The organism is Paenibacillus luteus, from assembly GCF_006542765.1.
Lineage (GTDB): Bacteria > Bacillota > Bacilli > Paenibacillales > Paenibacillaceae > Pristimantibacillus > Pristimantibacillus luteus.
The window spans coordinates 57672-115342 of the sequence record NZ_SKCD01000013.1 but is presented as its reverse complement, the minus strand read 5'-3'; the positions used below and the strand labels follow the sequence as shown (position 1 = coordinate 115342).

Here is a 57671-nt window from a genome sequence, read left to right as displayed (position 1 = left end):
CTCGCCTTCATCGAGCACGATGATTTCATCGGCATGTTTAATTGCGCTGATGCGGTGCGCGATGATAATCGTCGTCTTGCCGCTGCGCTGCGTCTGAATCGCGTCAATAATATCCTTCTCCGTGACCGCGTCGACAGCGCTGACGCTATCGTCAAGAAGCATGACCGGAGCATCCTTTATGATGCCTCGCGCAAGGCTGGTCCGCTGGCGCTGGCCGCCCGAAAGCGTCAAGCCCCGCTCGCCGAGCCGCGTTTCGAATTTATTTGGCAGATCGACAATGTTGTCGTAGATCTGGGCATGCTTAGCTGCAGCCTCGACCGCACCAAGCTCCCGCTCCCGGTTGGAGAAAGCGATATTTTCCCTGATTGTCGTGCTGAACAAAAATCCGTCCTGCGGCACGTACGCGATCTGTGTGCGCAGGCTCTCCAGCGACATTTCCCGTACATCCGTGCTGCCGTACATAATAGTGCCCGGCGGCGGATCATAGGTGCGCAGCAGCAGCTTCATTAAGGTGGTTTTGCCGCTGCCCGTACGCCCGATAATGCCAAGAGTCGTTCCTTGCTTAACGCTCAGGCTAATATTTTTAAGCACGGGGTTCGAAGCCTCATCGTAGCGAAAAGACAAGTTCTGGACGCTAATGCCCGCTTGGGTCAAGTTGACCGTCTTGGTATGCTCAGGCTCCGCAATATCCGAGCGCTGGGCTAACAAGCCGTTCAGGCGATCCAGTGAAGCGCGCGAGCGCTGAATCGTATTAATGACATTTCCGATTTGCTGAAGCGGATTCATCAGCATTCGAATATATAGCGTTAGCGCAACGAAATTGCCTAACGTAATCTGCTTGGTAAGGGTGAGGTAACCGCCGAAGGCTAGAGCAACGATAAGGGATATCGCCCCGAGAAACGGAATCAGCGCCTGAAAAAAAGACGACACGCGCACGAGCCGCAGCTGGTGATGCCGAATTTTATCGACGGTTTTTCCGAAGCGCACGTTCATAATGTCTTCCACCGCGAATTTTTTCGTTACGCGGATGCCTCCGAACTGCTCCTCAGCCGTTTCTGTCATCGTACCGAGCGCTTCCTGTACCTCCATTGATCTCTTCCTAATAATTGGTCCTAAATAAACGACGATGGCCGGAATAAGCAAGAGCGGAAATAACGATGCCAATATTAAATAATAAGGAATATGAATGATTAGCATCATCGTAACAGCCGCCACGAGCATCATCGTTGCGTTCGCCGTTGAGTTCACGCCCATGGAGATCGACTCCCGCACCGCCGTAACATCGTTCATAAAATAGCTGAGCAACTTGCCGACGCCGTTTTTCGAATAAAATCGCTCGCCCATAGCCGTAAAATGTCGAAATAAGCCTTGCCGAACCATGTATTCAAACCGTCTGCCCACATACATAATCAGATACATCGCGAGGCCATTAAACAGCACGTGACCAACGCCAATCACCAGAAGCAGCAAGCTGAAGTCGACAACCAAACCGCCGGTTAATAAGCCTTGCTCCAGTTTATCCGTAAAGTCTCCCAGCACCTTCGGATAAAAAACGTTAATGACGTTGGCGACCAAATGGAACAGAATCGAGATCAGATAAAAATGCCATGTTTTCCGAAAAAAATCAGCGAGTATTCTTTTGGGTCTCAATAAAGGATCACTTCCTCATCTAAAAGAATGGGGTTACGCTTCCTGCGTTTGCGGAAATTGCAATTCATACAGCTCATGGTAGCGGCCTTGCAGCTGCAGCAGCTCGTCATGCGTTCCGCTCTCTGCAATCCGTCCTTGCTCGAGCACATATATCCGATCGGCCTGGCGTATCGTCGACAGCCGATGGGCGATAACAAGGCAAGTGCGGCCTTGAAGCAGCAGAGCCAGCGCCTCCTGAATGTATTGCTCTGACTCGGTATCAAGCGAGGCCGTTGCCTCATCCAAAATAATGATCCGCGGGTTTTTCAAAATTGCTCTGGCGATGGAAAGCCGCTGCTTCTGCCCGCCGGAGAGCTTCACGCCGCGCTCACCGATCGGAGTGTCGTAGCCAAGCGGGAAGGAATCGATGAACCCGGCTGCATTGGCTGCTTGCGCCGCGGCGACGACCTCCTCGTGCGAAGCCTCTTGGTTGCCGTAGCGGATATTCTCGCCTATCGTTCCATTAAACAAAACGACATCCTGGGAGACGATACCGATTTGCTCTCTAAGGGAGGCAAGCGTTACGTCCTTAAGCGAGTAGCCGTCAATCGTTATATCGCCCGACTGCGGATCGTAAAACCGGGCAATCAGGCTCGCGATCGTCGTTTTCCCCGATCCGGATGAACCGACAAGCGCGGTCACCTTGCCCGCTTCAAGCTCTAAGTAAAAGTTGCTCAGTATGGTCGAATCGCCCGAATAAGCAAAATGGATGTGGTCGAACACGATATGGCCGCTCGCTTGCGGCAATCGCTTCGCATCCTTCTTCTCTACAATTTCTGCCTCTGTATTCATAACCTCCATGATGCGTTCGTAAGCAGCGGCCGATTGCTGGATGGTGTTAATAATGCGGCTGAAATGGCGAATCGGATTTTGCAGCAGCCGCAAGTAGGCAATAAAAGCGACGATCGTGCCAACCGTCATCTGGTCATTCATCGCCAGCCATGCCCCGAACACGAGCACGATGGCCAGGCCGAGATAGTTTAGAAAATCTATGATAGGTTCATAAGCCGCCCTTAAGCGGGTCACCTGAATATTCGCATCCATGTTCCGCTGGGTGCGCTCGGAGAAACGATCCGACTCGTAGGCCTCTGCGGTAAACGATTTGATTAGACGTATGCCCGTTAGCGTATTTTGCAAATGGTCGCTCACATCAGCCACGGATTCCTGAACCGTCCGGAACGAGGCACGCATTTTTTTGCCAAATAAACGGGTCGTCAGAATCATGAACGGAAAAGTTGCCAGCAGCAGCACCGTTAGCTTCCAATCAATCCATAGCATATAGACGGCAATCGCCGTAAAGGTGAAAAAGTCGGTAAATAATTGCATCATGCTGGAGGAGATCATTTGCTGAAGAATGCTTACGTCGTTCGTGACCCGCGACATTAGGTCGCCGGTGCGGTTGCGGTCGAAGAATGAAACATCAAGGCTTTGCATATGACGATATAAATCGTTGCGAAGGTTATAGAGTACCTTTTGGCCGATGGAGGCCATAAGCGACGTGCTGATGTAACGCAGCGCACCGAGCGCAAGCGCAGCACCTAGCACACCGCCGCCGATCAGAAACAGCTTGCCAAACTGCTTATTCGGAATGATATGGTCAATGGTCATCCGCGTTAATTGCGGAACGATAAATTCGAGCAGCGAAATCGCGATGACGCAGACGACCGCCGCAAGCAGCAGCGGCCATTGCAGCCGCGCATGGGTGTAGACGCGCACGAACATATCGAGAATGCGGGCAGGCTTCACCTTCTCCCCGTTCCCAAATTTCCTCATCCCGCCCATGCCCCCGCCCGGCCGATAAGCGGGAGCGGAATTGTAGCGCTCGCTCATATTCGCTCACCCTCTTCGCTGCCGCCTGCCGTACCCTCCAAAATCTGGCGAAGCGATAGCCGAAGCTCACCGAGCAATATGCGCAGTTCCTCTGCTTTGCCGCTGTCGGCAACCGCAGCGCGTTCTGCCGCTTTTAGCAAATGAAGCAGCTCCTTGCCTGCCGGTGTCAGACGGCGATTCGGCTTGCGACGCTCGAAGTGGCCGCCATCCTCCTCCGCCTCCCGCTCTGCGCACTCGCGCCGTTCAGGCTCGTTCCCTTCATTGTCCTTCTCCTCGAGCAAATAAGCTCTGCCGTCGTCCGTAATCTCAAATACCTTCTTGCCATCCTGCTTTGAGGATTCCACAAAGCCCTGGTCCCTCAGCATCTGCAAGGTCGGATAAATCGAGCCGGCGCTTGGCTTGTAGGTGCCGCCGGATTGATCCTCCAGCGCCTTCATCATCTGATAGCCATGCATGCTCTCTTGCTCCAGCAGCGCCAGCAACGCATATTTCACGCCGCCGCGGCTGAAATACCGCCTCCCCGAACCTCTGCTCTCCCTCTCATGAACGTGATGCAAAAACAATTGTTCCTCTGGCTGCCATTCTTTGGTCATGCATAATCTCCTCCGTTAACGATATATCGTATTAACATGAATTCTATACGATATATCGTTAATTAGCAATTACCTGTTGCAGAAGAGTGGCCCAACTCGCTTTGCAGCGCCCTTAGCACGACGGCGCAGCCCGATTTTTCCCATGACAAAATCCAGTAAATAATCATACTTTACTGGATTTTGCCGCGATATAAGTCCAGATATATTAGAAAATTCCTCTTGAAGCAACGGGAGCCTGATCAATCACTTCCGCAATGCGTGCTAGCGTGCCCTCTTCCAGCACGATGCCCGATGCCTTCACGTTTTCTTCCACCTGCTCCGGACGGCTCGCACCAACCAATGCGCTAGATACGTTAGGCTGCCGCAATATCCAGGCTAGTGACAGCTGGCCGACGGTAATTTCCAGCTCGGCTGCAATGGCTTTAAGCTGATCGACCTTAGCCAGCTTCTCCTCTGTAATTTTATTTTTAAAGTTCTCATGCTTAGCCGCACGGGATTCATCCGGCACTTGGCTGTTTGCCGAGTATTTGCCCGTTAGCAGCCCTTGGGCCAGCGGCGAGAATACCACCTGGCCAAAACCTTTCTTCAGGCCAAGCGGGATAATTTCCTTCTCGATGTAGCGCTCGAACAAGTTATAGATCGGCTGGTTTACCACGATGCGATCCAGCAAGTACTTGTCGGCAATGGCGAAGGCTTCCGTAATTTGCGCTGCCGTCCATTCGCTGACTCCTACGTAATGAACCTTGCCCTGGCGGACCAAATCCTCGAACGCCCGCAGCGTCTCCTCCAGCGGTGTCTCCGTATCAAAGCGGTGGCTATAGAATACGTCCACATACTCCAGTCCCAGACGTTTCAGGCTCGCATTCGCCGATTCGATCACATGCTTGCGGGACAAGCCGCGGTCATTAGGCCCGTCGCCGATTTTGCCAAATACTTTCGTTGCAAGCACGTAGGATTCGCGCGGATAAGCGCGCAGGGTCTCGCCGACTACCTTCTCCGCTTCGCCCTTTGCATATACATTAGCGGTATCGAAGAAGTTCACGCCTAAATCATACGCAGTCTCAATGGATTTAACGGCATTTTCCCGCTCCACGTAGCCTCCGTAGGTTAACCAGCTCCCAAGACTGATATCGCTGACCTTCAAGCCGCTTGCTCCCAGATTCCGATAGTTTACTGTCATTATAAAATCCTCCTTTTTTAGATCCGTTGCTGTTGCTTGTATTGCCACCTTACCGCCTCGTCGTCTTCACGTCTTGCCACAACCCTGCATCGTTAACTCGCAGCGCTTAACCGTTGTTTGCTTTCAGCTTCTCCTCGGCTTTGCCCAAAGCCCATATCGCTTTATGGCTGTTCTCCGGCTTGTCGAGCCCAAGGTTCTCGCGAAGCGTCTTGCCTTCATAAGAGGTTCGGAACAAGCCGCGGTTTTGCAGCTCTGGAATGACCTTATCCACGAAGGTCTCAAAGCCGCTGTAATAGATGTGTGGCAAAATATTAAAGCCGTCCGCGCCGCTGCCGCGAATCCAGCTCTCAATAAAATCAGCCGTCTGGAGAACCGATCCGGTAAAGGACACATGCCCGTGACCCGCGGCGCTGCGGGCAAGGAACTGGCGGATCGTCATTTTGTCTCGCTTTGCCGCGTCCACCACAACCTCTTGGCGGCTGGTGATGCCGCTTGTAATGGCGCCATAAGGCTTCGCCTTATCAATAGGGACCGGACTGTCAAGCGGATACTCCGACAGATCCACCGTGAAATAATTCGACAACCGCTTCAGCGACTGCTTCGTGTTCAGCAAGGCATTAAATTCATCCTCGATATCGCGGGCCTCCGCTTCCGTGTCGGCTACGATCGGGCTGAGCCCCGGCATAATGAGGAGCTGGTCGGACGAGCGCCCGTACGTCGCCAGCCTTCCTGTTACATCCGCATAAAACTCCTTCGCCGCGCCCAGCGTTTGCTGCGCTGTAAAGATGACGTCCGCATTTTTGGCCGCAAGCTCTTTGCCGCTCTCCGAGGACCCTGCCTGCACGAGTACAGGAAAACCCTGCGGCGGACGCGGAATATTGAGCGGGCCCTTCACCGAATGGTATTTGCCTTTAAAGTTAATCTCGTACACCTTGCTCGTATCCAGCGTCACTTCCGTCTCCCGATCATAAATAAGCGCATCCTCTTCCCAGCTGTTCCAAAGCTGCTTCGTGACCTCGACGAATTCATCGGCGATCTCATAGCGCTTCGTGACCTCAGGATGCTCTGGCTTATTGAAGTTCTCCGCATCCGCCTGCGAGTGGCCGGTGACGATGTTCCATGCGGCCCTCCCCTTGCTGATGTGATCGAGCGAAGCGAACTTCCGCGCCACATGGAAGGGGTCATTGTACGTGGTGCTTACCGTTGCAATTAAGCCCACATGCTTCGTCAGCGCAGCCAGCCCGGCGAGCAGCGTGAACGGCTCAAGCCGCCTGCCGAGACCTGAGTAGTTGTCCGCGGTAAACAAAGAATCGAATAGCCCTCTCTCGGCAATTCTGGCAATGCCGGCGTAATAATCCAGGTCCAAATCTTCTTTCGGACTAGAAGCCGGGTGCTTCCATGCCGCCGCATGATGCCCCGCTCCCCGCAGAAACACGTTAAAATGCGCCTTCTTATCCTTTGTTTCCTCGCTCATTTTGTCAGCCCCTTTTTCTTTTCTGCCATAAAAAAAGGAGACTCGGCCTACGATAGGAAGCCAAATCTCCGGTCGTCCGGTCGGTTATCTAAGAATATATCTGTTGTATCCTTCACTTTAGCAATATGCATGCTTAATTATGGTCAAGGAATGGCGCTTATACGGCGGCCGTCTGCTTCCGCTTCTGCCACTTCTCGCGGAAGACGGGAAGCAGCGCATGGCCCGACGTAGTCGCCTCCTCCAAGTTCGGATAGCCCGATAAAATAAAGGACGTAATGCCGATTTCCACATACTCAAGCAGCCGGTCGGCCACCTGTGCTGGCGTGCCGACGAAGGCCATTGCTCCGCCGCCCCGCACTTGAGCCAGCCCTGCCCAGAAATTAGGCCCAATCACATAATCATTTGCTTCTGCCAGCTTCTTCAGCTCGTTTTGTCGCTGCTGCCCGGCCGAGAGATTATAGAACACCTGGCCTTCGAGCCCCTGATTGACTTGCGGCTCAATGCGGCTGACAATCAGCCTTGCGGCAGCCCAGGCTTCCTCTTCCGTATCACGGATGACGACCTGCGCGCGCAAGCCATATCGGATGCTGCGGTCTATGCCCTCTGTATCAAGCAGATCCCTTCGGTGACGCTCGACCTCATTGATCTGTTCTTTGATCCAATCCAGCGGCTCCGCCCACATCAGGTAGACATCGGCAATTTCTGCCGCTGTTTTTTTGGCGGCGGCGGAGCTTCCCCCAAAGTAGAATGGAGGATGCGGACGCTGCACCGGGGGCGGATAGCTTACGCCGCCTTCAAGCCGAAAATATTTTCCGTTATGTTCAAGCGGTTCAATATGTTTAAAGGCATCATGCGCAGCGAGCAATTGGTCGCCGCGCTCGGCAGCGGAGTTGATCCAGAGCTGCTTTACGACCTTGATGTATTCAAGCGTCCGCTCATAACGAGCGTCCTTATCAAAGGCCAGCTCGTCTCCCATCGACAGCATATCGGCGGGCGAGCTTCCCGTTACGATATTGATTAACGCGCGGCCGCCGGTCACCTCGTCCAGCGTTGCCCCAATGCGGGCGGCAAGAGCCGGAGCAATCAGCCCGGGTCGCATCGCGACCAGCGGTTTGAATATTTTCGTATGGGCCGCAAGCGTTGCTCCTACGATCCAAGCATCCGAGCAATTGCCGCCGGTCGGAATAAGCGCGAACGTATAACCGGCCTCCTCTACCGCTTGGGCTACCTTGATTTGATAGGCGGTGTCCACGATTCTCTCCGATTTCACGCCGACATACGGCCCGTCTCCTCTGGTTGGCATATACCAGCCAAATTCCGGTTCAATGTCATAATTAATACTCATGCTTAAGTCTCCTCCTTGCGCTCGATGTGGGCAGCTCAGCTATCCGTGATGATCAGCGTATTACCTTAATCTGAAGCCCTGTCCGGTCAGAAAATCATGCAAATGTTCTCTCAGCCGGTTCGCCTTGAACCTACGCAGCATTTCGCGGGACCATTTGCTCTCCTGCTCCCCGCCTTTGCCTCCGCCCTTGCGGGTGGCGTAATAGACACGCGTTGTCTCGTCATAAGCGTTTATTTCCTGCTCCAGGCCATCCTTCTTATAAACCTCTTGGTGATAAATGGCAGCAAGCGGAAGGCGCGGCCGAATATCGGGCTCTTGATCGGGAATGCCGACACACATGCCGAATACCGGATAGACTAGCGGCGGCAGCTCCAGCAAATCGGTAACTCCCTGCGGGTTGTTGCGGATACCGCCGATGTAGACCATCCCGTAACCAAGGGACTCGGCCGCGATGGTCGCATTTTGAGCTGCCAGCGTTGCATCAATGGTCCCAAGAAGAAACAGCTCCACATTTTGCTGCAGCTCTACGTCCTCGTGCAGGTTGGTTGCGATATGAATCTTGTTCAAGTCCGCGCACCATACGAGAAATACCGGGCTTTCCACGATTTGCTGCTGGTTCCCCGCAAGCTCTGCGAACTTACGCTTCCGCTCCGGATCAGTTACCGCGATCACGCTGTAGGCTTGAATGTTGGAGGAGGTCGATGCGGCTTGGCCAGCTAGCAAAATCTGCTCCAGCTCCTGCTGCGGGATCGGTTCCGGCTTGTATTTCCGAATCGAGCGGTGCTTTTTTAACAACTCAATAACGTCATTCATGCGTTCATCCCTCTCATTTTTTACGCAAAAAAGCCGGAGACACAGTTAACTGTCGTCTCCGGTTGTCCGGTAGATTATTAATTCCTATTATTCCAACAAACTTAGTTTGAAAATGTCACCAAAAATTTATCACGTATCATTTTTTTTGTCAATGCTTCTCCTGTTCTACCGCGCCATTTTATCCAGTTCATTCTTTTTTTGAAATAAAAAGTGTTGTATTCCTGATTATTCCTAGTATAATGCTCGGTATAAATTCAGCGCTAACAGGATAGGAGGAGAAACTCTTGGTTGATCTGATTATTATTGGCTCTGGTCCGTACGGCATTTCCCTCGCCGCCCACGCCTCTTCGAGTGGGTTATCGTACGTTTTATTAGGCCAACCTATGCATTTCTGGAGTGAACAAATGCCACAAAATATGTTTATCCGAACGAATCCTAGGTACATCAGCTTCTCAGATAAGAATGACGCATTCACGATCGAGCGCTTCTGCCGCGAGACCGGTACTCCGCAGCGTTCTCCGTTCCCCCGCCCCGATTTTGTCGATTACGCCTTCTGGTTTGCACGGCAAGCGGGGGTGGTGTTTACGCCTCAGCTCGTAGACCAGCTTGATTGCACACCAGAAGGCTTTCGAGTAACGACGAGCGAAGGCAAGCACTACGAAGCCAAGCACGCAATCATCGCTACCGGTTTGCAGCATTACAGCTATATCCCCGAAGTACTGCGCGGACTTCCTCCCAAGCTTCTCTCCCATACGTTCGGCCATACTAATTTCAAGCGTTTTGCAGGCAAGAAAGTGGCCGTCATCGGGAGCGGCCAAAGCGCATGGGAGGCTGCTGGCCTCCTCCATATGGCTGGCAGCGAGACTGAGCTTCTCTTCAGGCGCGATGCGGTTCAGTTTGCCGGCGAGGACAATACGGCATCCGGCCAGCGGCTGCTTGATATCGCCGAGCAGTTCTATTCCCTGCCGCTGGAGCTGAAGCAGGAGAGATGGCATGCGCCGCGCCAAAGCAGTGTCGCCCAGTTTCTGCGCCCCTACGTAGAAGGCAAGCTTCCCATCACCGGCGGAGCAGCCTTGGCAAGTGCCGAGGCGACTGACGAGGGCAAAGCGCTGCTAACGCTGGCAAATCATCAAACCAGACTCGTCGATCATGTCATTTCCGCTACTGGCTACCGAATCCATCTCGATCAGGTTCCCTTTTTGCCGAACAGCTTACTCCAAACCATTCAAAGAGAAGTTGACGGTTTTCAAGGCTTTCCCTTGCTAAATGCTCAATTCGAGAGCAGCATTCCCGGACTATATTTTGTCGGTCCGCTGGCCTCTCATACTCATGGTCCCGCCTTCGGCTTTATTGCCGGCCTGCGCCAAGCCTGCCGATCGATCATTCCTCAGCTCGTTCATCCAACCAATCAGGAGCAAGCGACATCCTAGTCGGCTTGCTCTTTTTTTTCTCCAATGTTCCACTCAAATAAGCTATCGTCAGGAGCTCTCGCCGACAAGTGTTGCTAATCGTCTGCTTCGCATGGATATAAAATTACACAGCACAAAGCAAAGGGGCCGCCTAACCGCTGCACCTTTGCCTGAGCCTGCTTATCTTATTGGTCGCCGAGTGTCGTTCTTAACGTTTCGACGTCTTTGTTAATCGCATCCGTCGCCTTTCGAATCGCCGAATTCACATCCAGCCCGTTGATGGCCAAATCCTCAGCCGCCTCCGTAAGGCGACTCGTAATTTCAAGTTCGTACGGATGGATATAGTGCTCCTGCAGCGGCTCGCCGATAAACACGTTTTGCACCGATTTGCCTTGAAGCACAGGAATGTCGAGACCGTACTCCTTCTCCAGCTCAGGATTAATAACGGCAGGCACCCGTCCGTTCCGGGCCAGGATCGTTTGCCCTTCGTCGGATAAGATTTCGGCAATGACCTGGAACGCCTCATCCTTATGCTTGCTTTGGCTGTTAACGGAGAGGGAATGAATTTGAGCCTCTCTCGTTTTGCCAAGCTGGTCGCTAAAGTTCGGGGCCGGCGCGATGTCCCAGTTAAATTCGACGCCTTGCTGCCTCAGCTCCTCGAGCGGGCCGACCATATTCGCAAGCCACGTCACGCGCATGCCGATGACCTGATCCTTCATAAACTGGTCGCGCCCCCAGTTCCACGTATTGTCCGGCGTCACATAACCTGGAATTTCAAAAATCCGCTTGTTCAGCTCGAAGACGCGCAGCCATTCCTGCGTATCCAGCGCCGCATTGCCGGTCTCGCGATCCACATACGAGAGCCCAAGGCCCTTGGAGAGGCCCGTTAAGTTATCGACCGATAATCCGATATAATGTACGCCGTTCTCGGTACGGGTCAGCTTGGCTGCGATCTCCAGCACCTCATCCCACGTCAGCTGCTTTTCGTCCGGGTACGATACGCCAAATTTATCAAAAATATCTTTGTTATAATAGAGAACATGTTGATTGGCATTGAACGGGATCGCATAAATCTCACCGCCCTTGTCCTTCGTAATGTCCTTGATGTAATCATATAAAATCGGCTTAATCCGGCTTTCGTCAAAATTGTGGCGCTTAATCAGCTCCCGCAAATCCTCATAGGCTCCTGTACGGATGATCCGTTGATGGGAGGAGGAAGAGGAATAAATAATGTCCGGCACATGCGTGGACAGCACCTCCTCATTCGTCGTTGTGGCCGCCGGCGTAATCCGCTCAATGGTCACATTCGGGTATTTTTTCTTAATGGGATCGGCGATTAAAGTGTTGAATTCCACATCGGGGAAGGTACCGCTCGTGCTAAAAAAGGTTAACGTCAGCGGCTCGTCTCCAAGCTTCTTGAAATCCGCCTGCTGCGTTTCTGCTGGTTGATCGGTTGACGTATTTTGCGTGCTGTCTCCGCTCGTATTTGCCGGAGCATTGCTTTTGCCCGCGCATGCCGTCACCATGGTAAGCAAGACTAGTATAATGAGGCCAAAAGTAAATTTCTTCATATTCTGTTTCTCTCCCCTTCGTATGCTGCTGCTTCGATTTATCTAACTTTAATGTCTATCCTATCCAGCTGTTTGATGTGTTAAAATACGGCCTTGCTCTCGTACCGTATATTTTCCGGCCGCTTCAAACCTAGGTTCTCACGCAGCGTTGCTCCCTCATATTCCGTGCGGAACAGCCCGCGGTTTTGCAGCTCCGGAATGACCTGATCGACAAAGGCCGTAAGGCCTCTCGGATAAATTTGGGGCATAACGTTAAAGCCGTCCGCTGCACCGTTCAGAAACCAGGTCTCGATCACATCGGCCAGTTGAAGGGGCGTTCCCGTAAATGTAAAATGCCCTCTAGCTCCCGCCAAACGGTTAATGAGCTGCTTCAGTGTCAAATGCTCATGGCGAACGAGATCGAGTATCAGTTGATGGCGGCTTTTGTTGCCATTCACCTCGTCGGTTTCCCGAATACCCGCAAGGGAAAGCGGCTGATCCAGCGGATAATCAGATAAATCGATGCCAAGGCGCTCAGATAACCGCCGAATTGCTCCGTCTTGGTTCACATACTCGAACAGCTCGTTTTCAATTTCGCGCGCTTGCTCCTCCGTATTGGCAAGAATCGGGCTAATCCCCGGCAAAATTTTCAGTTCAGCGGCTGTTCTGCCATATTTGGGGAGCCTGCCTTTGACATCCGCATAGAAGGCTTGAGCGCTTTCTATGCTCTGATGGGCGGTAAAGATAACCTCAGCCACCTTTGCAGCGAATTCCTTGCCACTCTCCGAGGAGCCCGCTTGCACCAGCACCGGATAGCCTTGCGGGGGACGCGCAATATTGAGCGGGCCTTTCACCGAATAATATTTGCCTTTGTGGTTGATCGTATGGACTTTGTCCTTCAGCACAAGAGTGCCCGTTGCCTTGTCATTAACAACCGCCCCGTCCTCCCAGCTGTCCCAAAGCTGCTTGGCGACCTCGACGAACTCATCCGCCTCTTCGTAACGCAAAGCATGGTCCGGGTGCTCCTCCCTGCCGAAGTTATGGGCAGCCGATCCAGCGCCTGTTACAATGTTCCAGCCCGCCCGGCCTTTGCTGATATGATCGAGAGAAGCAAATTTGCGCGCAACATGAAACGGTTCGTTATAGGTTGTGCCGACCGTCGCGATCAATCCGATATGCTTCGTTCTGCTGGCAAGCGCAGCGAGCTCCGTGAAGGGCTCCAGCTTGTTGGACCGTCCCGAATAGCCATCCGCCAAGAAGACGGAGTCCATTAGGCCGCGTTCTGCCGTCTGTACGATTTGCAGCACGTGCCGGAAATCGAGATTACGGTCCGGCTGGGCCTCCGGCAGCCGCCAAGACGCCTCGTGATGGCCGGTCCCGAACAGAAAGGCATTAAGGTTAAGCCTGCGCTGAGCTTGACTCATTTTCATTCCCCTTTTCTGAAGCATGATATTAATTCCATCGCTTGGCTTTTACTCGATCGTTTGCTTACTATTCAATCGCTTAGCTTCTGCTCGGTCGTTTGCTTACAATTAATCACTTAGCTTATGGTTGGGCGTTTGCTTGATTTCAGTCGTTTGATCACTCGCCAATCGTCGTTTTCAACGTCTCTACATCCTTATTGATCGCATCAGTCGCTTTGCGGATAGCCGAATTGACATCAAGCCCATGGATGGCAAGATCCTCCGCCGCCTCGGTCAAACGTACGGTAATGCTGGATTCGTAGGGATGGATGTAATGCTCTTGGATCGGCTCGCCAATGAATACATTTTGAACCGTTTTACCTTGAAGAACGGGAATTTCAGCGCCGTAGTCCTTCTCCAGCTCCGGATTAATGATCGATGGCACGCGGCCGTTTTTCGCAATAATTCGTTGTCCCTCATCCGATAAAATTTCGGCGATGACCTGAAACGCTTCATCCTGATGCGGGCTTTGGCTGTTGATCGCGATGGAGTGAATCTGTGCTTCCCTCGTATTGCCCAGACGATCGCTGAAGTTCGGAGCCGGCGCGATATCCCAGTTAAACTCCACGCCCTGCTGGCGAAGCTCCTCGAGCGGTCCAACCATATTGGCCAGCCAAGATACTCGAATGGCAATATTCTGATCCTTCATAAAATGGTCCCGTGTCCAGTTCCACGTGCCGTCCGGCGTCACGTAACCTGGTATTTCTAAAATTTTCTTCTGCAGCTCGAACACGCGCAGCCATTCCGGGGTATCGAGCGCTGCCTGGCCAGTCTCGCGGTTAAGGTAAGGAATGCCCAGCGACTTGGATAGGCCTGTTAAATTATCAACGACGAGTCCGATATAATTGACACCGTTCTCAGTTCTTGTCAGCTTCGTTCCGAGCTCGACCGCCTCATCCCATGTCAACTGCTTCTCGGTCGGGTAGGGCACGCCAAATTTATCAAAAATATCCTTGTTATAGTACAGAACATGCTGGTTAATATTGAACGGCAAAGCGAGCACTGCGTCACCCTTGCCCTTCGTTATGTCCTTGATATAGTCATAGCCAATCGGCTTCAGACGGCTTTCGTCAAAATGATGCTTTTGAATCAGCTCTCTTAAATCCTGATATACACCCGTACGAATGACACGTTGCTGCACACTGCCGAAAATGATATCGGGCACATGCGTGGACAAGACCTCTTCTGGCGTCGTGGTTGCAGCCGGTGTAATGCGTTCGATCGTTACGTTCGGATATTTCGCATGAATGGGACCCGCAATCATCGCCTCGAACTCCACATCGGTAAAGGTAGCTCCCGTCGAATAAAACGTCAGCTTCAGCGGCTCATCGCCAAGCTTCTTGAAATCCGCTTTCTCCGGCGAGCTGCTTTCTGTAGCAGACGTTTCGGTTGCGGCGTTCGTGCTCGCTGGAGCGTTATTCCCTCCTCCGCAGGCAGTAACCAGCACAACCATTGCTAATAAAGTAATAAAAGACCCTAACTTCCCCATCCTATATCCTCTCATTTCTGTATTTTAATTTTGCCCTATGCTAGATAGGCTCTAACTAAGTCGAAATTGATAACGAACCCGGTTATCTGCTTTCATTTTCTAGTCTGCTGTTTGAAAGAATGCGAATTAGATGGAGAATAAACTTACGCATTAATGCTGAAAAGATCTAATAGGGGTGACGTTTGGCTAGCCAGACCAGCCCTTGCCGCTCAGTTCGCTCCAAACTGCTTGATTTATCTTCTTTTTTATACCTACTTCTCAGAAAATCAACCTTTGCCGTCCATCTAAAGCCACCTACCCGATTAGAACTACTTTTTAGATCTAGATAAGTTGAACTAACGATTTACGGTTTGGGCGCTGCGTGAACAGATCATCTTTACGATCACGGTTGCAGCCAGATTCTTTAATTTCATATGAGTAGTAAAAGTAATATTAAGACCGCAACAGCGAACACTTCGTTTCTCTACACCGATCTTCTCGCTTCGCTAAAACTTCATCTTTAAGTTTAACTTTCCCCTCTCCACAAACCACCAGTTTGCCGTCCATTTAGAGACACCCAGCTCGATTAGATCCACTTTTAGATCCATTTCTCCCTATTGAGCTATTTCAGATCAATTAGATCTACAATCCAGATTAATTTCACTAGAAACTACCATTTTCCCGCCCTTTTGGAGCCAACTAGCTCAGTTAGATCTACTTTTTAGATCTATTCCATCCAGATCGGCCATTTTTGACGAAATAGATCTATAATTTAGATCTATTTCTCAAAGAACAGCACTTTTGCACCAGTATAGAGCCTGCCAGCTAAAGTTTAAGCATTCTTCGTGCAGGGAGCGCCACTAAGAGCCATAACGGTTAAAAGCTGTTTCTTCCACTCGTCGATTTCAGAAAAAATCAGTCTACAAATTAAATCTTCATCTTCCGTATCACGAATTATCGGTCAATCAAATCATTCATTTAGATCTAACATTTAAATCTATTTCCCCTCACTCGCACATGCCCGACCACTCAAAATTATATATTTAAACCAAAAGTTCAAACTATACAGATTGCTGAAGATGCCGCGTGTTCGCGGGCCTTCTTAGGCCCAGGCTCTCGCGCAAGGTCGCTCCTTCGTACTCGGTGCGGAACAGGCCGCGGTTTTGCAGCTCAGGTATGACCTTGTCTACAAAGATTTCTAGCCCCGTCGGGAAGAGCTGCGGCAAAACATTGAAGCCATCGGCTGCGTGATTCAGGAACCAATTCTCAATAAGGTCCGCCGTTTGCAGCACCGAGCCCGTAAATGTGATGTGGCCGTGGCCGCCATTGCTGCGATAGAGCAGCTGCCGTATCGTAAAGCCTTCCCTGCGCGCCGCATCAAGAATGACCTCCTGCCGGCTGCGGATGCCGTTGAATTCCTCGGCAGGCTTGGCTTTGTCCAGCGGCACCGGGGCGTCCAGCGCATAATCATTGAGATTGACCGTAAACCTCTCGGAAAGGTCATCCAACGCCCGCTTCGTATCCACAAAGGAATGCAACTCTTCTTCCAACTCTCTCGCCTCAGCCTCCGTATCTGCAACGATCGGTGCCAGCCCCGGCAAAATAACAAGCTCGTCAGCGCTTCTGCCGTACTTGGCCAGGCGGGATTTTACGTCGCTGTAAAATTCACGCCCTGCGTCAAACGTTTGCTGCGCGGTAAAAATAACCTCCGCCGTCTTCGCCGCCAGCTCCTTCCCCTGCTCGGAGGAGCCTGCCTGCACGAGCACCGGATAGCCCTGCGGCGGGCGCGGGATGTTGAGTGGTCCCTTCACGGCATAGGTATGACCTTTAAAGTTGATCTCATGCACCTTACTTGCGTCTACTAATTTTCCAGCCTGCTTATCAAAAATAAGTGCGTCATCCTCCCAGCTGTCCCACAGCTGCTTGACGACCTCGACGAATTCCTCACCCGTCTCGTACCGCTCCGCATGCTCGGGATGTTCGTCCCGGCTAAAGTTGTGGGCAGCGGAGCCAGCCCCCGTCACGATGTTCCAGCCAGCCCGGCCTCCGCTAATATGGTCCAATGAAGCGAACTGTCTCGCAACATGGAACGGGTCGTTATATACCGTGCCCACGGTTGCTATCAAACCGATATGCTCCGTGACTGACGCCAGTGCAGATAACAGCGTAAACGGCTCCAGCTTGCTGCCGCCTCCTGCATAGCCGTCCGCCAGAAAGATCGAGTCCAGCTTGCCGCGCTCAGCGATTCTTGCAAGCTGGCCCAAGTAATCAATGTCCAGCTCCAGCTCTGGATGAGCATCCTCATGCCGCCATGCTCCCGCATGATGCCCAGTTGCCCTCAAAAATACATTTAAATGAACCTTACGATTAACCTCGCCCATTATAAGTACACCTCTTTTTTCGAGTGGTTGGAGTCGTTGGTGGAGTGGTTGAAGTCATTGGAAAATCTGGCATTCTCCGGCCTCGCAAGTCCCAGGTTGCCCCGAAGCGTCTGCCCCTCATAGGAGGTGCGGAACAAGCCACGGTTTTGCAGCTCTGGAATGACCTTGTCTACGAAACGCTCCAGGCCGCTCGGATAAATCTGCGGCATAAGGTTAAAGCCGTCGGCAGCCCCGCCGTGGAACCACTTTTCGATTTCATCCGCCAGTTGCAGCGGCGTACCCGTGAAGGTAAAATGCCCCCGCGCGCCAGCTAGCCGGTTAATGAGTTCACGCAGTGTCGGCTTCTCCCGTTCAATCAAATCCAGAATCAGCTGGTGCCGGCTCTTCATGCCGCTGACTTGTTCCGTCAGTAGAGCCCCCTCTGCAGTTACCCGGTCGTCTAAGCTATGATTCGATAAATCGATACCGAGGCGGGAAGACAGCCGCTTAGTCGCCCCCTCATGATCAATTAACTGGAACAACTCCTCCTCAATCTCCTGAGCTTCTGCCTCCGTATCCGCCAGGATCGGACTCAAGCCCGGCAGTACTTTCAGTTGATCCGCCGTGCGCCCGTATTTCGCCAAGCGGGATTTCACATCCCCATAAAATGCTTGCGCCTCCTCGAACGTAAGCTGCGCGGTAAAAATAACCTCGGCCAGCTTAGCGGCAAAATCCTTGCCGGTCTCCGACGAGCCGGCCTGGACAAGCACCGGATGGCCCTGCGGTGGACGCGCAATGTTCAGCGGTCCTTGAACAGCATGGTGCTTGCCCGTAAAGTCGATGGTGTGAACCTTGGCCTGATCGATCAGAATGCCGTTAATTTTGTCATTGCGGACCGCGTCATCCTCCCAGCTGTCCCACAGCTGCTTCACGACTTCCACAAACTCCTCTGCCGATTCATATCGCTCATGATGCTTGGGGTGCTGCACTCTGCTGAACTGTTCTGCCGCGGGACCAGCGCCCGTAACGATATTCCAGCCGGCCCGGCCTTTGCTGATATGGTCCAGCGAAGCAAATTTACGGGCTACATGAAACGGCTCGTTATACGTCGTCTCCACCGTTGCAATCAGTCCGATGTGCCGAGTAGATGCTGCCAGCGCTGACAACAGCGTGAACGGTTCTAAGGAGCCCGAATGTGCCCAATAGCCGTCTGCCAGAAACACAGAATCGAGCAAGCCCTTCTCCGCAATTTGTGTCAGCTTTACATAATGATGAATGTCCACGCCGCGCTCCGGGCTTGTATCCGCATGCCGCCAAGATGCCTCATGATGACCCGATGCCGCCAAAAACGCGTTCAGATTAAGCTTTCGTTCCGATCCTCCCATAACGCTTCTCCCCCTAAAGCCCTATTGGTCTTTCCAATCCAACACCGCCGTCCGCCTGCTTCCCTCTCTAGCAAGGTGAAACGGCTGTAGCCGTCCTTTGGCGGCTCAGCGCGTTTCATTCCGAGAAATGTAGAGAAGATTAGCAAAATGACATATTTTCCTATAGTTCAAAAAAAATAACCAGAGCTGCCCTAAGGCAATCTCCGGCTATCCGGTCGATAATATCCAAGTAAAAAGATGAAATTAGATGGTTTTATATCAGTGGAATGAATTTAACACCTTCTTGAAAATCTGTCAATCTTTTTAATCCCCTTTTAAACCCCTATTCCACCAGTCCGGTCCGCTCCACCCCTTCGATAAACCAGCGCTGGGCAAATAAATAGACGACGAGCAGCGGCATGATAATCAGGAAGGACGCAGCCATTTTGATCGCTTCCGCATAAACCGTTATTTCTCCTGCGCCCTCGGCCAGCTTCATTTCGCCAGCCATTCTGGCAAGCGTAATCGATAGGGGAACGTTCTCTGCTGTAAACATAAACAGCGATGGGAAATAGAAGTCATTCCAGTTCCAGACAAACGAGAACAAGACGACCACTACCGTTGCCGATCTTGAGATCGGGAACATGACGCGGAAAAACATGCGGAACGGTCCCGCTCCGTCCATCCTTGCGGCCTCGTCCAGCTCTTTAGGAAGCGTCGAGTAGAAGGCCCGATAAATAATAACGAACATCGCGCCCTTCAATCCATGCCCGAATAGAGCCGGCACCACCATCGGCAAAAAAGTATTAAGCCAGCCAAACTCCTTAAACAGCATGATCGACGGCAAAATCGTAATTTGCGGCGGCATAATGAAGGTGAACAGAAGCAGCGCGCCCCATACTTTCTTGAATGGGAAATCCAGCCGCGCGAAGGCATAACCTGCAATCGCGCAGGAGAACACCTGCAGCACCGCAACCGAGGAAGCGAGCGAGACGCTGATCAGAAAGCTTTTGCCGTAGTTCAGCATTTCGCTTGCATGCTGGAGATGCCCGAGAAATATCGTTCTCGGCACCCAGATCACGGTGGGGTCCAGTATGTTTTGCGCATCCTTCACCATCGTTGTCACCATGTACAGAATCGGCTTGATATAAATGAAAGCAACGTTAATCAGGATGACATAAACAAACAATTTAAAGAGTAATCCCTTGTCGATTTCAGCGCCTAGAAGCCGATATTTGACGGCATCCAGCCCCCGGCGCAGCTTATCGTCCGAATAAAGCCTTGCAACGGTTTCATTGCCTCTTTTCACTATTTTCACGGTGTTTCACCTCACTTTCCTAGTTATCGTTTTCCTGACAGCGATTTGTCGACCCGGCTGTAAATAAACAGTGTCACGAGCACGAAGGTGAGAATGATCGTAAAATAAATCCATGCGAGCGCACTGGAGCTGCCGTAATTGCTTGTGTTCACGCGGCTCACGATCGGGTTGGAAGGGAACGTAAACAGATCAACCACCGTGTACATTAGATTCAGGAAAATATACGGAACGAGACCCGGAAGCGTAATTTTCCAAAAGGTATTCCACGGCCCTGAGCCGTCAATGCGTGAAGCCTCGTATACCGATGCAGGCAGCGTCTGCCTTCCCGCGAGGAAGATCAAAATCTGGACGCCCGAGTACCATAACACGAGCACAAACGAGCTCATGACCTTCTCGATCGGAGCCGCCCAGGCGCCAGGCACATATTCCTGCAAATAATAATCGATCCGGAGCGTTTCCATAATGCTGAGCGAGCCTTCCCCCTGCGCGATAAACTCCTGCACGATTTGGCCGGAGGAGAAAATGACCGGCAGGAAGAAGATTACCCGGAACAGCGTTCGGCCGGGAAACCGCAAATTAAGCAAAATCGCAACTAAGAGCGAGAAGACAAGAATGATCGGAATCATCATCGCCGACTCCCTCAGAAACGGGAACAGCTCCTCATAGAGCAGGCTTCCGTTCGCAATTAGGATCTCCCGATAATGATTCAAACCGATAAACGTGTAATTCACGCTGCTCACCGTAATTTTAACCTGATGAAAGCTCATATACAGCGAATACCCCAGCGGGAAGGCGACAAATACAAGAAAGCCAAACACCCATGGCGCAATAAACAATGAGCCCTCCAGCTTCCTCAGCGTCGTATTCTCCAGCTTTCGGCTAAATTTCATGGCTTTGTCCCTCCTTTAATGACCGCATAGTCTTTTGCCGGAACGAATACGCCATTCTGGTTATAATCCGTTTCATTATAATTGACGATAATCCGCTTGCCGCTGCTGTACGCCGTTTCTTTCACTTTAGGGGCAAGCGTCCGGTGTTCCGTAATGAACTCGCTCTGCACATCTCCCAGCGCTTCATTCGTTTTCGCATATTCGGCGCTGATCCGGTCGAGCCAATCCTTATAATTCAGGCTGTAATACCATAAGGAATACGATTTTTTCAAATCGTCCGCAGCGTCGCCGCTAAGCACGTAGGCCGGATACGCGCCATATTCGATGCTCCGCAAAAACTCATCCTCGAACTCATCGCGTAAATTTGACCATTCAAGCGTATAGGTTCGCAAACCGTGAAGCACGATCTGGGCGAAAGGAATTTCTTCACTTATAAATACGTCATACGAATAATCGTCCGATAGCCGGTGAACGTGATCAATTTGACCGAGTGCGTAAAAGTTGACGTTATTTGCCGCAAGCGAGCCGAGCGCTTCCTTGCTCTTCTCCAGAATACTGCTCTGAACCGCAACAACATCCGCACGGCTAGCCTTGTAACGGCTGTTGAAATCCGTATTCACCTGCTGGCCGATGCTATCCTCGTAATAGATACCGTCCGCGCCGAGGCTCTTGTAATCCTTCAGATCTCCTGCCACAACCTTCTCGTAAAATTTGGGACTGACAAACATAGCGGCATCCTGATCCTCATTGTTCTGCTCCTCGAGCACCGTTCCCGCCAAATTGCGCAAGCCGTCGCGCCGCCACCAGAAGCGGTCATCCCCGTTCGTATTCAGCGTGTAGTTTGCCGTGAGATACACAGGAATCTCACGCGTGTGGGCAAATGCAATAAAGCTTCTCATCCCGTCGTTCCCGCCAAGCCGCTTATCGACAGGAAAGTAGCCGCCATGCGTACTGTAGCCATCCTGCTGCCAGCCGGAGTAATGAATTTGCATATTGTGAATCCCGAGGCCATAAATCTGGTTCACAAGCTCCTTCGCCTCCGAAGTCGTCGTCGCTTTCAGATACGAATCGGCAAAAAGTCCCTTCTCGATGTCTGCCCCGACAATATCGACATACAGCGGAATATCCTTCTTCGGTTCCGCCAGCGGCTTCACGCCCTGCTCCTGAATTAAATAATTTCGGTATACCTCCGCCATTCCCGCATAATCGCTTTTATCCGGCGCGAGCGGGTAATAACGGGTAGCTCTCGCATCTGCCGCAAATTTCTCGCCGCTATAAGTGTAGAAGCCCTCACCGGTGCTTTTGCTGACGCTTTGGAAAAACCGCTTGCGGTATTGCCATTCCGTCGTCGCCCAGTTTGAGCGGCCTACCGCTCCGGAAGGCGCCGCGTATACGTTCGCGAATGCCTCTCCCTGCGAGATGACGGCAACAAACGCCTGCTCTCCCGACTTGATGCCGTAAACTGGCATGGCAATTCTTTGCCTGCCCGTATTCTCGTTATAATAGGAGAGGTCCTGACCATACACGCTCTCGTTATAAGTGAGCTGCGGCATGATGCGATTTTCCTTGAAATGAATGAGCGAGCCTGACCCGTCGGGCAATAGAATATAACCCTCCTGCCCAACTGACGGCTGGGCGCCAAATAATGGATACAGTTTAATGTTGAGCAGGCTTAAAGCGCCTTCCACGATTTCCGAATCGATAATTTTCGTCTCCACGTAGTCGCCCTGCAGGCTAACCTCAACCGGAATTTTGAACTGCACCTTTGGCAGCACAAATGTCACCTTAAAACCATTTTCGGTCACCTGAAAGTTTTCTAAATAGCCCTGGTTCTCGATCAAGCCCGCTGTGACCGACGAGGATTTATAATTTTTGGCGTTGACATATTCCACCATAACGGGTGATGAGAGATTATTTTTCCAGGTGGCTGGCACGGTCTCGTCCTGCCAGTATTGCGGATCGGGATACGAACGCCAAATGTTCCCTGTCGCTTTGTGAATAACCTGAAAATGACCGGAAGCCTTATTCGCAAGCAGCTTTAACGTATCCGATTCTCCGACAGCCTCAAATCCATTCTCAGCCGGAAGTCCCGCCTGGTAAGGGGCTGCTCCTTTGGCTTCAAACAGCCCCTCTTCAAGGGAGGCAACCTCCGCCTGATGATTCCAAAGGCCTGCAGCTGCAAGCGCCACATAGCCGATGCCTACCAGCAAGGCGGCGATGAACGCCAGCTTCGTTATGAGCTTAAAGTTAGGTTTGCGGGCCGTCATCGGATGATTACCTCCTGATACAAGGAATTAATAAAATTTACTAATTCGATGCTTAAACTGATTAAGATAAAAATAAGGATCACTATAATAGCTAACGCTAGCAGTGACAATACAATAATCAAAATTGCTTCAATAAACGTATAGTTGTGAATGCCCTGTACCATCCAGATCATGAGCAGCACGACCCACAGGACGATAACCAGCTTCAGAAAATGGAAGATAGCCAGCTCATTCAGCGTTAATACATTCGATAACAAAGTTACAGGTATTCCTATGAGAATAATCGGAAATAAGGCGTACGAACTGCTGTAAAATACGTCCCTGAACCTTCCTTCACCCCGAAGCAAGGAGCTGATTAAATAATTGGATACGACCCAGCCGAGCCAGATGCCTATGAATTGAACGGTGATTGGAAGCAAATCAATGCCTATATGTACAGCTGGGTTAAAAATAAAGCTGGTTCCTGCCTGCATATAGCCATAGGATGCTGCTGCCAGAAGGAATAAAATAATGCTGCTGAGAAAACCGGCTTTGTTCTCATAACGAATTGCATAAAAACCATCTACCGGATGTTTGATTAAATAGAACACATGCTTCAGCTGTTCGATCAGCAAGCGTCTCGGACGCGACTTCGCGCGCAGCTTTAAACTCCACTTCAGCTTTTTGGATAGCGCATTCCACAGCAGATAAGCAATTCCCACTGCAATCGCGATGTTCATAAGCAGGCCAAAATGGCTTTGAAACCATTTCAAACGGTTTTGCCAAAAGGAGTCCGAATAACCATTGACGACGCCTGCTTGATAAAACAGCTTTTCCGCTCGCGCATAATCCTCTTTCTTGTAGGCCGCCTTGGCAAGTCCAATCAAGGCTGGCGTATACTGCGCATTCAAGCGATGGACCTCGGTCCACAAAGGCTCGCTTTGCTCATATCTGCCTTCCTGCGTCAATTGATTCGCTTCATGAACTATTTGCCCGAACTCCGATAAGCGCAGTACCTGGATCAGGTTATTTACGCTGTCCAACACGAGCAGCTCGCCCTTTGAGTTACTGGCAATGGCCGCCGGCGTCTTGACGACCCCGGTTTTGGAAGTTGCCGTAATGACATCCCCGCCCCAGAAGAACAGCAAATTACCATTCAAATCATATTGGCTAATAATATTCCACACCGCATCGATGACCGTAATATTGCCAGCGGCGTCCACGGTTATGTCATTTAGCTGTGGACTAATGCCTCGCTGCGAATAATGAAAAAATTCACCGTAGGACTTCACAGGCTGCAGCGCAGCGAACTCTCCTTTGCCCGTTAGCTGATCCAACCCGGCGATGTTGAGCTTCTTAACTTGATCGGTTTGAATCTCCTTTGTAACGGTATAAATAAAGCCATTCTGGTCGATCGTTGAATTCGCAATGGCGCCTGGCAGCTTCCTCAGCTCCCGCTGGTACATTTCGCGTGTATAGACAAACCGTTTAAAGGCGTCGAATAAGGTAAACGGCACTTTGTTCGGTCCGAAGAAGCTGATGAAATCCCCTTCGGGGTCCAGCTGTACCAAGCCTTGATAAGCGCCTAGCGTCGTGACATAAATGAAGCCGCGTTTGTCCAAGATCAGATTTACCGGATCATACTTGAAGCCTGCCGGCAAATAGCTGGACTCGGGTCGACCGAATTCCTTCAACAGCTTGCCGGCAGCATCCAGCCTCACGACCCGGTTGTTGCCCGTATCCGCGACATAAATCTCCCCAGCCCGATCCACGTACAAGCCGCTCGGTTTCTTAAGCGGGCTTTCGCTAACCTTGATTTCCCGGACGAATTTCCCCTTCTCATCCAGATGAACAATCCGGTTATTTCCCGTGTCAGCAATATAAATGTGATCCTTCCCGTCCACAAAAATATCCTTGGGCTGATTTAACTGCAGCTGGGCCGTTTCCTCAGCGCTGGCCTCTTGGCTTGAATTCGCAGCATCCAGCGAACCCGTCGTTCCCGTACCGAGAATGCCGGCTGGAATGTAAGCCGCTTGCGTCTTCACCAGCTGTCCGAAGCCGTCCTTATAATAGGTTTCGTACGGTAACTGCGAGGCTGTCGCCTGCAAGCCGGGCCACGTTATGTAAATCGCCGCTATCAGGACCATGATGGCCGGACGAATCCGCAGCCTCCTGTTCTTCAAACGATTTCCCCCTCAATTATTTGATTCCCGAATGCGCCATCGTCGAAATCACCTTGCTTTGCAAAATAACAAAGAAAATTAAATTCGGCACCAGCATAATCAGGGCAGCTACGGCAGCCGCGCCTTGGCGCGCTACATTATTGGCCAAATTATTCGTCAGTGTCGATAAGAAAAACGGAAAGTTTTTCATCTCGTCGTCCTGCATGAACAGCATCGAGGTTTCCACGTTGCCCCATGAGTTCTGAAAGGCCAAAATGGCAACGGTCGCAATGGCCGGCATACACATCGGGATAACGATTCGGACAAATACAGTTAACTCATTAGCGCCATCAATCCGAGAGGCCTCCAACAGCGAATCGGGAATTTGATCCACGAATTGCTTCAGCAGGAAGACCGCGACCGGCAGAGCCAGCACCGGCAGTAAATGCCCCCAGTAGGTATTCATAATTCCCAAGTTGCTGACGACGAGGTATCTCGGAATTTGAATGACCTCCGGCGTGAACATCAGCATCAGGATGATGGTGGCAAAGATCCATTTTCGTCCAGGGAATGGATGTTTCGACAACGGATAAGCGCAAAGCGCGCTAACAATGGTTACGCCAATAACGCTCGCTGCCGAAATAAACAGGCTGTTAAACAAATAACGTGAAACTGGAACAATTGAATTCGAGGTCACCCAAAACAGCTCCACAAAGTTCTGAATGTTCGGCTCCTGCACAAAAAACTTGGGCGGATATATGAACAATTCATGATACGGCTTGAAGGCATGATTGAAGATATAAATAATCGGAAGAATCATAATGACGGACAACGCAAGCATGATAATATTGAATATGATTTTTACGGTTAGGCTCGATTGCTTCAGTTGTTATTCCTCCTTCGAACCGAACAATCCCCAGCTAAGCTTGTTCGCAAAATACATTAATAAAAGAAGAAACACGGAAATGGTCGCCGCATACCCCATCTCAAAGCGGATAAAGCCGTAATCGTTAATATGGTTGACGATCAAATGCCCCGCATACTCTGGCGTTGGGTTTTGCCCGGAAAGCTCGACGCCGATGGAGCCGGTCTTGAAGGTCGTAACAATCGCCATGACAGCGCCGAAGAGCATCTGCGGCTTCATGGACGGGATGGTGATGAACCACAGCTCCTGCAAATTATTTTTGATGCCGTCAATTTTCCCTGCCTCGTAGAGAGTCGTATCCACGTTGAGAATACCGGCAAGCATTGCCAGAAAGCCTACGCCCATGCTGGACCATAGCGTGACAACAATCATCGAGTTCATCAGCAGCTCTGGGCTGGTTACCCAAAGCTTCGGAATGTCGATAAAGCCGATTTTCAGCAAGAAGCTGTTCAAATAGCCGATTCGGTCTCCTGAGAGCAGCGGCAGCCAAATGATCGTCATCGCTATTCCTATCGTAAGGGAGGGCGTATACATCGCAAGCGCGACCCACTTGCGCAGGCTGCCGCGCAGCCTTGAGATAAGCCACGCCAGCAGAAACGCGGCGGCATAGCCGCCAGGCCCGACAATGACTGCGAATTTGAACGTATTCGGCAGCGCGTATTTCAAAAACAGTAAATCCTGCGCGATCAAATACTGAAAGTTGCTCCAGCCGATAAAACGCGGCGGCTCTATTCCGTTGTAATAGGTGAAGCTTAGTCCGACCGCCGCGAGAATTGGAATGACAATAAATAAGGCAAAGCAAATTAAGAACGGAGCCATAAACAAATAGGACACCCGAAAGGACCATAGCCTACTCCACATAACGGTCAATTCCTTCCCACGGCTGCTCAACAACCGGAATATCCAAGGCTTTCAGCTGCCGGCCCTGTTCGTCAATGAAGCCGAATTCCTGCTGCTTCCTCAGCAGTTCCCGGTTGATATCCCTCACTGCCTGCTCCAGCGAGGACATATAATTATCCGTCCTGACCACCGACCTGATCCAGGCATTATTCGTCTCGCGCTCGAGGAAATAACCGCCGGGCACATTCGGTATATCTTTATACCATTTCCACTGGTTCAAAATAACGTTCGCATCCTCCTTCTTCCAAGGCAGATTGGTGAAGGCTTCGACGTTAGCCGTATTCCAGCGGAAGGCTACGCCGTTAACGGCTTCCAGATCCGAGCCGTATTGCTCCTGCACCTCCGCGGAGAGCCACCATTTCAGAAACTGCCAAGCTTCATCCTTCTTCTTCGACTTGTCAAAGATGACGCCGGTTCTCTGTCCACCGCCAGCCCAGCGGCTAATCGTTCCGTCCGCCTGCTCCGTTCCGGGAATAAGTGCAATGCCCCAGCGGCTGTTGAGCTCAGGCGCCGCCGCCGACAGCTGCACGTACATGTTGTAATCGGATATCCCGATCGGCATCGTTCCCGTGCGGAAGTGCTGGTAGAAGCTCGGCACCTCTTTCTCCACGGCGTACGTATTGAACAAATCTGTCCACTGCTTGAATGCCCGGTAGGCTTCCGGCCGGTCGAGGCCTGATTTCACGCCGCCCGGCTCGTAGAATTCGACGCCGTTTTGATAAAAGAAATGAGTGAACTCCTTCGGATTAACGTAAAAGTTCATGAAATTTTGCTGCAGTGTAGGCAGCAGGTCATATACGTCATCCCAGGTTTGCGGAATATCCAGCCCTAAACGCTGCAAAATGTCCTTTCTATAATAGAGCACTTGGAACGACTGCGTTTCCGGCACGCCATAGTAGCCGCCATCATAATGAAGGGGAAGCCATGAGCCTGGACTAAACTGCGGATACAGCTGCTCAAAGTCCGGAAATTCGGACAAATCCTGCAGCGTCCCACGGATCGCATAATCGACTGGCAAATCCTGCGTTAAGCCAAGCGCAATGTCGGGCTGAACGCCCGCTGCGTTGGACATCAGCAGAAGCTCGGGATTCGGCAGTAGATTCACTTTCACTTCAATGCCCGTTTCCGGCGTAAAGGATTCGTCGGCAATTTGCTGAAGCTGGTCCACATAGTCTCGGCCCCGCTGCACCCAAACGTTCAGCTTCGTGTCATCCATTTCCTTCAAGCTGTCCCTTGCGTCGAACGAGTAGATAAAGTTCTGGGCTCCGCCCCATACGCGGTTAAAGAAGCTCGCTTCCATTTTGGGAGCGTCTTCCTTCTCTGGAATGATATACACCTCGTCAAGCTGCAGCGATTGCTTGAGCAGCGTATCGATAAACGTTCCGAACTTCTCTCGCATCGACGATATTTCTTCCACCTGATAAGGAATTTCCTCAGGCTTGCGCAGCAATGAGCGAATATCCTTCGCGGAGGTATCCAATCCTTGGCTGATCGAATCCTTATTGCCATTGGCCTTGACCAATCGCTTGGACAAATCCTCCATTACATCAGCCGCAAGCGCCATTTGATCGGTCAGGCCAGGGAAATCCTGATCCATGTTCCAAGTCCGGTTGCGGTCGATTGCCTTCTTCGTACTGGCTCCCGTTATCGTGCGCAAATCCCAGTCGATCGCATCCAAATGGGCAATCAGCTTCTCAACGTCGACAACAATGGATTTTACCTGCGACTGAGTAACCGCAAGCGACAACGTATGTTCACCTTTCTCCAGATTCAGGAGATATGGCTCTTTGTCTCCATCTTGCAATATGGTTCCGTTCCAGCCCGTGGAATAAGGAAAGCCATAGGCTAGAAATTCCTTGAACGGCACTTCTCCATCGATTCGAACCGTCCGATAGGACGTTTTCTGTGCGATTGTATTTTGCAATGCCCGAAATCCAATCTTATACAGCCCCGTCTCCGGCACCGTGAAGGACCATGTAATTTCCTGGTTTTGCTCAAGCCAACGCAGGCCGCCCACCGTGTTATAAATAATCCTTCCGGTATAGCGCGGCAAAGTTCGTGAGTTTTTGTCCGAAAACAGCTTGATCGCCGTATCATTTTTGTAAGCAAAATCTTCAGCCTGCAGGGTCAGCACCTCCCCTGTAATGGAAGGGACATCCCTCTGCACAGCCGCCACTTCTTCATAGGAGGGGATCGGTTTGCTTGGAACCAGCTCTACTTGCTCGATTGCAACAGGATCAAAGCCCTGCAGCCGGATCGTATGCAATCCCTCTGTGAAATGCCATTGCAAAGGCTGCGCATATGCCCCTCCGGAATCAATGAAGGGCTTTTCGCTCCAGCCCGATACATCAATGGAGCGCGGACGAATCTCATCGCCATCCGAATTTTTTAATATGGGACGGACATCCTCCCAGGTTCGGTATAACGAGATCGAGGAGGCTTCCCTAAATGGCTTCTCTCCATCTACAGTCACTTCCCACTGAATCGGCCCCTTCCTGCCAACATCCTTAAGAGGGTTGTAGGACACATGAATCTCATACAGCGCACTCTCTGCAACGTCAACTTGATACTCAACCCACCCTGTATTTGTCGTATTCCATAGCAGTACATTGGATTTGCCTTCATATTCGCCTGCCTTAATCTCTTCCGCATTTGACACGAGAGAGGGACCTGCACCTTCCACTAGGACGGACTTAGTCGCATTCTGAATCCCCTGTGCCTGCCAATTGGCCAGCGCCTCGTTGAAATAAGGATCTGTCTCGTAATTAAATGTAGCAATCAGACCCTCATAATTGACAGCCTCCGCTTTCTCTCCCGATACCGTATTCACCGCTGCTCCTGATGAGAGCAGCAATGCTGTCATTAATAGACTTCCGCCAAACCATAACCATTTCCGTTTGTTATTCATAACGAGCAGCGGCCTCCCTCCTTCGAACCTGTTAACTCATTCCGCAAACCTGACCCCGGTATCCTTATGGAAAAAATGGGCCTTCGATACATCCAGCTCAACCTTGACCTTCTCGTTATCAGAGAAGCGGTTGTCCGGGTCCACACGGGCTATAAGCGGCTTTTCCTGTCCGATATCCAGATAGAGAAAGCGGTCCGCTCCCATCAGTTCATTATCGATATAGGTTCCTGTAATGATCGTCTCGGAAAATAGCCCTTCCAGCTTTACATTTTCCGGCCTTATACCTAATATCACCGATTTGTTTACTTGGTTATTCGTGCGCAAAATATCCTCGGTTGCTTCATTAATTTTCAACACAAAACGGTTCGTATGGAATTCCAGCTTTCCTTGCGGGTTCTCCTGCACGCGCCCTTGAATGAAATTGATCTGCGGCGAGCCGATAAAACTGGCGACAAACGTATTAGCCGGCTTGGAATAAATAAGCTCCGGCGTGTCGCATTGCTGGATGACGCCACCTTTCATGACGACAATACGATCCGCCATCGTCATCGCTTCCACCTGGTCATGCGTAACGAAAATAAAGGTCGTGCCCAGCTTCTTGTGCAGCTTGGTAATTTCCATCCGCATCGTCACCCGCAGCTTCGCATCCAAATTGGAAAGCGGCTCATCCATGAGGAACAGCTTCGGATCACGCACGATAGCCCTGCCGAGCGCTACCCGCTGGCGCTGTCCGCCGGACAGCTCCTTCGGCTTGCGGTTCAGGTAAGGCTCGATTTCCAATATCCGGCTGGCGTTCTTCACCGCCAAATCAATCTCATGCTTGGGCAGCTTGCGCATCCGCAGTCCGAACGCAATATTTTCGTAAACGCTCAGATTTGGGTATAGGGCATAGTTCTGGAATACCATTGAAATGTCCCTATCCTTGGGCGGGAGCTTGTTGACGAGTTGGTCCCCGATATAGATTTCACCCTCGGATATATCCTCAAGGCCAGCGATCATTCGAAGCGTCGTCGATTTGCCGCAGCCGGAAGGTCCAACAAAAACGATAAATTCCTTATCCTGAATCTCTAGCTGGAAATCCTGTACGACCGCGTGCTTGTCTTTGCCATAACGCTTATAGAGATGTTTAATGGTCACTCCCGCCACAATACAGCCTCCTATCCAAACTTTAGTCCATAAAAAAAACGAGGATATCATGTCATGCTCTGATATCCTCCATTGAAACGGTAGAATGTATGAAATTGTAAAATTAGCTGAGCACCGATTCCTTCGCCTGATGCAGTTGGGAGAGCGCCTCGTCAGCCTTAGCCAGCTCTTCCGGGCTTAAGCGCTCGTGCCAGCTTTTGGCCGCTTCCGTAATATGCTCCGGCTTCGATGCCCCTAAAATAGCCGATGTAATGCCAGGACGGCTAAGCACCCATGACAAGGCGTACTGCGCCTGGGTCAAGCCCCGTTCTACAGCCAGCGGCTGAATAGCCTCTGCCACGTTAATCGCATTTTTCTTCAGCAGCTCCTCCAGCCTCGGCTCGCCTGATGCCAGACGGGAGCCTTCCGGCGGCGCTTCGCCTGCTCGGTACTTGCCTGAGAGCACGCCTCTGCCGAGCGGACTGTAGACGATGACGCCAACCTCCTCCGACTGGACAAATGGTATAATTTCCTTCTCAATCTCGCGTGAGATCAGGCTGTATTCCGGCTGCAGGCTCTCGAAGCGGTGCAGGCTGTGCAAAGCGCTTATTCCATGCGCTTTCGCAAGCTGCCATGCGGCAAAGTTGGAAGCGCCTATGTATCTTACTTTGCCTTGGCGTACAAGATCATCGAGTGCGCGAAGCGTTTCCTCAAGCGGTGTCTCCGGATCGAAGCGATGTACCTGATAAAGGTCCAAATAATCCGTCTTCAACCGCTTCAAGCTGTCCTCTACCGCTTTGTAAATATGGTAGCGACTTTGTCCAGCGTCATTTACGCCGATGCCGACTCTGCCATGCACTTTCGTCGCCAATACAATATCCTGCCTTCTTTCCTTTAGCAGGTTGCCAAGAATTCGCTCGGATTCGCCTTCGCCATATACGTTTGCCGTATCGACGAGATTAATGCCCTGATCCAGCGCCAAATCCAAAATCGTAGACGAAGCCTGCTCATCGATCCATCTTCCAAAGGCCATCGTTCCAAGGCTTACCTCCGATACCTTCAGCCCTGTCCTTCCTAATTTGCGGTATTTCATGATTTCATTCCTCCTGTAGGGTTCATATTAAAATACAAAAAACCGGAGACATTGTATCGAAACAAGTCTCCGGTTATCCGGTCGATAAATCCATTATTCACATCGAAATAATATGTTTTAAATCATACGTCTGCTGCTGACCGATGTCAATCGCTAGTTTCATGAAGGGACAACCTCTCAATAAGCGGCAAGAATACTTCTCTCTGGCCCAGCTTGGCTTGCCGCAAATTGGCTTAGCTCGACGATAAGCTTACCTTTTCCAAATGACAAAAATTTGCGTTCCTCTGCGGTCTGCGATTGCTGCATGAGCTCCAAAAACTGAATAATCAGCTTCCTTCTGCGCCTGATTTCGGGATATCCGTTATCGAATAACCATTGATCAATCGTATTATAGCTGCCGCGGTTCAACCGATAGGTTTGCAGACAATAATGATGGAAGGCCAGATCGGGCCACTCATAAACACTAGCATTCTGATCACTCTTCATCCGCTTGCTCATTACCTTTGCTTCTTAACCGCAGAAGATGATTTCTCGGTATCATAGCGACTGCGTTCTGTACGGTCAATTTGTACGATTTGGCCATTATGAATCGTAATTTGAACGATGCCATATTGCACGCCTACCAATTGCTCTTTAATACGTTGCAGCCATTCGTCAGCAACCTCAACAGTTCGGGACATAGTCAACATCCTCTCAAGAGTTATGTGTGTGAAACCAGTCAGACCTTTCTATCAAAAAAACATAAAAGAAGGCGCACGCCAACCGATTCGGCATTCGGTTGGCATGCGCCTCCAGTTTTCCAGTGAGCGCGAATTGCAATAAAATACAGCGGTAGTTATGCCATTATTTTGTATGCAATTTTCACTTCTTTATTTCCGACTAATTCAATAGGATAAATTAAATTTAACATGTTGTTTTCCATTCGTCAATACTTATTGCGGCTCAATTTCTGGATCAAAACGGTAATCAAAGAAGAAATCGGCTTGCCCGTTAGGATCCATCGCCCCATTGTCATTCAAACCATTTACTCTTAACCAAAAGCCTGTAATCGGCAGTTGCTCACTGGTTATCGCAACAACTCGGTTTTCCTCCATTGCATATTTCTCGGAGTCCTTGATCGCATAGGTTGTGAATCCGTCTCCTTTGGCCGAAAACGCGTAATAAGGGAATTTAGTCCGAGCAACCAGGAACAGACACAGAACAAAGCCTAGCGGTAGTTTCCAGCCATTTAAAGATAAATAAAAAGCGCCAAGAAAAGAGAAACCCAGCAGCTTATAATATAAGCCGGTTTCTTCTTCCTGACGCTTTCGATACAACAAATACAAGCTAACAAACAAACCAATGATTCCAAGCAACCAAATCCAAACCAACAACCACACACCTCCAAGATCATTCAAGCCTCTTGTAGGTTACCATATTTAGGATTAATCTGGTAGTTTCGCTTTGTGTAAAGCTATGCTTGGATCACTCACGACTTCGCAGTCATTTCCTTCAGCTCGGACAGCAATTGATCCAGCTGGGCATACTCTTCGACCATCGTGTGAATTTTGATATCCTGCGTTTCCATACTCGCATGCACTTCTTCCACCGAAGCCATATTCTCTTCTGTTGTTGCAGCGATATTGACCATTTCATCCGCCATGTTCGCATAACGCTCATGCAGCTCATTCGCGGAGCTGCCTACCGTATCCGAATGCTGCTTCACCAGCTTCGTGTTTTCGTTAATGCGTTCAATTAGCTGCTGTGCTTGAAGAGCAACATCCCTGCTCGTCGTTACCGCTGCTTGACCATTCTCCACCTGCTCATGAACAGCAATGATTTGCGAACGGATGCCAGTCAAAATTTCCGCAATCTCATTCGTCGCTGTTCTCGAATTGTCCGCAAGCTTTCGAACTTCGCCGGATACGACCGCAAAGCCTCGTCCATGCTCTCCTGCACGCGCCGCTTCAATCGCAGCATTAAGCGCAAGCAGATTCGTTTGCTCGGCGATATCGCTAATCGTGCTCACGATTGAGCTGACACGATCATTCTGCTCATTTAGCTGCGCCATCATGTTAACCGTGTGATCAATTATCGACCGAACGCTTTCCACCTCAGCTGACAACGCTGCCATCTGCCCGCGGTTTTGCAGCGTCAGATCGGCATTCTCATCCGAATATTGCTGCAGTAGCCCCGTTCCTTCGAGCAATTGCTTAACCGAACTGTCAATGATCTGCGTGGATTCGCTTATCGTTAGAATGTTGCCCGTCTGCTTCTCAATCGCAGCTGACATTTCGGAGAAGGTAGCCGTTACCTCTTTGGATATTTCGCCCGTAGAGCGAACCGTTGTCTGCTGGCTGTTGCTGAACTCGGTCAAGACAATGATCGAGGATTTCAGCTTCGCCAGTAGCGACTCGGCCATATCCTTTGAAGCTAGCGCCTCGCGCTGTTTATCTGTTACTTGGCGCTGGAGCTTGCCGCTAAAGCTCGCTGAGAAGGCAAGCGCAACGGTTGCAAACGTTAGATACAAGAACAAATAAACAAGCGTTTCATTCGGAAAAAGTTTAGGCTGTAGTACAGGATCAAGGAATAGATAGGTGCTTAGTGCCGCTCCCAAAACTCCTGTTAAAACAATGGGGCGATAATCCGCGTACAACGTTATAATAGCAAGATTGACATAAACCAGAAAATAAGTGCTCACGATCGGATTGGGATCCGATACAATTAATAGAGTAACGATGATCGTCAATATAAAAGGTACAAAGTACTTAATGTAATTCGTAAGTATGCCTCGGTATGTCATGAAAGTTGCTGCTCCGCATAAAAATGTACCGACTCCCGCAAGCAAAATAATGATGTTTGCGCCGAGTCCGATAGCCAGATCTGTTAAAATCCCCAAACCCAAAAGGCTCCACAGGATTTTAATTAACAATCGATTACGCTTGTCCAATTCTGTTAATTCTTTTTTCACGACATTTCCGCCTTTTCTATAGAACTAATAAGTTATAAAGCTTAACCGATTAGCCCATCTCCCCTCGCTCCATGTGTAACAAGCGCTGCTTCCTTCGGATAGACGAGCCAATCGTAACGTGACTTGTTGCGGTACATATGCTCCATATCGAACAAGACAGGGACCACATCATCCCCTTTGTAAAACACCCTCTCTCCAACTTTCTCTAATGGTACCCGATAGGTTATACGAAGCGCTCTCAGAAAGACGGGCTCGAGCAGCGAGACAAAATATTTCAACTTCAGCTTTTCTGCAATATATACAGCAGAAGACAGCACATCCGAAATATACTTCCCCCGGTAGGGCTTAAGCAAAGCAATCTTATCGATTTCCGCAACTGCCCCCGCAGCTTCTACAATTTTTGAATAAGTCTGAAACGGCCCCGCAGCGTTGATTGAGCTGCTTTCGCTATAGGCTTTTATTTCAGAAGTTCCCACATAATGCCCTTCCGGTGTCACAACGACGAATCGCTCAAGAGCATGATCAGAAAATTCAAGTTCAAACCCCTTCTCCATCCAGACTGTCGTCCAAATGCCGTTAAACATGGCTAACTCCAGTTCGTTTTCCACACGTTTAAACATGATTTTTCTCCTTTATCTCTCTATTTTCTCGTAGTCTTCTGCGCAGGTAAAATATGTAGGCAATTTTATTATCGGAATAATTAACTTAATAATTTACCATTTCCGATTCCTGAGTATAATGTTTTAGTAAATTGTCACATATTCAAAACTAATTCCGGCAGTAATATTTGTAATAACCCACCTTTCAGCATTTTAAATACATTTTCCGCATTTCCTATTAACAACGTGGCTACAAATAAAATTAAACCCAGCCAACAACTAGGAAATTGAAACAAATCGTAGCATCGCTTTTTTCAAATGTCAATAGTTTCCTTATTCATTTGTTTCAAAAATCCCTCAACCGTTTATATATAACTAAGAAATTCAAAACAGTTGATCAACCTGATCGACAAATATAAAATGAGGAGAGATGTCAAATGTCACGAGAAAACTCTAGTAACGGCGTATTGGTAGGCGCAATTGTAGGAGGTGCCATTGGTGCCATTTCAGCTCTGCTGTTCGCACCAAAAGCAGGTGCAGACCTGCGGGAGGACCTCTCAAGCAAGTTCAGATCCATCAGTGAGAAAACGAAGGATATCGCTACTGCTGTAGGCCAAAACACAAAAGAATTTGCCACTACTGTCGGACAAAATACGAAGGATTTGGCTACTAACATCAAGCAGGAAGCTGGCGATCTGGTCGATCATGCCAAACAATCCAACCAGAACATTATGGATTCCATTTCATCCGCTAAAGAAGATGTGAAGGAAGAGCTAGCTACCACAGGGAGGTAGTCCCATGAAAGAAGAACTTAAAATTACAACAAACTCCATGGCACCCACCGAGCAAGAGATGATCAAGCTCGGTGAGGACATGGAGAAGATGGATACCAACGCAGAAGTGATCGAAAAAGGATTGATTCCTGATCCTGTGCAATAATATACAAACAAAAAACCTTTCCATAGAATCTATGGAAAGGTTTTTTGTTTGTATTATTTAAATTTATAAAGGACTCAAGCCAGCACTATGATCGGTTAGAAGCAGCTTAAGCTTCTCAATCGCTCGCTTCTGGATACGGGAAACGCTCATTTGCGAAACCCCTAGCTCGTCAGCAATATCGCGCTGTGATTTGCCGTTATGATAAGCGAGTATAAGAACTTTCTTCTCCTCCGCCTTAAGCTGATCAAGCGCTTCCTCCAGATCAAGACGGTTATCGACGCTGTAATAATCGTCCTTATCGGAGCCGATAAGATCGCCTATTGTAGCCGCGCTGTCGCCTTCGCTTGATAGTGGCGTATCCAGCGATACATAATGATAAGATTCTCGGCAGGACAGCACTTCAATCGTCTCCTCTACCGAGAGGCCTAAATGGACTGCGATCTCTTCCATTTTGGGCGAATGGCCCAACTCCACAGTCAAATGATCGATGGCCTGCTGGATAAGCAGACCTTTCTCCTTGATTCGTCTCGGCACCTGGATATACCAAGATTTATCACGCAAATAGTTTTTCAGGTGGCCAATGATGCTTTTCATGGCATAACCCTCAAACGGAATTTCTCTAGAGCTGTCATACTGCTTAAACAAACGCAGCATAGAAAGCTGGCCAACCTGATATAAATCTTCGTAAAGATCAGGACGGCTGCGAGACATTTTTGCAGCCGCCATTTTTACGATTGGCTCAAAATGCTGCAACAATACCGTAGCGGTGTCGTTGCAGCCTGTTTCCTGGTAAATCTTCATTTTCTCTATCGTTTCTTTTGGATCTAGGCAGGATGAATTCGGGTTCATGCCATCTCCTCTTTCCTACCAAATAGCTTGGTGAGAATCACCTCTGTGCCTTTTTCCGAGAATACTTCAACTTTATCCATTAAAGCGTGCATCATAAACAGTCCTAGCCCGCCAGCTGATATTTCATTGAGTTCCTTGTCATGCAAAGAAGCAGACTTGCTCGCCGGCTCGTATTTAAAGCTCGTTCCTTCATCTTTGATTCGAATGGAAATACCTTCTTCTTCGATCTCAAAGCGAATGTCAACCACGCCAGGCTGCGCATTGCTGTAAGCATGCAGAACAACATTGGTACAGGCCTCTGTTACGGCTACCTTCATATCTTCGATCTCCTCATAGGAGAAGCCTGCTTTATTCGCTATTCCAAATAATGTAAGTCTAACAACATCGATAAATTCCGCCCTCGCCGGAATCGTCAAACGGATGAATGAGTTCATAGTGTCTTCTGTCCTCTCTTGTGTGTTCCTGAAGTAGCTCATACTTTTTTGACCCTGTTCCAGATCCTTATCGTAGAGATCACGCCATTATAAAGTGTATTGACGATTCCAGGCTCCTCAACTGGCTTCTTGCTCTCGCTCTTGATGGAAGCAACAACGCTTGCTGCCGACTCCCTTGCCATACCGGTAAACGAACGCAAGGCGTGGCCAATATCATTGACGGATGCAAATAATACATCCAGAGAGCTTAGCTTTGTTCTTACATCTTGGGTCATTTTATTCGTGTTGTGGACTGCTTCCTTCACCTCAACACTGATTTGGGTTACTTCCGTTCTTAAAGAACCAACCGTTTGCCGCATTTCGTCAAGCGCGCCCCTTAGTGTTTTGAGCGTTTGAATCAAAGAGTACAAGAGCACGAGGATAGCAATCGCTATGACAGCAATACTGATTTGCATGATAAGATCCATCGTTATCATCACTTCCTTTTTTTCTTTAGTTACCCGCAATCCCAGCTTTTGAAACAGATTTGCCCCTATAGCGAATCGTAGATTCGAAATTGTCCTTTGCTTCATTCATGTTATAATAGTAGAACCTTATAAATCTGAATCCTTCATTATAAAGGAGTTTATCTCATTGTATAATTTGCGCCTTAACATCCGGTCGAAAATTTTAATAGGCTATTTTCTCATCATCTGCTGCCTTGGCGCTTCTATTATTATCGTAAGTGATAGAATCTCATCCTTGCAGGATGAAATCGAGAGAATTACGACCCGTGACATTGAAGTTCATAACCTCATTACCACGATTCGTTATAATGCCGTCAGCATGGAATCCAGTCAGCGCGGGTTTGTCATTACAGGCAATGAAAATTATTTAGAACCTTATTCCAAAGGAAAATCGGAATGGGAAGCTAACTACAATGCTTTATATCAATATCTTTCCGATGACCCAACCACGCGAAAAAACTTGGAAGAAATAAAGCTTACGATTCAAAATTGGATCAATACTGCCGGCGAGCCTACCATTGCTCTGCGCAAGGCTAATAATACACAAGGAATCATAGATTTTTTTAATGATGACATTGGAAAAAAAGATATCGATTCTCTTCGTACCCAGTTGGAAACACTTCGTCAAAAAGAAATCACATCAACCAAAAACTACATTCTTAAACTTGAAAGCCGCAATGATATGCTTATTATCAGTTTATATCTCATGTTGATTATCGTTTCCGTTATTGCTTTTATGATCGTATCTTATGTATCCGGATCAATCGTCAAAACCATTAAGGATGTCGTCAAAACCATATCCGATATCGCCTCATCTGGAGGAGACCTCTCTACCCGTATCAAGGTCAATACACGGGATGAAATTCGTGATCTTGCCAACGCAACGAATGCACTGCTTGATAACTTAAGCGATCAAAACTGGATTCAGACGAAGGTAGCGGAAGTTGCCACAATGAATCAGGGCATTAATGATACCATCAATTTAGCCGAATCCTTCTTGTCTAAGCTATCACCTATGCTAGGAGCTGCCTACGGGGCATTTTACCTAAAACGAGGGACAGGGGAACAGCAAAGACTGGTCAAGCTTGCATCCTATGCCGCTGCAAATGATGCTTCGGGTCAGAATAGCTTTAAGCTCGGCGAAGGACTGATCGGTCAGGCTGCCCTCGAGAACCGTACCTTTTTGCTAAATTCTGCGCCTGACCATCCGATCACGATTACAGCTGGCGTTGGCCTTGTACAACCGCGAAGCATCCTAATCGTCCCCTTTGAATATGAAGGTTCGGTAGCGGCCGTCGTGGAATTTGCTTCGGTTGAGTCCTTTACCTCTCAGCATTTGAAGCTTATGGAGCAAATCGAAAACTCGTTTGGTATTGCAATCAACAGCGTGATCGGCCGTATGGAGGTCGAGAGACTGCTTAGCGAATCCCAAGTGCTGACTGAGGAACTGCAAACCCAAACCGAGGAACTGCAAACCCAATCGGAAGAACTTCAAATGCAGCAGGAAGAAATGCGTATGACTACGGAACATTTGGAAGAGCAAAATCTGTTTGCCGAACAGAAAACGAAAGAATTAGAGAAAGCGAAGGAAGAGCTGGAAGCCTATTCTGAGCAGTTGAAAAAAAGCTCGCAATACAAATCCAACTTTCTTGCCAATATGTCACATGAGCTTCGTACGCCGCTTAACAGCATCTTAATTCTGTCACAGCTCCTCTCAGAAAATGAAAATGACACTTTAAACGAGGAAGAAGCAGGGTATGCTAAAGTAATCAATACCTCGGGCAACGATCTATTGTCACTGATTGACGACATTTTAGATTTATCCAAGATTGAGGCCGGCAAGGTTATCGTCATGATGGATGAAGTAAATGTGAGTGAGATCCCCGAGCATATGAAGCTCCTCTTCAATCCTGTAGCTGAGAATAAAAGTATTGATTTCCAGCATAATATGGACGCTGACCTGCCGGCAGTCATTCACACCGATGGTCAACGATTGCAGCAAATTTTGAAAAATCTGTTATCGAATGCGTTTAAATTCACTGAAAAAGGAACCGTCAGTCTAACGATTAGAATTGCCGATCAAGATAGTGTTAGACGCCATATTCCCGCACATACCGACAAAACAGTTCTTGCGATATCGATAACCGATACGGGGATTGGTATTCCTTTAAACAAGCAGCAGCTCATATTCGAAGCGTTCCAACAGGTAGATGGCGAAACCAATCGCCAATACGGTGGCACCGGGCTTGGCTTATCTATCTGCAACGAGTTTAGCAGGCTGCTCGGTGGTCGAATCGTGCTCGACAGCCGGCCTAACAAAGGCAGTACGTTTACCCTCCTTGTTCCAAGCTTGCCACATATGGAGAAAGAGCAGCTCATATCTCTCGAAGAGGAAGTGGCAGCTGCTTTTGCACCTACTGCTGCCATTGCAGCTCCCGATGTGATCGAGCACTCGAACTCTACATTCCCGGAGGATGACAATGATCTGTTTAGTGGAAAAAAAGTTTTGCTTGTCGAGGATGATTCACGCAATGTATTCGCACTCGTGAAGGCACTAGAAAATAGAGCCTTTAACGTCACTGTGGCCAATAACGGAAAACAATGTATGGAAATCATTAAGCAAAACACGGATTTTGATTTAGTGCTTATGGATATTATGATGCCTATTATGGATGGATTTGAAACAATGAAGGCGCTGCGCTTGAATGCTGAAATGCAGGAGACTCCTATCATAGCTTTAACGGCAAAAGCAATGAAGAGTGACCGCGATAAATGCTTGGAGGCTGGAGCATCAGATTACATTAGCAAACCACTCAATATGGATCAGCTCTTCTCTTTGATGAGGGTTTGGCTTACGAAGCAGGTGGGCAATTGACAAACGAATGGCTTGAGGAAGACTCTGATCACGAGACGTTAACGCATAGTGAATTGGAACGTATTGAAATTGATTTGCTTTTGGAGGGAATCTACAGCATCTATGGCTTCGACTTTCGAAACTATTTGCGCTCTTCCCTCCGGAGGCGTATTTATCATCGTATGAACCTTGAAAGCTTGCCAACGATTACTTCCTTGTTGGAAAAGGTGCTGCACGAACCAAAATTTATTGAAAAATTGTTAAATGATTTTTCGATTAAAGTGACTGAAATGTTTCGAGATCCGAGCTTCTTCACAGCTTTGCGCAGAGACGTAATCCCTCATCTTCGCACACTGCCTGAAATCAGAATATGGCATGCCGGCTGTGCAACAGGAGAAGAGGTATATTCTATGGCTATTTTGCTGCAGGAGGAAGGTTTACTTTCGAAAGCGAAGATCTATGCCACAGATATGAACGAGCATGTCATAGAAAGCGCAAAGCAAGGCAAATTCCCTTTAAAGCGCATGCAAGCTTTCACAAAAAACTATATGAAGGCAGGCGGTACGAAGGAATTTTCTTCCTACTACTCAACGAATCATGAGCATGCCTTCTTTCACCCTTACATCAAAGAAAATATGATGTTCGCCCAGCATAATCTAGCAACCGATTGTTCCTTTAATGAATTTCATCTTATTTTATGCCGAAATGTCCTGATTTATTTTGACTCCGAGCTACAAAATCGGGTGCATGACTTATTTTTTGAGAGCCTTACTGTACATGGCTTTCTAGCTTTGGGCAGTATGGAATCATTGATTTCCTTCCATAAGAACAAATATGAGGACTTCAATGCTCCTGAACGAATTTTTCGCAAAGTATTAAAATAACGGCAGGTACTCGAATAAACAATTATCAGCAGCACAAGGGGAAACAGCTGTCGCCGTCATTTGGCGACGCAGCGCGTTTCATTCCGAGAAATGTAGAGAAGGGATAGCGGAATGGCATACTTTCCTATTTTTCAAGAAAAGAAACGGGTACCCTCCTCTTGAAGAGGAAGGTACCCGTTTCTCGTAGAAATATAAAGCTACTTTACCGTGTAAAGCATTTAATGTTACACCGATCTAATGCTCTGAAGTCACATTCAAATATTTCTTCAACACAACCTCGGTTCCGTTCTCAAGCGCATTCACTTCAACCTCGTCCATTAGCGCCTGCATCAAATAGATGCCGAGCCCACCGACTCGAAGTCCGCTTACATCAGCATTCGGCAGGGGAGCCGCTTTATCCAAGGCATCCGCAGCCAAAGCCTCTGAACCGCTATTGTTTACTTTAATGGTAAGCGCGTTGTCCTCGGGTTCAAAAGAAATGTCAATGACACCCTCATTGGAATCTGGAGTGCCATGAATTACCGCATTGTTACACGCCTCCGAAACCGCTACCTTCATATCTTCAATATCCTCATAAGCATAGCTCATCTTTGAAGCTATGCCGTATAGACAGATTCTGACCAAATCAATATAGTCTGCATGGGCCGGTATTTGTAAACGGATGGCATTCATGCTTGAGCCTCTGTCCCCTCTATTAAATATCTGGAAATACCCGTCAAGTCAAACAAACGTTTAATGGCGGGTGGAATATCGCTAACGAAAAACGGCGCCTTCAGCTCATCACGAAGTTTAAGCACCGAAACGATGATGCCGATTCCGGTACTGTCAATATACTTTAACTGTTTGAGATTAAGCACCAATGCTTTCTCTGTTCGGTTCATGACAGGCTCCAAAGCAGCCCTCAGCTGCGGCACAACAGATAAATCAAGCTCCCCGATAACATGAAGAATATATTGATTCGTTGTTTCTTCTTGCACGACTTGAAATTGCTCAGCTTTCATTTCATTCACTCCGCTCGCATTTGTTTAATAAATAGTATCAAAAATGGTTCTCCTTGTACAAGGCATATCGATGGATTGTTACATTGAATAAATATGGAAGTAATGAATCGACGTTAATTTCCCAGAATCCTCATTGACAAATAGTTTCAACAAAGCTTCGCCGCGTTCGAATACGAGTCCATCCTCTGTTACATAATCGGGCTCTCCTAACGCTTTTTTCACAGCATCAATGGAAGCATTAATCTTAACGCCATCAATCAGCAATGTTTTGGAGCCCTCGGTTAACTCTACAAAATTAACAATTCCATCGCTAAAGACGATACTCATATCGGGGTATTCATAAATCACAAGTTCCTTCAGATGCGGGTCTTCGGTGATTTTCTCAGGTTTGCCAAGTTTCTCAGCAACCGAGTCCATGTCATCGTAAAGCGTAATGCCATTGACCGTTTGCAGTGTAAAACTTGGTTTCTCCTCAGCTTTCACCTTTACGGGCACTTGTGCATAGGTAACTTCCGTTACAGTTGAAGGAGACATTGAAGGATGCACAATATCATAAGCTGCAGAAGCTTGTGCTGCCGGTAGAGATGGACTAGTATCCGTAGTCAAGGAATACGTAGCAGTGGCGGGTGAAACATCGCCCGAAAGAGCGAAAATTCCGCCAAGTAAACAGCCAATGATAATAATGCTCTTCATATGATCTCCCTCCTATGCGGGATAGTCTGGATTCTTCCTTTGCTTATACGTACATATACACCGTTTTATCAGCTTTGAAACAGCAGCAGCATATATTTTTTTCGATATAATTATTTACTCATCTAACAAGGAAATCTTACTTCGTAGCAATCATCACCATGCAGATATCATCTTTTTGATCCTCGCTGCTCTGCTCTGTTACAAACTCACGAACAGTAGTCGAATGCTCGCCAGGGGCCTGTCCAACCAACTGATTGATTAGAATATCAAGCTTCGCTTCTTCATCCTCACCGAGCGACTCACTTAATCCATCGGTATACAAAATAATTTTCATATCGTCGAGGTAGGAAAGGCTTGCTTTGGTAATATTGATGTTTTCAAATAAGCCAATCGCACAGCAGCCTTCGGTAAGCAGCGTTACCTGATCCCCGATCAACAGCTTCCCGGGAGGATGTCCAGCGTTAACATATTGAATCGTTCTTGCTTTCGTATCCAACACTAAGTAAATGGCCGTAAAATAATAATTAAGAAGCTCCTCTTTCTTGTAAAGCTGATTCATATAGCGATTAAGCTCTTGCATCACCAAATCCGGTTCGGTAATACGTGTAATGGTATCCTTAAGGACAGAAGAGATGTACATGCAAACCAAAGAAGAAGAAATGCCATGTCCCATCATATCGAGCAGAATAACGCCATATCGGTTATCATCTATACGGTACCAACTGTAAAAATCACCAGCAAGCTCAGTAGAAGGCTGATAAATAGCACTGATATCTACATTATCATCATGAATGGGCTGGCTTAATACATTTCTTTGCACTTTTTTGGCAAGCTCCAGCTTAAATTTCACCTGCTTGTCTCTTTCCTTATGCCAATCCATTTCCTGCTTCAGCCTTAAGGAGGAGCGAATGCGCGCTAGAAGTTCCATCTTATTAATCGGCTTCATCACATAATCACTTGCCCCTGCATCAAGAGCCTCGGCCATTTTGTTAGAGTCCCCAAGCGCAGTCACGAATATAATGGGTACATCCTTATAGCGATCCGTCTGCAAAACCCGCTTGCACGCCTCCAAACCATCAATCTCTGGCATCATCATATCCATTAAAATAAGATCCACGTTTGATTCTGCAATGGTGTCTGAATCCAGATCAAGCATCGAGTACAGCTCCATGGCTGAGGATGCTATTTTTACATCCCCGTACCCTGCTTTGTTTAAAATAGCCTTAATAATAATTTGATTCGTAGCATTGTCATCCACGATTATAATACTCATATGCAGGCTCCCTTTTACTCCAGTCTCTATCCTTATATATTGAGCTCAACGAAACATGGAGTCAACTTTAAATGCGATAAATTTGAGCAAGGTGAAACGGCTGTGCCATCCTTTGGCGGCGCGTTTCATTCCGAGAAATATAGAGAAGGATGGCGAAATCATATACTCTCCTATATTTTAAAAGGCCTATCCTCGCGGATAGGCCTTAATATGCGAATCTCTAAGCAATCAGTTAAACGACGTAGTGAGGGTAATAGTACACTGCAGGGTCAAATTCTTCCCCCGTATACTCCTTGCCTCCCCATGCAATGACCAAAATTTTATCCTGGTCCATTTCACGTTCTAGACGCTGCGCGTCTTGTTCTGATATGCCGAGCGACCGCATTTTCGCCCGCAACTCGTCTCCAGTTGATCGGAAAATATTTGCGATAGCTGTTCCAAGGCCTTCTTCTGCCACGCCGATTTTTCCCGCGTCCGTATTCTCCACGATCCGCTTCGTCCGGTCCTTGTCATGGGTCAATACATAGATCCGATCCTTCGCATAACCTTCTGTTTGGAACTTATACACCTGCTCCTGAACCTCGACAGGATTGTTCACCGTATGCACCTTTGTATTGGATAGATTATTCATTGTAATTCCTCCTCAAATTTTTATAATAAATGTCCTTCTTCTTTCATCAGCTGCCAGATCAATCTTAATTGGTCTCACACCTCCCTAAGCGAAGTTAACTGACTCGTCTTCGGCCAACGATGAGAGATACGATAAAGAGTACGACGAATATGACGAATAGAACTTTTGCTATTCCAGCTAATGCGGAAGCAATTCCCAAGAAGCCGAATATGCCTGCAACGATTGCGAAGATGAAAAATAATAATGCCCATCCTAACATTGGAATCACCCTTCCTTCGATTCTGCTTTTTGCTAACTTGTCATGTTATTAACCAGCCTGTTTCCCTTTGAAACAGCGGAATTTATTGGCATTGAACAAAATAGAAGGCTATTAATGAAGAAATAAATATACGAAATTCGAATGATATTTTCGTTGTTTCAGATGCTTCGGATGAGGTTAAGAGACAACACCAAACAAATCGATAATAGAAAAGGCTGGTGATGATCGATGGAAAAGCAACGTATACACGTTAATGGCATCGATTTAGGCTATGAAGAATGTGGAAGTAGTCAAGGAAGTGCAATCGTATTGCTTCACGGCTTTTGCGGCTCATCTCAATACTGGCAAAAAATATGTCCGATGCTGGGTGACCAGTACCGTGTCATTATCCCGGACCTTCGTGGCCATGGTGAATCCTCTGCACCTGAGGGGACCTATACAATGGACATTATGGCTGATGATATAGCAGCTCTTCTCGAGGCGCTTGAGATTGAAAAGGTTGTTATGTTTGGTCACTCATTAGGCGGCTATGTAACAGCTGCCTTCGCAGATAAATATCCGGACAAACTTGCTGGCTTCGCGCTTATCCACTCTACCGCATTGCCAGATACTGAGACAGCCAAAGAAAAACGAGCGGATGATATTGCAGAAATTCGCGAGAAAGGCGTTTCGAAGTATCTATACGGAATCATTCCTAATTTGTTTACCGATGAGAAGCTTGGCGAAATGCGCAATGAGGTCAACGATATGATTGGCGTAGGCCAGCAAATGGAAGCTGGCGCGGTGATCTCTACCCTAAAAGGAATGATGCACCGCCCGGACCGCAGCCATGTGCTTGCGAAAGCGAAATTCCCGGTGCTGCTTGTTGCTGGTGCCGAGGACGGCGTCATCAAACCTGATGACACGTTCACCGTAACCAACCTTAATCAGCCGGAGACAACTTATAAATACCCGCATATTTTGGAGACCACCTTCGAAGATGTGGGCCATATGAGTCTAGTTGAGGTTTCCGATCAACTCGCTAGAGTGATGTCTACTTATTTAAAAACACTCTCAGAGCGTGAGAAAACAAGAAAAGAAGGTTCCACTGAGGAGCCTGCAGATAAAAAACCGTATTTTCTTCATTGAGGGTTTCAAATGCAAACCAAACGGGTATATAAGAATAGGCAGTTAACCCCCTATCTAACTGCCTTAAAATAACTGGAGGTGCTAGCTACTATGAATAGTACGAATACTTCTTATCGAACGGGAGAAATTGTTGAGCATGCTGGGAACTACATTTCAGAATCAGGCAAGAAGGATCAGCTCAAAAAGGGAGAAAAATTCCCTGCTTGTCCTCTTAGCGGTAATGAAACAACTTGGAACCTTACCGATTAATGCAAAATAAAAGTATGAGAACCATATCGAAGGGCTGTTTCAGAAGGTAGAGCATCTACTTTTTGGGGCAGCCCTTCTGGCGTTTTTATTTTTCTCTTTTCCTCCACTCAACTTGTATGGTAGTATGTTAGTGTACGACGGAAGGGGTTACCTTTATGCAATTCAACTTACGTACGCAGCCTATTTCGACAAGGGATGCGGTATATATGCAGCTTAAAGAACAAATATTGAAGCTCGAGCTCGTGCCGGGAACGCCGTTATCGGAGAATGAAACTTCCCTCCTGTTTAATGTTAGCCGTACGCCAGTAAGAGAGAGTTTCCTGCGGCTTGCCCAGGAAGGTCTCGTCCAGGTGCTCCCGCAACGCGGCACGTTCGTATCTCTCATTGATACTGTACTTGTGGAGGAAGCGAGATTTATGCGCGAGCAGCTGGAGAAAGCGGTTATTCGTCTGGCTTGCAGTGACTTTCCTGAAGCTTTCCTTGCACAGCTGGAGGAAAATCTCAGCAATCAGCAGGAATGTATCCGCAAGAAGGATGACAAGAGCATGTTCGAGCTGGACGAGCATTTTCATCGTATTTTGTTTGAGGGCTGCAGCAAAAGCAACACTTGGTCACTTATGCAGCAAATGAATGCCCACCTTAATCGGAGCCGTATGCTCAGGCTTGTCGATGATCACAATTGGGAGCATCTTTATGAGCAGCACCGTAGGATGGCCGATGCAATCAAGCTCCATGACAGCGCGGCAGCCGAACAGCTCATGTCGGAGCATCTCGCTCTAAACATTGCCGATCAGGCACTGCTGAAAGAAAAATATCCGAATTATTACATCTAACAATGGAGGTCTAGTTAAGCATGAAAATGACGTTCAGATGGTTTGGGGAAGGCAACGATACCGTTCCTCTCCACTATATTAAGCAGATTCCTGGAACAGACGGCATTGTCTGGTCGCTTCATGATGTACCCGCAGGCGAAGAATGGCCAATGGAGAAAATACTTGAGATTAAGCAGCAAGCAGAAGCTGCCGGGTTACATATCGATGTCGTTGAAAGCGTTAACGTACATGAAGATATTAAGCTTGGCTTGCCTTCCCGTGACGTGTATATCGAAAATTACAAACGGACGATTGAGAAGCTTGGAACCGTTGGCGTAAAAGTGATTTGCTACAACTTTATGCCGATTTTCGACTGGCTGCGGACCGATCTGCAGAAGCCAATGGGCAACGGCGCTACCGCACTGTTTTACGAGAACAGTCGTATCGCAGATGCTGACCCTTTCCGCCTTGTGGAAGAAATCAATGCGAATTCAGCGCTGACGATGCCCGGCTGGGAGCCGGAGCGGCTGGCTCATTTATCGAAGCTGTTCGAAGCCTACCAAGGCGTGACTGAAGAGCATTTATGGGAAAATCTGCGTTATTTCTTAAATGAGATTATTCCTGTAGCCGCTCGCAGCGGCATTCGAATGGCCATCCATCCGGATGATCCGCCATGGCCGGTCTTTGGCCTTCCGAGAATTATGACTTGCCAGGAAAACTTCCGAACCTTCTTGAAGCTATACGACAGCCCTTATAACGGGATTACGCTTTGCAGCGGTTCGCTTGGAGCTAATCCTGACAATGATATCCTAGCGATGATCCATGAGTTTGCCGAACGGATTCCATTCGCGCATATCCGAAACGTCCGCGTCTACGAAAATGGTGATTTTATTGAGACCTCGCATCGTACGGAGGACGGCACTGTCGATATCGCGGGAATCGTTCGCGCTTATCATGAGATTGGTTTTACTGGCTATGCTCGGCCCGATCACGGACGTCATATTTGGGATGAGCAGTGCAGACCTGGATACGGATTGTATGACCGCGCGCTCGGCATCATGTATCTATGGGGCTTATGGGACGCAAATCAGCTTCATGCCGGAAAGCAGGTGACCGGCTCATGACTCAGCTTCCCAAGCATGAATCGTTAACTGGCAAGGTAGCCGTCGTTACGGGAGGCGCTGGCGTATTATGCCGAGTGATGGCGCTTGAGCTTGCTCGTCAGGGAGCCAAGGTGGCGATTCTGAATCGCACGTTGGAGAAAGGCGCTGCCGTCGCTGAGGAGATATGTGCAGCTGGCGGAGAAGCCATTGCGGTTTCGTGCGATGTCACCAGTGTCGAGAGCACCCAGGCGGCAGGCGCGAAGGTACTAGCAGAGCTGGGACCTTGTGATATTTTAATCAATGGGGCCGGCGGTAATCATCCCAGTGCCAATACGACGAACGAGACCTTTAAACCGGAACATTTGCACGCAGAGGGAATGACAACGCTGTTTAATTTAAGCGTAGAAGGCTTCCGCAGCGTAATGGATCTCAATTTCGTTGGGACACTTATTCCTACTCAAGTGTTCACAGAGCAAATGCTGGGACGGACCGGTGTGACGATTATTAATATTTCGTCCATGAGTGCACCCTCCCCAATGACAAAGGTGCCCGCATACAGCGCTGCCAAAGCAGCCATTGTTAACTTTACGCAGTGGCTGGCTGTTCACCTTGCAGAAAGCGGCATTCGCGTTAATGCGATCGCCCCGGGTTTCTTCTTGACGGAACAGAACCGCAAGCTGCTCTTGAACGAGGACGGTTCGCTAACCGAGCGTTCAGGCAAAATTATTTCCCATACGCCAATGCGCCGTTTCGGCAAGCCAGAAGATCTGCTTGGCGCTTTATTATGGCTCGCAGATGAGGCAACATCCGGTTTCGTGACTGGTACGACCATTCCCGTTGATGGCGGCTTTCTGGCCTATTCGGGCGTTTAAACACCTTATTTGAGCAAACGTCTCCCCTCTTGTTCTTCTGTATGAGATCGGCAGTATTATGCCACCCTACAGTAGGAAAGGAGGGGATTAATCATGTCATCGCCAAAAAACCGCCGCGAGAACGCCTGGCATCAGCGGAAACATACACAGCAGCCTCACGGTAAAGTGAAGTCGTTTGAAGAGCTTAGCCAAGAAGCTAGTGGCAAAGATAAGCCCGAAGCTTAGGACCGCAGTTGGTTTGGCAGTTGGTTTGGCAGTTGGTTTGGCAGTTGGTTTGGCAGTTGGTTTGGCAGTTGGTTTGTTCGGTTCCAATCGACACCCCATACCTAATCGCAGTTGTAGCTATTAAAATCACAAAAACCACGATTCCAAGCCTTGGCTTAGGATCGTGGTTTTTGTGTATTGCTGCTTTGATTAGTACTCTGCAAATACCGCATCAAATGCGGAAGCTGCCTTAAAGTCAAGCTCCGTAAGGCCGCCATCGCTCCATGTCGTTAAGCGCAGCGTAACCATTTTATAATCAATAGCTATCAAGGGATGGTGGTTCAACTGCTCTGACGCCTCAGCTATCCGATTGACGTACGCGACAGCATTCAAAAACGTACGAAAACGGTATTTTTTGACGATCCACTTGACGTCCTCCCGCTTCCAGCCTTCGTAATTGGACAGACTGCTTTCAATTTCCGTCTCGGTAAGCTTCATTCTTAATCCTCCCGCTATGTGGTATTGGTTTCAATGAAGTTTAGTTAGGCTGTTTCAATAGCGTATAATAAGGATAATTATTAAACAAGCAAAAGTATGAAAGCGAGGACTTATGGATGGGAATGACAGGATATTTACAGCAGGTTTCGATGCCGCAATTGGACTCACTCCTTGCTCGTTTGGATGAATTAAATGGAATTATCGTTCATGAGGATTTTGATGTAGAAGCGCTTGATATCGACAAAGCTTGGCATGGCATTCATTTTATACTTAACGGAAGCTCCTTCGATGGAGAAGAACCACTCGTGTATACCATACTTGGCGGGACACCTGTGGGAGCGGATGAGGGGCACGGTCCAGCCAGATATTTGACAGATGGACAGGTAAGAGCGGTAGCGGAGGAACTTTCCCAGATCAATCATGAGGAGCTCGAGAGACGCTTCGATCCCGAGCAACTCAGTGCAGAGGGAATCTATCCTTCAGGTTCTGAATGGAACGACGAAGAGGATAAGGAGTATGTGCTCAGCTACTTTCATGAAGTGGCAGCGTATTACACCGACGCGGCAAGCAAAGGTTATGGCATGATTTTATATATGATGTAGTGATGCATTGATTGGTCTGATTTGAGATGTGTGAAATGCTGGTTTGATGCATTTGGTTATACAAGATGATGTGTTAGGTGATTTATTTCATCTTTTAGATCATCTTTTAGATCATCTTTTAGATCATCTTTTAGATCATGTATTAGGTCATGCATAAGGTCATGCATAAGGTCATGCATAAGGTCATGCATAAGTGTTGTGTTAATTATTAAAGTTTAATTATACAATACGTTTTTGTCATGACGTAATGAAAAGCAACCAGCCGTTCACTTCTCGATGAGGAGTGGGCGGCTTTTCGTGTTGGCATGGAGTAGAGTGAATGGCTTGGATAGTATTGTCACAGCGACAGCTTTCGGTTATGAATGCTATAACAAAGAATCTCCAAGATACAGTTCCTGTTCGGGAAGCTATCTTGCACTTTCTCATTAACTTCATACAATATAAGCCTGTTTGGCAAGCTATATTGTACCTCCGCATCATAGTTCCTATTCAAAGGAGCTTTTGAGCTCGTTGTCGGCCTATAATCATTCCTATCCTGCAGCTGTACAATATAGCCTATACAAACTAGGGGTACGGAGGCTCTGTCCTGCAAAAGTGCAAGATAAGATATACTTACTTCTAATTCACTTTATAGCAAAATTGCTTAATTCCCATGTTGTAAACGAAGCATGCTCGGAACCACCTAAACACCATTCAACTGTATGGGATTTCGACTAACTATCATTCATCAAATTTGAGCAGTTTGGGCATATCAACTAACTGTCATCCATCAAATTTAAACGGAATGGGCATATCAACTAACTGACATTCATCAAATTTGAGCAGTTTGTGCATATCAGCTAACCGTCATTCATTTAATTTAAACGGAATGGGCATATCAACTAACTGTCATTCATCAAATTTAAACGGAATGGGCATATCAACTAACCGTCATTCATCAAATTTGAGCAGTTTGGGCATATCAGCTAACCCTCATTCATCAAATTAGCCCAGCTTGTTTGAGTTAACATAAACTTCAGCAGCATTTGAACGATATGAATTTCAGCCTGTTTAATTTGAACTATGCAGCTCATAAAGATCACGCACATCGCAATTCAGCGTATTGGCTATAGCTATGGCAGCTTTAAGCGGCATGATTCGTTTATTGTCAATGTAATCACCTATACGCTCGGGACGGATAAGCAGCCCAGCAGCAAGCTGTTCCTTAGATAAACCGGCTTCAGACAAGCGCTGTTCAAGCAAACATGAGCCCAACTCAATTTTCATCGTGCCTTGTCCTCCCCGTTATCATCGTATGGCCTAGCTTAACCATGTGCGCTTTACATTAAAACCTCACTATCCTTTTTACGCATCTGTTGGACATAGCCTGATCAAGCAATAGAAAGAGCCGATTGAATGATTCAATCGGCTCTTTCTATTGCTCCCAGTCCTCACTCTTCAATCATCTTCCTAACTGTTGAGCCCACCTGCAAGAGTATCCAGCACGATCTGCACATGAAGCTTGGCACCTAGGACGAGAGCCTCCTCGTCCAAATCGAACTGCGGATGATGCAGCGGATGAACAATTCCTTTTTCCTTGTTGCCCACACCGATCAACACCATCGCTCCAGGCGCTTGATCTAAATAATAGCTGAAATCCTCGCCAGCTAGGCTAGGCTGTTCTAATACGCTGGACTTGTTGCTGCCGAACACTTTCACGCCGGCACGCTGCACTAGCTCTACCGCTTTCTCCGCGTTAAGCAGCGCCTTGCCCATTCGGAACTTTGTTAGTGCCTCCCCGCCAAACCGCTCAGCGCAAGCGGCTGCGCATTGCTCAATAATGCTCCGAATCCGCTCAACCGTATCCGGCTCGAAAGCGCGGTAAGTTCCCTCTACTTCGCCGGATTCGGCAATCGCGTTAATGACCGTCCCTGCTTGCAGCCTGCCAAAAGCAAACGCGATCGGCTCAAACGGATTAACGGCGCTGGCAACTGCCGCGCGCGACTCGATCACAAAATGTGCTGCCATCAACAGCGCATCGGCAGCTAAATGCTGGGCGCCGTGATGACCCGATCGTCCTCGGAACGAGACCTGAAAATGCGAGGAAGCTGCCATTGCATATTTGCGGTGAACCGCGACTTCGCCGACCGGAATGCCCGGCCAAACGTGAAAGGCAAAAGCGGCGGATACCCCGTCCGCCGCTCCGCTTTCAACCATATCGCGCCCGCCGCTTAGCAGTCTGCCGTCCAACGGGCTTTCCGCTGCGCCTTCCTCTGCTGGCTGGAAGACGAACCTGACCTCGCCAGCAATCTCCTCACGGAACCGACTTAAGCCGTAAGCCGCAGCTAGCAGCATCGTCACATGTGCGTCATGGCCGCAGGCATGCATGGAACCATCGATACTTGACCGATAGTCCACCTCATTCCGCTCCTGAATCGGCAGAGCGTCCATGTCGGCTCTCAGCAGGATCGTCTTGCCCGGCTTGCTGCCCCGCAGCACGCCGATGACTCCTTTGCCGAAATGCTTGCCCACTTGGCGCTGCACCTCAAGTCCATAGCTATCAAGCAGTTCTGCAATTCGTTCCGAAGTCCGATCTACGTTATAGAGCAGCTCGGGCTGGCTGTGGAAATCACGCCTAAGCGCAATCCATTCCTGCTCTTTTTCCTCCAACAGCGTAAATATCGGATTCGCTTTGTCCATTTAGCTATTCACTTTTTCTTCTTGCTTCGTATAGCGGTTAGTCGGAACGGGCAGACCTAGGTTGCCGCGCAGCGTATCCGATTCATACTCCGTACGGTAAATGCCGCGTTCTTGAAGAATCGGAATAACTAGCTCAACGAAGTCGTTCAAGCCGCTCGGAATAGAGGAATGAATAATGAAGCCGTCTGCTGCTCTCTCATCATGCCATTGCTCAATAAGATCAGCCACCTTCTCAGGCGTACCAATGAATTGGCCGCGTGGTGTTGCCGATTGCAGCGCAACTTGGCGGAGCGTAAGGTTTTGTTCCTTGGCATTTTTCTTAATTTTGTCGGTACCGCTGCGGAAGCTGTTATGTCCGAGATCGCCAAGCTCTGGGAACTGCTCATCCAGTGGGTATTGCGAGAAGTCATGGTGCTCAAAGAAACGGCCCAGATAGTTCAGCGCATTTTCAATCGTAACAAGCTCTGCCAGCTCTTGATATTTGCGTTCAGCCTCTTCCTCCGTACGTCCAATGATTGGTCCAATGCCTGGAAGAATAACAATGTCATCTTCTGAACGGCCTTCAGCAACAGCACGGTCCTTGACATCCTTATAAAAGGCTTTGGCATCCTCAATGTTCTCATGACCCGTAAAGACCGCATCCGCTGCCTTGCCAGCCAGCTTCTTGCCGCTCTCTGATGACCCTGCTTGGAAAATAACCGGATGACCCTGCTTCGAGCGGGCAATGTTAAGCGGTCCTTGAACGGAGAAATATTCGCCCTTATGGTCCAAACGGTGCAGCTTGGATGGATCAAAGAACACGCCTGATTCCTTGTCTCTCACAAAAGCATCGTCTTCCCATGAATCCCATAAGCCGCGCGTAACCTCCAAGTATTCTTCAGCGATCTTGTAACGCTCGTCATGCGTAGGATGGTCGGTTTTGCTGAAATTGCTCGCAGAGCCCTCAAGAGGAGAAGTCACTACGTTCCAGCCGGCACGGCCACCACTTATATGATCGAGCGAGCCAAACTGCCGTGCTACGGTAAACGGCTCGCTATACGAGCTGGAGAGCGTTCCAACCAAACCGATCTTCGAAGTAGCTGCAGCCAAAGCGGATAAAATCGTTAGCGGCTCAAAGCGATTCAAAAAGTGCGGAATCGATTTTTCGTTAATATATAAGCCGTCCGCGATAAAAACAAGATCGAATTTCCCCGCTTCAGCCGTTTGCGCCTGCTGCTTATAAAATTGAAAGTTTACGCTCGCATCCGCCGGTACCTCGGGATGACGCCAGGCTGACACATTGCCTCCCACTCCATGAATCAATGCGCCAAACTTAATTTGTTTGCGATTCGCCATTATAAACAACCTCCCAATTCGATTATGATCATCCATGAATGCCTCCGAAAACGTTACCTTCCACCAACAGAATTCAGATGAGTTCAGAATGCCGCCAAACTCTTTGATTTCCTTTTACATTTAATGGATAAAATAAGAGCTGCAAGAAGAACGATTCTTTCTCCAAAAAGATCTTCGCACTCACTTTGCTTAAACTACATTTTGTATGTTCAATTTAAATAAATCTTAAATCGACCTAATAATTAAACCTTATCACTCAACCATCAAGCTTCCAGCAATGCCGCTTGCTTGAGCTGCAGCCGGTAGCTTTTGACCAGTGTCTCGCCATTCATAATATCTTTGTCGAACGCCCGCTCGAAGCCTAATCGCTCATACAACCGAACGGCTGAGTCCATCATGTCGGAGGTATGGAGGTGCAGCGTTTCCGCTCCCCAATCGCGAGCCAGCTTGGCGCTGGTCCGTATAAGCTCTGTTGCTACGCCATAGCCGCGGGCTTTCTGTGATACAGCTAGCAATCGAATGATGGGAGAATGAATCTGAAGATCCGAACGTCCATAGGCAGCTTCAGAGGAATCGAACAAAAATACGCTGCCCACAACCTCATCGTCCAGTACGGCGACTAATCGTTCCTTTGTTTCCGCTCCTTCGACCGATGCCAAAATACTGTCCCTGTACTGAATCCAATATGGCTCAGAAAGCACCGACGCATATTGACCGTAAGCATCAAGCAGTACCTCCCGGGTCGCATCGCGATCCGCAGGCTCCGCCTGGCGTATGATAAGGGCTTTACCTGACATGATTCCTCACCCGCTCTCCACGAAAAATAATGTATAAAACCATTCCATAAAATAGTGAAGCTGGAGGTAAATGAATTGTATGGTTAGAACCAATCGCGCAGCTGGAGTTAAGTAAAACAGCTTCATTTGCTTCAATTACTTAACAAATGAACAATCTGATTTCCTTGCTTAAACCACGCGGCTAGAGTTAAGCGATTCTGATTCTCCCTGTTTAATTCGGCGAACTTGAGCCAGATGATTCTGTACATGAGCCACAAATGCAGGCACGATAGCAGCAATCGACACCGGCTCGCCTTTAAAGTTGATGCCAGTCTTACTCCACTCTTCGTCAGTTAAGCGGCCAAACAGCAAGCTGTTGTATTGAACGAACGCTCGTGCCGCAACAAGAATGTCTTTCGCATCACCTTGATTGGCATGCTGGCCGGATACCCAGGCATCCTGGTTAAAGATCGGCAGCCGCACTTCAGAGCCAGCCAATATTTCGCGAATGCGGAACGATACGATAATGCTGTGGTCAACCAGATGCGTTAGCACTTCCGTCACGCTCCAGGACTCCGGGGCAGCCTTCCATTTGAGCTGTTCTTCCGATAGGCCCTCAATTTCTTGCTCGATCTGATCATAGGCCTGCAAATATGCTTGAACATCGACAGTTGACTGGCTCATGTAAGCTCCTCCTTATGAATGGCAATAGTATGGATCATCTCATTTAGCAAAACGGCTAAGCTCGAATAGTCGAAGATCATAGCCGGTAGATTTCTTTTCCAATTGATCAGCTAAAATCTCACCGACCACGCTTGCGAATTTAAAGCCGTGACCGGAGAAACCTCCGGCAAGAAGCACGTTCGCATGCTCCGGATGAGCATCAATGATGAAGTCCTCGTCCGGCGTAAACTCATATTTGCAAACCGCGCTTTGCAACAGCTTCCCTGCTCCTCCGGGAACAAAAGCGTCGAGCGCACGACGCAGGTCATCCTCGTCCTCCGGGTAAGTCCCGAACGGCGCAATAGGCTCGCCCGGAGACCATTCAATGCCCGTATCATGCCGGCCAATTTTGATTCCTGCGCCATTAATGCTTGGAAAGCCATAATAACCGCCTGCCGCACCTCCCCAGGTAAAACCGGGAAACACGCCTGCATCGAATGCCGCCGAATTCGTTTCAAACCAGCCTACGACCTTACGGACGGCCCGGATCGGCAGCGATATGTGATTGGACAGCATGTTAAACCATGCGCCAACGGTAATAATAATTTGTGGAGCCGTATAGGAAGCATCTTTCGTAAACACCGTTACGTTCGATGGAGTCGCTTGAATATCGGTAACGAAGGTATTCACCAGCAGCTCAGCTCCGGCTGCAATGGCTTGCTGCTTGTAGGTAGTCACGCAGCGTTCGCTGTACAAGTAGCCGGCATTCGGTT

Annotated in this window: 54 protein-coding genes (2 of these 54 cut by a window edge); 12 read left to right on the top strand and 42 right to left on the bottom strand. The window is 48.7% G+C overall.

The window, feature by feature from the left end:
- The 7 genes from E0496_RS12530 to nfsA all read right to left on the bottom strand — a co-directional run.
- Nucleotides 1–1650 carry the 5' portion of an ABC transporter ATP-binding protein gene (locus tag E0496_RS12530; protein WP_141502033.1) on the bottom strand. The gene continues 114 nt to the left of window position 1, outside the view, so only the first 1650 of its 1764 coding nucleotides appear in the window; its start codon is at nucleotides 1648–1650; its stop codon lies off the left edge, out of view.
- Between the two features lie 33 nt (nucleotides 1651–1683).
- Nucleotides 1684–3519 (bottom strand): ABC transporter ATP-binding protein, encoded by a 1836-nt coding sequence (locus E0496_RS12525; protein WP_141502032.1) that lies wholly within the window; start codon nucleotides 3517–3519, stop codon nucleotides 1684–1686.
- Complete coding sequence (locus E0496_RS12520; RefSeq protein ID WP_141502031.1) at nucleotides 3516–4112, bottom strand: PadR family transcriptional regulator; 597 nt, start codon at nucleotides 4110–4112, stop codon at nucleotides 3516–3518. Before E0496_RS12520 ends, E0496_RS12525 begins: the two co-directional genes overlap by 4 nt.
- A gap of 205 nt (nucleotides 4113–4317) precedes the next feature.
- Nucleotides 4318–5292, bottom strand: coding sequence for an aldo/keto reductase family protein (locus E0496_RS12515; protein ID WP_141502030.1), 975 nt, complete (start codon nucleotides 5290–5292; stop codon nucleotides 4318–4320).
- 106 nt (nucleotides 5293–5398) lie between these two features.
- On the bottom strand, nucleotides 5399–6766 hold the full coding sequence (locus tag E0496_RS12510) for an LLM class flavin-dependent oxidoreductase (protein WP_141502029.1): 1368 nt from the start codon (nucleotides 6764–6766) through the stop codon (nucleotides 5399–5401).
- 157 nt (nucleotides 6767–6923) lie between these two features.
- Complete coding sequence (locus E0496_RS12505; protein WP_141502028.1) at nucleotides 6924–8111, bottom strand: LLM class flavin-dependent oxidoreductase; 1188 nt, start codon at nucleotides 8109–8111, stop codon at nucleotides 6924–6926.
- Nucleotides 8112–8171: 60 nt separating this feature from the next.
- On the bottom strand, nucleotides 8172–8924 hold the full coding sequence (gene nfsA / locus E0496_RS12500; protein ID WP_141502027.1) for an oxygen-insensitive NADPH nitroreductase: 753 nt from the start codon (nucleotides 8922–8924) through the stop codon (nucleotides 8172–8174).
- A gap of 284 nt (nucleotides 8925–9208) precedes the next feature.
- Between nfsA and E0496_RS12495 the strand changes: the two genes are divergently transcribed.
- Complete coding sequence (locus tag E0496_RS12495; protein WP_141502026.1) at nucleotides 9209–10354, top strand: NAD(P)-binding domain-containing protein; 1146 nt, start codon at nucleotides 9209–9211, stop codon at nucleotides 10352–10354.
- 164 nt (nucleotides 10355–10518) lie between these two features.
- Here the strand turns inward: E0496_RS12495 and E0496_RS12490 are convergent, their stop codons facing one another.
- The 19 genes from E0496_RS12490 to E0496_RS12400 all read right to left on the bottom strand — a co-directional run bounded on the left by E0496_RS12490 (nucleotide 10519) and on the right by E0496_RS12400 (nucleotide 35675).
- Nucleotides 10519–11904 carry an ABC transporter substrate-binding protein gene (locus tag E0496_RS12490; RefSeq protein ID WP_141502025.1) on the bottom strand — a complete coding sequence of 462 codons (1386 nt, stop codon included), beginning with the start codon at nucleotides 11902–11904 and terminating at the stop codon, nucleotides 10519–10521.
- An 80-nt stretch (nucleotides 11905–11984) separates the two neighbouring features.
- A complete protein-coding gene (locus tag E0496_RS12485; protein WP_141502024.1) occupies nucleotides 11985–13307 on the bottom strand; it encodes an LLM class flavin-dependent oxidoreductase in 1323 nt (440 codons plus the stop codon).
- A 157-nt stretch (nucleotides 13308–13464) separates the two neighbouring features.
- Nucleotides 13465–14835, bottom strand: a complete 1371-nt coding sequence (locus tag E0496_RS12480) for an ABC transporter substrate-binding protein (protein WP_161601395.1) — start codon at nucleotides 14833–14835, stop codon at nucleotides 13465–13467.
- Nucleotides 14836–15875: 1040 nt separating this feature from the next.
- Nucleotides 15876–17195, bottom strand: a complete 1320-nt coding sequence (locus E0496_RS12475) for an LLM class flavin-dependent oxidoreductase (protein ID WP_141502022.1) — start codon at nucleotides 17193–17195, stop codon at nucleotides 15876–15878.
- Nucleotides 17195–18559, bottom strand: coding sequence for an LLM class flavin-dependent oxidoreductase (locus E0496_RS12470; RefSeq protein ID WP_141502021.1), 1365 nt, complete (start codon nucleotides 18557–18559; stop codon nucleotides 17195–17197). Before E0496_RS12470 ends, E0496_RS12475 begins: the two co-directional genes overlap by 1 nt.
- A 322-nt stretch (nucleotides 18560–18881) precedes the next feature.
- Entirely contained in the window at nucleotides 18882–19847 is a 966-nt protein-coding gene (locus E0496_RS12465; RefSeq protein WP_141502052.1) for a carbohydrate ABC transporter permease, read from the bottom strand.
- Between the two features lie 32 nt (nucleotides 19848–19879).
- Nucleotides 19880–20746: a carbohydrate ABC transporter permease gene (locus tag E0496_RS12460; protein WP_141502020.1), complete on the bottom strand. Its 867-nt coding sequence runs from the start codon at nucleotides 20744–20746 to the stop codon at nucleotides 19880–19882.
- Nucleotides 20743–23013, bottom strand: a complete 2271-nt coding sequence (locus E0496_RS12455; RefSeq protein ID WP_141502019.1) for a DUF5696 domain-containing protein — start codon at nucleotides 23011–23013, stop codon at nucleotides 20743–20745. The genes E0496_RS12460 and E0496_RS12455 overlap by 4 nt, the downstream gene beginning before the upstream one ends.
- Nucleotides 23010–25175 (bottom strand): YIP1 family protein, encoded by a 2166-nt coding sequence (locus E0496_RS12450; RefSeq protein ID WP_241674753.1) that lies wholly within the window; start codon nucleotides 25173–25175, stop codon nucleotides 23010–23012. Before E0496_RS12450 ends, E0496_RS12455 begins: the two co-directional genes overlap by 4 nt.
- A 16-nt stretch (nucleotides 25176–25191) precedes the next feature.
- The gene (locus tag E0496_RS12445) at nucleotides 25192–25995 is read right to left on the bottom strand and encodes a carbohydrate ABC transporter permease (RefSeq protein WP_141502018.1); all 804 of its coding nucleotides are present in this window, start codon (nucleotides 25993–25995) and stop codon (nucleotides 25192–25194) included.
- A 48-nt stretch (nucleotides 25996–26043) separates the two neighbouring features.
- A complete protein-coding gene (locus E0496_RS12440) occupies nucleotides 26044–26940 on the bottom strand; it encodes a carbohydrate ABC transporter permease (protein WP_141502017.1) in 897 nt (298 codons plus the stop codon).
- Nucleotides 26930–29887, bottom strand: a complete 2958-nt coding sequence (locus tag E0496_RS12435; RefSeq protein WP_141502016.1) for an extracellular solute-binding protein — start codon at nucleotides 29885–29887, stop codon at nucleotides 26930–26932. The genes E0496_RS12440 and E0496_RS12435 overlap by 11 nt, the downstream gene beginning before the upstream one ends.
- A 36-nt stretch (nucleotides 29888–29923) precedes the next feature.
- Complete coding sequence (locus E0496_RS12430) at nucleotides 29924–31033, bottom strand: ABC transporter ATP-binding protein (RefSeq protein WP_175598052.1); 1110 nt, start codon at nucleotides 31031–31033, stop codon at nucleotides 29924–29926.
- Between the two features lie 103 nt (nucleotides 31034–31136).
- On the bottom strand, nucleotides 31137–32105 hold the full coding sequence (locus E0496_RS12425) for an aldo/keto reductase (RefSeq protein WP_141502014.1): 969 nt from the start codon (nucleotides 32103–32105) through the stop codon (nucleotides 31137–31139).
- 177 nt (nucleotides 32106–32282) lie between these two features.
- Nucleotides 32283–32603 (bottom strand): hypothetical protein, encoded by a 321-nt coding sequence (locus tag E0496_RS12420; protein WP_141502013.1) that lies wholly within the window; start codon nucleotides 32601–32603, stop codon nucleotides 32283–32285.
- On the bottom strand, nucleotides 32603–32785 hold the full coding sequence (locus tag E0496_RS12415; RefSeq protein ID WP_139995724.1) for a YezD family protein: 183 nt from the start codon (nucleotides 32783–32785) through the stop codon (nucleotides 32603–32605). The genes E0496_RS12420 and E0496_RS12415 overlap by 1 nt, the downstream gene beginning before the upstream one ends.
- 252 nt (nucleotides 32786–33037) lie before the next feature.
- Complete coding sequence (locus E0496_RS12410; protein WP_141502012.1) at nucleotides 33038–33478, bottom strand: hypothetical protein; 441 nt, start codon at nucleotides 33476–33478, stop codon at nucleotides 33038–33040.
- A 95-nt stretch (nucleotides 33479–33573) separates the two neighbouring features.
- Nucleotides 33574–35055: a methyl-accepting chemotaxis protein gene (locus E0496_RS12405; RefSeq protein ID WP_141502011.1), complete on the bottom strand. Its 1482-nt coding sequence runs from the start codon at nucleotides 35053–35055 to the stop codon at nucleotides 33574–33576.
- 41 nt (nucleotides 35056–35096) lie between these two features.
- A complete protein-coding gene (locus E0496_RS12400) occupies nucleotides 35097–35675 on the bottom strand; it encodes a hypothetical protein (protein WP_141502010.1) in 579 nt (192 codons plus the stop codon).
- 416 nt (nucleotides 35676–36091) lie between these two features.
- Here E0496_RS12400 and E0496_RS12395 point away from each other — a divergent pair, with 416 nt between their 5' ends.
- The gene (locus tag E0496_RS12395; protein WP_141502009.1) at nucleotides 36092–36448 is read left to right on the top strand and encodes a YtxH domain-containing protein; all 357 of its coding nucleotides are present in this window, start codon (nucleotides 36092–36094) and stop codon (nucleotides 36446–36448) included.
- Nucleotides 36449–36452: 4 nt separating this feature from the next.
- Nucleotides 36453–36593, top strand: a complete 141-nt coding sequence (locus tag E0496_RS35565) for a hypothetical protein (RefSeq protein ID WP_161601394.1) — start codon at nucleotides 36453–36455, stop codon at nucleotides 36591–36593.
- Nucleotides 36594–36656: 63 nt separating this feature from the next.
- On the opposite strand, the gene E0496_RS12390 is transcribed toward E0496_RS35565, so the two are convergent.
- From E0496_RS12390 to E0496_RS12380, 3 genes are read right to left on the bottom strand one after another with little or no spacing between them, the layout of a single operon-like run.
- Nucleotides 36657–37442, bottom strand: a complete 786-nt coding sequence (locus E0496_RS12390; RefSeq protein ID WP_141502008.1) for a sigma-70 family RNA polymerase sigma factor — start codon at nucleotides 37440–37442, stop codon at nucleotides 36657–36659.
- The gene (gene rsbW, locus E0496_RS12385) at nucleotides 37439–37876 is read right to left on the bottom strand and encodes an anti-sigma B factor RsbW (RefSeq protein ID WP_141502007.1); all 438 of its coding nucleotides are present in this window, start codon (nucleotides 37874–37876) and stop codon (nucleotides 37439–37441) included. Before rsbW (E0496_RS12385) ends, E0496_RS12390 begins: the two co-directional genes overlap by 4 nt.
- 38 nt (nucleotides 37877–37914) lie before the next feature.
- Nucleotides 37915–38448: a DUF948 domain-containing protein gene (locus E0496_RS12380; RefSeq protein WP_141502006.1), complete on the bottom strand. Its 534-nt coding sequence runs from the start codon at nucleotides 38446–38448 to the stop codon at nucleotides 37915–37917.
- A 61-nt stretch (nucleotides 38449–38509) separates the two neighbouring features.
- On the opposite strand from E0496_RS12380, the gene E0496_RS12375 reads away from it, so the two are divergent.
- Nucleotides 38510–41257 carry a response regulator gene (locus E0496_RS12375; RefSeq protein WP_141502005.1) on the top strand — a complete coding sequence of 916 codons (2748 nt, stop codon included), beginning with the start codon at nucleotides 38510–38512 and terminating at the stop codon, nucleotides 41255–41257.
- Complete coding sequence (locus E0496_RS12370; protein ID WP_241674752.1) at nucleotides 41254–42120, top strand: CheR family methyltransferase; 867 nt, start codon at nucleotides 41254–41256, stop codon at nucleotides 42118–42120. The genes E0496_RS12375 and E0496_RS12370 overlap by 4 nt, the downstream gene beginning before the upstream one ends.
- 234 nt (nucleotides 42121–42354) lie before the next feature.
- Here the strand turns inward: E0496_RS12370 and rsbW (E0496_RS12365) are convergent, their stop codons facing one another.
- The 6 genes from rsbW (E0496_RS12365) to E0496_RS12340 form a co-directional block, all read right to left on the bottom strand.
- Nucleotides 42355–42792: an anti-sigma B factor RsbW gene (gene rsbW, locus E0496_RS12365; RefSeq protein ID WP_141502004.1), complete on the bottom strand. Its 438-nt coding sequence runs from the start codon at nucleotides 42790–42792 to the stop codon at nucleotides 42355–42357.
- Nucleotides 42789–43121 carry an STAS domain-containing protein gene (locus tag E0496_RS12360; protein WP_139995705.1) on the bottom strand — a complete coding sequence of 111 codons (333 nt, stop codon included), beginning with the start codon at nucleotides 43119–43121 and terminating at the stop codon, nucleotides 42789–42791. The genes rsbW (E0496_RS12365) and E0496_RS12360 overlap by 4 nt, the downstream gene beginning before the upstream one ends.
- Nucleotides 43122–43199: 78 nt before the next feature.
- Nucleotides 43200–43814, bottom strand: a complete 615-nt coding sequence (locus tag E0496_RS12355) for a hypothetical protein (RefSeq protein WP_141502003.1) — start codon at nucleotides 43812–43814, stop codon at nucleotides 43200–43202.
- Nucleotides 43815–43950: 136 nt separating this feature from the next.
- Nucleotides 43951–45087 carry a SpoIIE family protein phosphatase gene (locus tag E0496_RS12350; RefSeq protein WP_141502002.1) on the bottom strand — a complete coding sequence of 379 codons (1137 nt, stop codon included), beginning with the start codon at nucleotides 45085–45087 and terminating at the stop codon, nucleotides 43951–43953.
- 232 nt (nucleotides 45088–45319) lie between these two features.
- A complete protein-coding gene (locus tag E0496_RS12345) occupies nucleotides 45320–45718 on the bottom strand; it encodes a YflT domain-containing protein (protein ID WP_175598051.1) in 399 nt (132 codons plus the stop codon).
- A 94-nt stretch (nucleotides 45719–45812) separates the two neighbouring features.
- Nucleotides 45813–45977: a DUF1328 domain-containing protein gene (locus tag E0496_RS12340; protein ID WP_139995697.1), complete on the bottom strand. Its 165-nt coding sequence runs from the start codon at nucleotides 45975–45977 to the stop codon at nucleotides 45813–45815.
- 228 nt (nucleotides 45978–46205) lie between these two features.
- Between E0496_RS12340 and E0496_RS12335 the strand changes: the two genes are divergently transcribed.
- The 6 genes from E0496_RS12335 to E0496_RS36515 all read left to right on the top strand — a co-directional run bounded on the left by E0496_RS12335 (nucleotide 46206) and on the right by E0496_RS36515 (nucleotide 50366).
- Complete coding sequence (locus E0496_RS12335; protein ID WP_141502000.1) at nucleotides 46206–47105, top strand: alpha/beta fold hydrolase; 900 nt, start codon at nucleotides 46206–46208, stop codon at nucleotides 47103–47105.
- Nucleotides 47106–47195: 90 nt separating this feature from the next.
- The gene (locus E0496_RS35560; RefSeq protein ID WP_161601392.1) at nucleotides 47196–47354 is read left to right on the top strand and encodes a hypothetical protein; all 159 of its coding nucleotides are present in this window, start codon (nucleotides 47196–47198) and stop codon (nucleotides 47352–47354) included.
- A 155-nt stretch (nucleotides 47355–47509) separates the two neighbouring features.
- A complete protein-coding gene (locus tag E0496_RS12330; RefSeq protein WP_141501999.1) occupies nucleotides 47510–48187 on the top strand; it encodes a GntR family transcriptional regulator in 678 nt (225 codons plus the stop codon).
- A 20-nt stretch (nucleotides 48188–48207) separates the two neighbouring features.
- Nucleotides 48208–49290 carry a mannonate dehydratase gene (uxuA, locus tag E0496_RS12325; RefSeq protein ID WP_141501998.1) on the top strand — a complete coding sequence of 361 codons (1083 nt, stop codon included), beginning with the start codon at nucleotides 48208–48210 and terminating at the stop codon, nucleotides 49288–49290.
- Nucleotides 49287–50141 carry an SDR family oxidoreductase gene (locus E0496_RS12320; protein ID WP_141501997.1) on the top strand — a complete coding sequence of 285 codons (855 nt, stop codon included), beginning with the start codon at nucleotides 49287–49289 and terminating at the stop codon, nucleotides 50139–50141. Before uxuA ends, E0496_RS12320 begins: the two co-directional genes overlap by 4 nt.
- Nucleotides 50142–50234: 93 nt before the next feature.
- Nucleotides 50235–50366, top strand: a complete 132-nt coding sequence (locus E0496_RS36515; protein ID WP_241674751.1) for a DUF6254 family protein — start codon at nucleotides 50235–50237, stop codon at nucleotides 50364–50366.
- A gap of 189 nt (nucleotides 50367–50555) precedes the next feature.
- Here E0496_RS36515 and E0496_RS12310 read toward each other — a convergent pair whose 3' ends face one another.
- On the bottom strand, nucleotides 50556–50843 hold the full coding sequence (locus tag E0496_RS12310) for a 4a-hydroxytetrahydrobiopterin dehydratase (RefSeq protein WP_141501996.1): 288 nt from the start codon (nucleotides 50841–50843) through the stop codon (nucleotides 50556–50558).
- Nucleotides 50844–50959: 116 nt separating this feature from the next.
- Here E0496_RS12310 and E0496_RS12305 point away from each other — a divergent pair, with 116 nt between their 5' ends.
- On the top strand, nucleotides 50960–51445 hold the full coding sequence (locus tag E0496_RS12305) for a YfbM family protein (protein ID WP_141501995.1): 486 nt from the start codon (nucleotides 50960–50962) through the stop codon (nucleotides 51443–51445).
- Nucleotides 51446–52495: 1050 nt separating this feature from the next.
- On the opposite strand, the gene E0496_RS12300 is transcribed toward E0496_RS12305, so the two are convergent.
- The 6 genes from E0496_RS12300 to solA all read right to left on the bottom strand — a co-directional run.
- A complete protein-coding gene (locus E0496_RS12300; RefSeq protein ID WP_141501994.1) occupies nucleotides 52496–52711 on the bottom strand; it encodes a helix-turn-helix domain-containing protein in 216 nt (71 codons plus the stop codon).
- A 183-nt stretch (nucleotides 52712–52894) separates the two neighbouring features.
- On the bottom strand, nucleotides 52895–54124 hold the full coding sequence (locus tag E0496_RS12295) for a M20 metallopeptidase family protein (RefSeq protein ID WP_141501993.1): 1230 nt from the start codon (nucleotides 54122–54124) through the stop codon (nucleotides 52895–52897).
- Nucleotides 54125–55459 carry an LLM class flavin-dependent oxidoreductase gene (locus E0496_RS12290; RefSeq protein WP_141501992.1) on the bottom strand — a complete coding sequence of 445 codons (1335 nt, stop codon included), beginning with the start codon at nucleotides 55457–55459 and terminating at the stop codon, nucleotides 54125–54127.
- A gap of 263 nt (nucleotides 55460–55722) precedes the next feature.
- Complete coding sequence (locus tag E0496_RS12285; RefSeq protein WP_141501991.1) at nucleotides 55723–56259, bottom strand: GNAT family N-acetyltransferase; 537 nt, start codon at nucleotides 56257–56259, stop codon at nucleotides 55723–55725.
- A gap of 165 nt (nucleotides 56260–56424) precedes the next feature.
- Entirely contained in the window at nucleotides 56425–56919 is a 495-nt protein-coding gene (locus tag E0496_RS12280) for a DinB family protein (RefSeq protein ID WP_141501990.1), read from the bottom strand.
- A gap of 39 nt (nucleotides 56920–56958) precedes the next feature.
- A protein-coding gene (gene solA / locus E0496_RS12275; protein WP_141501989.1) for an N-methyl-L-tryptophan oxidase crosses the window boundary here: on the bottom strand, nucleotides 56959–57671 show its 3' portion. Its footprint extends 448 nt past the window's final position; 713 of the gene's 1161 nt are visible here — the last part of the coding sequence; the start codon falls outside the window, past its right edge; the stop codon is at nucleotides 56959–56961.

Excerpts from the sequence above, each read along its gene's own strand:
- uxuA (WP_141501998.1), top strand. The coding sequence starts at position 48,208 with ATGAAAATGACGTTCAGATGGTTTGGGGAAGGCAACGATACCGTTCCT.
- E0496_RS12480 (WP_161601395.1), bottom strand. The coding sequence starts at position 14,835 with ATGGGGAAGTTAGGGTCTTTTATTACTTTATTAGCAATGGTTGTGCTG.
- E0496_RS12525 (WP_141502032.1), bottom strand. The coding sequence starts at position 3,519 with ATGAGCGAGCGCTACAATTCCGCTCCCGCTTATCGGCCGGGCGGGGGC.
- nfsA (WP_141502027.1), bottom strand. The coding sequence starts at position 8,924 with ATGAATGACGTTATTGAGTTGTTAAAAAAGCACCGCTCGATTCGGAAA.
- E0496_RS12320 (WP_141501997.1), top strand. The coding sequence starts at position 49,287 with ATGACTCAGCTTCCCAAGCATGAATCGTTAACTGGCAAGGTAGCCGTC.
- E0496_RS12360 (WP_139995705.1), bottom strand. The coding sequence starts at position 43,121 with ATGAAAGCTGAGCAATTTCAAGTCGTGCAAGAAGAAACAACGAATCAA.
- E0496_RS12505 (WP_141502028.1), bottom strand. The coding sequence starts at position 8,111 with ATGAGTATTAATTATGACATTGAACCGGAATTTGGCTGGTATATGCCA.
- E0496_RS12510 (WP_141502029.1), bottom strand. The coding sequence starts at position 6,766 with ATGAGCGAGGAAACAAAGGATAAGAAGGCGCATTTTAACGTGTTTCTG.
- rsbW (WP_141502004.1), bottom strand. The coding sequence starts at position 42,792 with ATGAATGCCATCCGTTTACAAATACCGGCCCATGCAGACTATATTGAT.
- E0496_RS12515 (WP_141502030.1), bottom strand. The coding sequence starts at position 5,292 with ATGACAGTAAACTATCGGAATCTGGGAGCAAGCGGCTTGAAGGTCAGC.
- E0496_RS12485 (WP_141502024.1), bottom strand. The coding sequence starts at position 13,307 with ATGAGTCAAGCTCAGCGCAGGCTTAACCTTAATGCCTTTCTGTTCGGG.
- E0496_RS12415 (WP_139995724.1), bottom strand. The coding sequence starts at position 32,785 with ATGTCCCGAACTGTTGAGGTTGCTGACGAATGGCTGCAACGTATTAAA.
- E0496_RS35560 (WP_161601392.1), top strand. The coding sequence starts at position 47,196 with ATGAATAGTACGAATACTTCTTATCGAACGGGAGAAATTGTTGAGCAT.
- rsbW (WP_141502007.1), bottom strand. The coding sequence starts at position 37,876 with ATGAACTCATTCATCCGTTTGACGATTCCGGCGAGGGCGGAATTTATC.
- E0496_RS12280 (WP_141501990.1), bottom strand. The coding sequence starts at position 56,919 with ATGAGCCAGTCAACTGTCGATGTTCAAGCATATTTGCAGGCCTATGAT.
- E0496_RS12310 (WP_141501996.1), bottom strand. The coding sequence starts at position 50,843 with ATGAAGCTTACCGAGACGGAAATTGAAAGCAGTCTGTCCAATTACGAA.
- E0496_RS12390 (WP_141502008.1), bottom strand. The coding sequence starts at position 37,442 with ATGAACCCGAATTCATCCTGCCTAGATCCAAAAGAAACGATAGAGAAA.
- E0496_RS12445 (WP_141502018.1), bottom strand. The coding sequence starts at position 25,995 with ATGCTTGCGTTGTCCGTCATTATGATTCTTCCGATTATTTATATCTTC.
- E0496_RS12475 (WP_141502022.1), bottom strand. The coding sequence starts at position 17,195 with ATGGGCGAGGTTAATCGTAAGGTTCATTTAAATGTATTTTTGAGGGCA.
- E0496_RS12295 (WP_141501993.1), bottom strand. The coding sequence starts at position 54,124 with ATGGACAAAGCGAATCCGATATTTACGCTGTTGGAGGAAAAAGAGCAG.
- E0496_RS35565 (WP_161601394.1), top strand. The coding sequence starts at position 36,453 with ATGAAAGAAGAACTTAAAATTACAACAAACTCCATGGCACCCACCGAG.
- E0496_RS36515 (WP_241674751.1), top strand. The coding sequence starts at position 50,235 with ATGTCATCGCCAAAAAACCGCCGCGAGAACGCCTGGCATCAGCGGAAA.
- E0496_RS12330 (WP_141501999.1), top strand. The coding sequence starts at position 47,510 with ATGCAATTCAACTTACGTACGCAGCCTATTTCGACAAGGGATGCGGTA.
- E0496_RS12380 (WP_141502006.1), bottom strand. The coding sequence starts at position 38,448 with ATGAAGCAAAGGACAATTTCGAATCTACGATTCGCTATAGGGGCAAAT.
- E0496_RS12345 (WP_175598051.1), bottom strand. The coding sequence starts at position 45,718 with ATGAATAATCTATCCAATACAAAGGTGCATACGGTGAACAATCCTGTC.
- E0496_RS12340 (WP_139995697.1), bottom strand. The coding sequence starts at position 45,977 with ATGTTAGGATGGGCATTATTATTTTTCATCTTCGCAATCGTTGCAGGC.
- E0496_RS12455 (WP_141502019.1), bottom strand. The coding sequence starts at position 23,013 with ATGACGGCCCGCAAACCTAACTTTAAGCTCATAACGAAGCTGGCGTTC.
- E0496_RS12355 (WP_141502003.1), bottom strand. The coding sequence starts at position 43,814 with ATGAAGAGCATTATTATCATTGGCTGTTTACTTGGCGGAATTTTCGCT.
- E0496_RS12520 (WP_141502031.1), bottom strand. The coding sequence starts at position 4,112 with ATGACCAAAGAATGGCAGCCAGAGGAACAATTGTTTTTGCATCACGTT.
- E0496_RS12400 (WP_141502010.1), bottom strand. The coding sequence starts at position 35,675 with ATGTTTAAACGTGTGGAAAACGAACTGGAGTTAGCCATGTTTAACGGC.
- E0496_RS12305 (WP_141501995.1), top strand. The coding sequence starts at position 50,960 with ATGGGAATGACAGGATATTTACAGCAGGTTTCGATGCCGCAATTGGAC.
- E0496_RS12335 (WP_141502000.1), top strand. The coding sequence starts at position 46,206 with ATGGAAAAGCAACGTATACACGTTAATGGCATCGATTTAGGCTATGAA.
- E0496_RS12350 (WP_141502002.1), bottom strand. The coding sequence starts at position 45,087 with ATGAGTATTATAATCGTGGATGACAATGCTACGAATCAAATTATTATT.
- E0496_RS12395 (WP_141502009.1), top strand. The coding sequence starts at position 36,092 with ATGTCACGAGAAAACTCTAGTAACGGCGTATTGGTAGGCGCAATTGTA.
- E0496_RS12435 (WP_141502016.1), bottom strand. The coding sequence starts at position 29,887 with ATGAATAACAAACGGAAATGGTTATGGTTTGGCGGAAGTCTATTAATG.
- E0496_RS12460 (WP_141502020.1), bottom strand. The coding sequence starts at position 20,746 with ATGAAATTTAGCCGAAAGCTGGAGAATACGACGCTGAGGAAGCTGGAG.
- E0496_RS12420 (WP_141502013.1), bottom strand. The coding sequence starts at position 32,603 with ATGAGCAAGCGGATGAAGAGTGATCAGAATGCTAGTGTTTATGAGTGG.
- E0496_RS12300 (WP_141501994.1), bottom strand. The coding sequence starts at position 52,711 with ATGAAAATTGAGTTGGGCTCATGTTTGCTTGAACAGCGCTTGTCTGAA.
- E0496_RS12470 (WP_141502021.1), bottom strand. The coding sequence starts at position 18,559 with ATGGGAGGATCGGAACGAAAGCTTAATCTGAACGCGTTTTTGGCGGCA.
- E0496_RS12425 (WP_141502014.1), bottom strand. The coding sequence starts at position 32,105 with ATGAAATACCGCAAATTAGGAAGGACAGGGCTGAAGGTATCGGAGGTA.
- E0496_RS12290 (WP_141501992.1), bottom strand. The coding sequence starts at position 55,459 with ATGGCGAATCGCAAACAAATTAAGTTTGGCGCATTGATTCATGGAGTG.
- E0496_RS12440 (WP_141502017.1), bottom strand. The coding sequence starts at position 26,940 with ATGTGGAGTAGGCTATGGTCCTTTCGGGTGTCCTATTTGTTTATGGCT.
- E0496_RS12490 (WP_141502025.1), bottom strand. The coding sequence starts at position 11,904 with ATGAAGAAATTTACTTTTGGCCTCATTATACTAGTCTTGCTTACCATG.